At 55.9% G+C, this 44,541-nt stretch carries 51 protein-coding genes, 1 tRNA gene and 1 pseudogene; 18 read left to right on the top strand and 35 right to left on the bottom strand.

What is annotated here, in order from left to right:
* Positions 1-264: 264 nt before the first annotated feature.
* From ACODTO_RS24015 to ACODTO_RS23990, 6 genes are read right to left on the bottom strand one after another with little or no spacing between them, the layout of a single operon-like run.
* On the bottom strand, positions 265-2,007 hold the full coding sequence (locus ACODTO_RS24015) for an ABC transporter substrate-binding protein (protein ID WP_139644509.1): 1,743 nt from the start codon (positions 2,005-2,007) through the stop codon (positions 265-267).
* Positions 2,008-2,055: 48 nt separating this feature from the next.
* Positions 2,056-2,328 carry a DUF2160 domain-containing protein gene (locus tag ACODTO_RS24010; RefSeq protein ID WP_139644512.1) on the bottom strand — a complete coding sequence of 91 codons (273 nt, stop codon included), beginning with the start codon at positions 2,326-2,328 and terminating at the stop codon, positions 2,056-2,058.
* 10 nt (positions 2,329-2,338) lie between these two features.
* Positions 2,339-3,139 (bottom strand): carbohydrate ABC transporter permease, encoded by an 801-nt coding sequence (locus ACODTO_RS24005; protein WP_139644514.1) that lies wholly within the window; start codon positions 3,137-3,139, stop codon positions 2,339-2,341.
* A gap of 10 nt (positions 3,140-3,149) precedes the next feature.
* Complete coding sequence (locus ACODTO_RS24000) at positions 3,150-4,016, bottom strand: carbohydrate ABC transporter permease (protein ID WP_041023710.1); 867 nt, start codon at positions 4,014-4,016, stop codon at positions 3,150-3,152.
* The gene (locus ACODTO_RS23995; protein WP_139644516.1) at positions 4,013-5,122 is read right to left on the bottom strand and encodes an ABC transporter ATP-binding protein; all 1,110 of its coding nucleotides are present in this window, start codon (positions 5,120-5,122) and stop codon (positions 4,013-4,015) included. The genes ACODTO_RS24000 and ACODTO_RS23995 overlap by 4 nt, the downstream gene beginning before the upstream one ends.
* Entirely contained in the window at positions 5,122-6,216 is a 1,095-nt protein-coding gene (locus ACODTO_RS23990; RefSeq protein WP_041023712.1) for an ABC transporter ATP-binding protein, read from the bottom strand. The genes ACODTO_RS23995 and ACODTO_RS23990 overlap by 1 nt, the downstream gene beginning before the upstream one ends.
* 422 nt (positions 6,217-6,638) lie before the next feature.
* Between ACODTO_RS23990 and ACODTO_RS23985 the strand changes: the two genes are divergently transcribed.
* Entirely contained in the window at positions 6,639-8,489 is a 1,851-nt protein-coding gene (locus ACODTO_RS23985; RefSeq protein ID WP_175364090.1) for a sigma-54-dependent Fis family transcriptional regulator, read from the top strand.
* Between the two features lie 48 nt (positions 8,490-8,537).
* Here the strand turns inward: ACODTO_RS23985 and ACODTO_RS23980 are convergent, their stop codons facing one another.
* A complete protein-coding gene (locus ACODTO_RS23980; protein ID WP_175385639.1) occupies positions 8,538-9,032 on the bottom strand; it encodes an anti-virulence regulator CigR family protein in 495 nt (164 codons plus the stop codon).
* Positions 9,033-9,148: 116 nt separating this feature from the next.
* On the opposite strand from ACODTO_RS23980, the gene ACODTO_RS23975 reads away from it, so the two are divergent.
* Both ACODTO_RS23975 and ACODTO_RS23970 read left to right on the top strand, forming a co-directional pair.
* Complete coding sequence (locus ACODTO_RS23975) at positions 9,149-10,360, top strand: MFS transporter (RefSeq protein WP_489107160.1); 1,212 nt, start codon at positions 9,149-9,151, stop codon at positions 10,358-10,360.
* A 277-nt stretch (positions 10,361-10,637) separates the two neighbouring features.
* Entirely contained in the window at positions 10,638-10,844 is a 207-nt protein-coding gene (locus tag ACODTO_RS23970) for a hypothetical protein (protein ID WP_139644523.1), read from the top strand.
* Positions 10,845-10,893: 49 nt separating this feature from the next.
* Here ACODTO_RS23970 and ACODTO_RS23965 read toward each other — a convergent pair whose 3' ends face one another.
* Both ACODTO_RS23965 and ACODTO_RS23960 read right to left on the bottom strand, forming a co-directional pair.
* A complete protein-coding gene (locus ACODTO_RS23965; RefSeq protein ID WP_139644536.1) occupies positions 10,894-11,202 on the bottom strand; it encodes an AzlD family protein in 309 nt (102 codons plus the stop codon).
* A complete protein-coding gene (locus ACODTO_RS23960; RefSeq protein WP_489107159.1) occupies positions 11,199-11,909 on the bottom strand; it encodes an AzlC family ABC transporter permease in 711 nt (236 codons plus the stop codon). The genes ACODTO_RS23965 and ACODTO_RS23960 overlap by 4 nt, the downstream gene beginning before the upstream one ends.
* A 209-nt stretch (positions 11,910-12,118) precedes the next feature.
* Here ACODTO_RS23960 and ACODTO_RS23955 point away from each other — a divergent pair, with 209 nt between their 5' ends.
* Complete coding sequence (locus ACODTO_RS23955) at positions 12,119-12,559, top strand: HD domain-containing protein (protein WP_139644540.1); 441 nt, start codon at positions 12,119-12,121, stop codon at positions 12,557-12,559.
* Positions 12,560-12,619: 60 nt separating this feature from the next.
* Here the strand turns inward: ACODTO_RS23955 and ACODTO_RS23950 are convergent, their stop codons facing one another.
* The 5 genes from ACODTO_RS23950 to ACODTO_RS23930 all read right to left on the bottom strand — a co-directional run bounded on the left by ACODTO_RS23950 (position 12,620) and on the right by ACODTO_RS23930 (position 15,357).
* Positions 12,620-13,147: a hypothetical protein gene (locus tag ACODTO_RS23950; protein ID WP_139644543.1), complete on the bottom strand. Its 528-nt coding sequence runs from the start codon at positions 13,145-13,147 to the stop codon at positions 12,620-12,622.
* 152 nt (positions 13,148-13,299) lie between these two features.
* Positions 13,300-13,593 carry a hypothetical protein gene (locus ACODTO_RS23945; RefSeq protein ID WP_241801784.1) on the bottom strand — a complete coding sequence of 98 codons (294 nt, stop codon included), beginning with the start codon at positions 13,591-13,593 and terminating at the stop codon, positions 13,300-13,302.
* 178 nt (positions 13,594-13,771) lie between these two features.
* Positions 13,772-14,041: a YceK/YidQ family lipoprotein gene (locus ACODTO_RS23940; protein ID WP_139644547.1), complete on the bottom strand. Its 270-nt coding sequence runs from the start codon at positions 14,039-14,041 to the stop codon at positions 13,772-13,774.
* Positions 14,042-14,159: 118 nt separating this feature from the next.
* Entirely contained in the window at positions 14,160-14,681 is a 522-nt protein-coding gene (locus tag ACODTO_RS23935) for a cysteine hydrolase family protein (protein WP_175385642.1), read from the bottom strand.
* A gap of 220 nt (positions 14,682-14,901) precedes the next feature.
* Positions 14,902-15,357 (bottom strand): PACE efflux transporter, encoded by a 456-nt coding sequence (locus ACODTO_RS23930; protein WP_175364097.1) that lies wholly within the window; start codon positions 15,355-15,357, stop codon positions 14,902-14,904.
* 105 nt (positions 15,358-15,462) lie between these two features.
* Here ACODTO_RS23930 and ACODTO_RS23925 point away from each other — a divergent pair, with 105 nt between their 5' ends.
* Complete coding sequence (locus ACODTO_RS23925) at positions 15,463-16,347, top strand: LysR substrate-binding domain-containing protein (RefSeq protein WP_175385643.1); 885 nt, start codon at positions 15,463-15,465, stop codon at positions 16,345-16,347.
* Positions 16,348-16,404: 57 nt separating this feature from the next.
* On the opposite strand, the gene ACODTO_RS23920 is transcribed toward ACODTO_RS23925, so the two are convergent.
* The gene (locus ACODTO_RS23920) at positions 16,405-16,902 is read right to left on the bottom strand and encodes a hypothetical protein (protein WP_489107158.1); all 498 of its coding nucleotides are present in this window, start codon (positions 16,900-16,902) and stop codon (positions 16,405-16,407) included.
* A 302-nt stretch (positions 16,903-17,204) separates the two neighbouring features.
* Here ACODTO_RS23920 and ACODTO_RS23915 point away from each other — a divergent pair, with 302 nt between their 5' ends.
* Positions 17,205-17,849: a hypothetical protein gene (locus ACODTO_RS23915; protein WP_489107157.1), complete on the top strand. Its 645-nt coding sequence runs from the start codon at positions 17,205-17,207 to the stop codon at positions 17,847-17,849.
* Positions 17,850-18,181: 332 nt separating this feature from the next.
* On the opposite strand, the gene ACODTO_RS23910 is transcribed toward ACODTO_RS23915, so the two are convergent.
* The 3 genes from ACODTO_RS23910 to ACODTO_RS23900 form a co-directional block, all read right to left on the bottom strand.
* Positions 18,182-18,382, bottom strand: a complete 201-nt coding sequence (locus ACODTO_RS23910) for a hypothetical protein (protein ID WP_041023727.1) — start codon at positions 18,380-18,382, stop codon at positions 18,182-18,184.
* A gap of 113 nt (positions 18,383-18,495) precedes the next feature.
* A complete protein-coding gene (locus ACODTO_RS23905) occupies positions 18,496-19,041 on the bottom strand; it encodes a DUF4410 domain-containing protein (RefSeq protein ID WP_175385646.1) in 546 nt (181 codons plus the stop codon).
* A gap of 183 nt (positions 19,042-19,224) precedes the next feature.
* Complete coding sequence (locus ACODTO_RS23900) at positions 19,225-19,452, bottom strand: hypothetical protein (protein WP_175385647.1); 228 nt, start codon at positions 19,450-19,452, stop codon at positions 19,225-19,227.
* A gap of 238 nt (positions 19,453-19,690) precedes the next feature.
* Here ACODTO_RS23900 and ACODTO_RS23895 point away from each other — a divergent pair, with 238 nt between their 5' ends.
* A complete protein-coding gene (locus ACODTO_RS23895; protein ID WP_175385648.1) occupies positions 19,691-20,461 on the top strand; it encodes a hypothetical protein in 771 nt (256 codons plus the stop codon).
* A 309-nt stretch (positions 20,462-20,770) separates the two neighbouring features.
* On the opposite strand, the gene ACODTO_RS23890 is transcribed toward ACODTO_RS23895, so the two are convergent.
* The gene (locus ACODTO_RS23890) at positions 20,771-21,265 is read right to left on the bottom strand and encodes a TetR/AcrR family transcriptional regulator (RefSeq protein ID WP_489107156.1); all 495 of its coding nucleotides are present in this window, start codon (positions 21,263-21,265) and stop codon (positions 20,771-20,773) included.
* A gap of 161 nt (positions 21,266-21,426) precedes the next feature.
* On the opposite strand from ACODTO_RS23890, the gene ACODTO_RS23885 reads away from it, so the two are divergent.
* Entirely contained in the window at positions 21,427-22,047 is a 621-nt protein-coding gene (locus tag ACODTO_RS23885; protein ID WP_489107155.1) for a DJ-1/PfpI family protein, read from the top strand.
* Positions 22,048-22,076: 29 nt separating this feature from the next.
* A complete protein-coding gene (locus ACODTO_RS23880; protein ID WP_489107154.1) occupies positions 22,077-22,604 on the top strand; it encodes a DUF2867 domain-containing protein in 528 nt (175 codons plus the stop codon).
* 90 nt (positions 22,605-22,694) lie between these two features.
* Here ACODTO_RS23880 and ACODTO_RS23875 read toward each other — a convergent pair.
* Positions 22,695-22,889 (bottom strand): annotated as a pseudogene (locus ACODTO_RS23875) (hypothetical protein); the annotation flags it as partial.
* Positions 22,890-22,965: 76 nt separating this feature from the next.
* On the opposite strand from ACODTO_RS23875, the gene ACODTO_RS23870 reads away from it, so the two are divergent.
* On the top strand, positions 22,966-23,253 hold the full coding sequence (locus ACODTO_RS23870; protein WP_489107153.1) for a type II toxin-antitoxin system Phd/YefM family antitoxin: 288 nt from the start codon (positions 22,966-22,968) through the stop codon (positions 23,251-23,253).
* Positions 23,254-23,676: 423 nt separating this feature from the next.
* Here ACODTO_RS23870 and ACODTO_RS23865 read toward each other — a convergent pair whose 3' ends face one another.
* From ACODTO_RS23865 to ACODTO_RS23855, 3 genes are all read right to left on the bottom strand, one after another.
* Positions 23,677-24,249, bottom strand: coding sequence for a hypothetical protein (locus ACODTO_RS23865; protein WP_489107152.1), 573 nt, complete (start codon positions 24,247-24,249; stop codon positions 23,677-23,679).
* 237 nt (positions 24,250-24,486) lie between these two features.
* Entirely contained in the window at positions 24,487-25,608 is a 1,122-nt protein-coding gene (locus tag ACODTO_RS23860; protein ID WP_489107151.1) for a reverse transcriptase family protein, read from the bottom strand.
* Between the two features lie 75 nt (positions 25,609-25,683).
* A complete protein-coding gene (locus ACODTO_RS23855; RefSeq protein WP_175364108.1) occupies positions 25,684-25,938 on the bottom strand; it encodes a hypothetical protein in 255 nt (84 codons plus the stop codon).
* Positions 25,939-26,916: 978 nt separating this feature from the next.
* On the opposite strand from ACODTO_RS23855, the gene ACODTO_RS23850 reads away from it, so the two are divergent.
* From ACODTO_RS23850 to ACODTO_RS23835, 4 genes are all read left to right on the top strand, one after another.
* Positions 26,917-27,873, top strand: coding sequence for a tyrosine-type recombinase/integrase (locus ACODTO_RS23850; RefSeq protein WP_489107150.1), 957 nt, complete (start codon positions 26,917-26,919; stop codon positions 27,871-27,873).
* A gap of 645 nt (positions 27,874-28,518) precedes the next feature.
* Positions 28,519-28,842 (top strand): hypothetical protein, encoded by a 324-nt coding sequence (locus tag ACODTO_RS23845; RefSeq protein ID WP_489107149.1) that lies wholly within the window; start codon positions 28,519-28,521, stop codon positions 28,840-28,842.
* 198 nt (positions 28,843-29,040) lie between these two features.
* A complete protein-coding gene (locus ACODTO_RS23840; protein WP_489107148.1) occupies positions 29,041-29,274 on the top strand; it encodes a hypothetical protein in 234 nt (77 codons plus the stop codon).
* A gap of 207 nt (positions 29,275-29,481) precedes the next feature.
* Positions 29,482-30,123, top strand: coding sequence for a replication/maintenance protein RepL (locus ACODTO_RS23835; RefSeq protein WP_489107147.1), 642 nt, complete (start codon positions 29,482-29,484; stop codon positions 30,121-30,123).
* 700 nt (positions 30,124-30,823) lie between these two features.
* Here the strand turns inward: ACODTO_RS23835 and ACODTO_RS23830 are convergent.
* The 3 genes from ACODTO_RS23830 to ACODTO_RS23820 all read right to left on the bottom strand — a co-directional run bounded on the left by ACODTO_RS23830 (position 30,824) and on the right by ACODTO_RS23820 (position 32,056).
* On the bottom strand, positions 30,824-30,964 hold the full coding sequence (locus ACODTO_RS23830) for a hypothetical protein (RefSeq protein WP_489107146.1): 141 nt from the start codon (positions 30,962-30,964) through the stop codon (positions 30,824-30,826).
* Between the two features lie 289 nt (positions 30,965-31,253).
* Positions 31,254-31,460: an SHOCT domain-containing protein gene (locus ACODTO_RS23825; RefSeq protein WP_489107161.1), complete on the bottom strand. Its 207-nt coding sequence runs from the start codon at positions 31,458-31,460 to the stop codon at positions 31,254-31,256.
* A gap of 257 nt (positions 31,461-31,717) precedes the next feature.
* On the bottom strand, positions 31,718-32,056 hold the full coding sequence (locus tag ACODTO_RS23820) for a hypothetical protein (RefSeq protein WP_489107145.1): 339 nt from the start codon (positions 32,054-32,056) through the stop codon (positions 31,718-31,720).
* Between the two features lie 196 nt (positions 32,057-32,252).
* On the opposite strand from ACODTO_RS23820, the gene ACODTO_RS23815 reads away from it, so the two are divergent.
* A complete protein-coding gene (locus ACODTO_RS23815) occupies positions 32,253-32,879 on the top strand; it encodes a recombinase family protein (protein ID WP_489107144.1) in 627 nt (208 codons plus the stop codon).
* A 202-nt stretch (positions 32,880-33,081) separates the two neighbouring features.
* On the opposite strand, the gene ACODTO_RS23810 is transcribed toward ACODTO_RS23815, so the two are convergent.
* Both ACODTO_RS23810 and ACODTO_RS23805 read right to left on the bottom strand, forming a co-directional pair.
* Positions 33,082-33,822: a hypothetical protein gene (locus ACODTO_RS23810; RefSeq protein WP_489107143.1), complete on the bottom strand. Its 741-nt coding sequence runs from the start codon at positions 33,820-33,822 to the stop codon at positions 33,082-33,084.
* Positions 33,823-33,896: 74 nt separating this feature from the next.
* Positions 33,897-34,319 carry a hypothetical protein gene (locus ACODTO_RS23805; protein WP_489107142.1) on the bottom strand — a complete coding sequence of 141 codons (423 nt, stop codon included), beginning with the start codon at positions 34,317-34,319 and terminating at the stop codon, positions 33,897-33,899.
* A 396-nt stretch (positions 34,320-34,715) separates the two neighbouring features.
* Between ACODTO_RS23805 and ACODTO_RS23800 the strand changes: the two genes are divergently transcribed.
* Positions 34,716-35,414, top strand: a complete 699-nt coding sequence (locus ACODTO_RS23800) for a hypothetical protein (protein ID WP_489107141.1) — start codon at positions 34,716-34,718, stop codon at positions 35,412-35,414.
* A gap of 65 nt (positions 35,415-35,479) precedes the next feature.
* On the opposite strand, the gene ACODTO_RS23795 is transcribed toward ACODTO_RS23800, so the two are convergent.
* From ACODTO_RS23795 to ACODTO_RS23780, 4 genes are all read right to left on the bottom strand, one after another.
* A complete protein-coding gene (locus ACODTO_RS23795; protein ID WP_489107140.1) occupies positions 35,480-36,061 on the bottom strand; it encodes a DUF4326 domain-containing protein in 582 nt (193 codons plus the stop codon).
* Positions 36,058-36,501: a DUF488 domain-containing protein gene (locus ACODTO_RS23790; RefSeq protein ID WP_314694063.1), complete on the bottom strand. Its 444-nt coding sequence runs from the start codon at positions 36,499-36,501 to the stop codon at positions 36,058-36,060. Before ACODTO_RS23790 ends, ACODTO_RS23795 begins: the two co-directional genes overlap by 4 nt.
* 15 nt (positions 36,502-36,516) lie before the next feature.
* Positions 36,517-37,176: a dual OB domain-containing protein gene (locus ACODTO_RS23785; protein WP_489107139.1), complete on the bottom strand. Its 660-nt coding sequence runs from the start codon at positions 37,174-37,176 to the stop codon at positions 36,517-36,519.
* 327 nt (positions 37,177-37,503) lie between these two features.
* Positions 37,504-37,580 (bottom strand) — tRNA-Val (locus ACODTO_RS23780).
* A 184-nt stretch (positions 37,581-37,764) separates the two neighbouring features.
* On the opposite strand from ACODTO_RS23780, the gene ACODTO_RS23775 reads away from it, so the two are divergent.
* Positions 37,765-39,048, top strand: coding sequence for an NAD(P)/FAD-dependent oxidoreductase (locus ACODTO_RS23775; protein ID WP_489107138.1), 1,284 nt, complete (start codon positions 37,765-37,767; stop codon positions 39,046-39,048).
* Between the two features lie 39 nt (positions 39,049-39,087).
* On the opposite strand, the gene ACODTO_RS23770 is transcribed toward ACODTO_RS23775, so the two are convergent.
* Positions 39,088-39,951 (bottom strand): PhzF family phenazine biosynthesis protein, encoded by an 864-nt coding sequence (locus ACODTO_RS23770; RefSeq protein WP_489107137.1) that lies wholly within the window; start codon positions 39,949-39,951, stop codon positions 39,088-39,090.
* Between the two features lie 45 nt (positions 39,952-39,996).
* Positions 39,997-40,626: a LysE family translocator gene (locus ACODTO_RS23765; protein WP_175385655.1), complete on the bottom strand. Its 630-nt coding sequence runs from the start codon at positions 40,624-40,626 to the stop codon at positions 39,997-39,999.
* A gap of 149 nt (positions 40,627-40,775) precedes the next feature.
* On the opposite strand from ACODTO_RS23765, the gene ACODTO_RS23760 reads away from it, so the two are divergent.
* A complete protein-coding gene (locus ACODTO_RS23760; RefSeq protein ID WP_489107136.1) occupies positions 40,776-42,134 on the top strand; it encodes an aminotransferase-like domain-containing protein in 1,359 nt (452 codons plus the stop codon).
* Between the two features lie 24 nt (positions 42,135-42,158).
* On the opposite strand, the gene ACODTO_RS23755 is transcribed toward ACODTO_RS23760, so the two are convergent.
* A complete protein-coding gene (locus ACODTO_RS23755) occupies positions 42,159-44,207 on the bottom strand; it encodes a 2Fe-2S iron-sulfur cluster-binding protein (RefSeq protein ID WP_489107135.1) in 2,049 nt (682 codons plus the stop codon).
* Between the last annotated feature and the right edge of the window lie 334 nt (positions 44,208-44,541).

The following is a 44,541-nucleotide window of genomic DNA, read 5'->3' as shown; positions in this document are numbered from 1 at the left end:
GGATGGGCTGATGTCATCGCGGGCAAGCCAGGCTCCCACAGGGTTTGGTGGTGTGTCTGGGGTTGTGGGCCGCGCAATCCGGTGTGGGAGCGAGCCTGCTCGCGATGGCGGTGGGTCTGTTGGCCTTGGTGTCGGATGGGCTGATGTCATCGCGGGCAAGCCAGGCTCCCACAGGGTTCGGTGGTGTGTCTGGAGGTTGTGGGCTTCTTTTCATGGCTCAAAAAAAACGGCACCTTTCGGTGCCGTTCATTTATTGCAGGGCGCTTACTTGCGGGCTGCTTCCCACGATTTCAGCAGTTCGGCGTAGCTCACGGTTTCGCCTTTAGGCTTCTCGTTCGCCAGTTTCGGCTTCGGTGCGCCCGGTTGGTCGAACCAGTACTGCGCGTCGCGTTCCGGGTTCATTTTCGGCGCGCAGGTGGCCTGGGCCTTGGAGCGTTCCAGACGGGTCATGATCGCGTCCTGATCCTTCGCCAGGCCGTCGAGTGCCTGCTGCGGAGTCTTCTCGCCGCTGGCCGCTTCGGCGATGTGGCTCCACCACAGCTGCGCCAGACGCGGATAGTCCGGCACGTTGGTCCCGGTCGGGGTCCACTGCACGCGGGCCGGGCTGCGGTAGAACTCCACCAGGCCACCCAGTTTCGGCGCCAGGTCGGTCATCGCCTGCGAGTTGATGTCCGACTCACGAATCGGCGTCAGGCCGACGATGGTTTTCTTCAGCGACACGGTTTTCGACGTCACGAACTGCGCGTACAGCCAGGCCGCGAGTTTCTGCTTCTCAGGCGTGGACTTCATGAAGGTCCAGGAACCCACGTCCTGATACCCCAGCTTCATGCCCTGTTCCCAGTACGGACCGCGCGGCGACGGAGCCATGCGCCACTTCGGCGTGCCGTCCGCGTTGACCACGGGCAGGCCTGGCTTGGTCATGTCGGCGGTGAACGCGGTGTACCAGAAAATCTGCTGGGCGATGTTGCCTTGGGCCGGCACCGGGCCGGACTCGGAGAAGGTCATGCCCGCCGCTTCCGGTGGCGCGTACTTCTTCAGCCAATCCACGTATTTGGTGGTGGCGAACACGGCCGCAGGACCATTGGTATCACCGCCACGGGTCACGCTGGACCCGACCGGATGGCAGTCCTCGACGCGGATGCCCCACTCGTCCACCGGCAAGCCGTTGGGCAGGCCTTTGTCGCCGCCACCAGCCATGGAGAACCAGGCATCGGTGAAGCGCCAGCCCAGGGACGGGTCTTTCTTGCCGTAGTCCATGTGGCCATAGACGCGCTTGCCGTCGATCTCCTTGACGTCTTCGGAGAAGAACTTGGCGATGTCTTCATAGGCCGACCAGTTCACCGGTACGCCCAGCTCGTAGCCGTACTTCTCCTTGAACTTGGCCTTCAGGTCCGGACGTTCGAACCAGTCAGCGCGGAACCAGTAGAGGTTGGCGAATTGCTGGTCGGGCAGTTGATAGAGCTTGCCGTCCGGCGCGGTGGTGAACGACGTACCGATGAAGTCCTTGATGTCCAGGGTCGGCGAAGTGAAGTTCTTGCCCTCATTGGCCATCAGGTCAGTGATCGATTCGGTCTTGCCGTAGCGGAAGTGCGTACCGATGAGGTCCGAGTCGTTGACCCAGCCGTCATAGATATTCTTGTCCGACTGCATCACCGTCTGCATCTTTTCCACCACGTCGCCTTCTTGCAGCAGGTCGTGGGTCAACTGGATCCCGGTGATTTCGGTGAAGGCCTTGGCCAGTACCTTGGACTCGTATTCGTGGGTGGTGAGGGTTTCCGACACCACGTTGATCTTCATGCCACGAAACGGCTCGGCGGCCTTGATGAACCACTTGAGTTCTTCGAGCTGCTGCTCGGCTGTCAAGGTTGACGGCTTGAATTCACTGCCGATCCATTTTTTAGCGGCGTCTTCATAGGCGTCAGCCCAGGCCACAGCGCTCAACCCGCTGAGTGCCAGTGCGGCTGCCAATGAAACGCTATGTCGCAGCTTATTGTTTTTATTGAACATAGAGACCTCCTGTTTGGGTTTAAGAGCCTGATCGTCGAATATGCGCGACTAGCCCCACCGCATCACTGCCAACAGCCACACCCAAGACAACGCGAACGCTATCCAGATGCTCCAGTCGGTGGCGCCGATTACCAGCAGATGCAGGTAGGCGCTACCGAGAAGACCGATAAACAACCGATCGCCACGGGTCGTGGTAATCGGCAGGAAACCACGCCGAGGGATGCTCGGCGAACGCAACTCCCAAGTGGTCATGCCTACCAGGAACAAGGCGATAACCCCAAAAAATACCGCCGTGGGGACGGTCCAGTTCATCCATTCCATCATCGACTCCTCAGACCCGACCCAGGGCAAAGCCCTTGGCCACGTGGTTGCGAACGAACCAGATCACCAGCATGCCCGGCAGGATGGTCAACACCCCAGCCGCCGCCAGCACCCCCCAGTCGATACCCGAGGCCGACACCGTGCGGGTCATCACCGCCGCGATCGGCTTGGCATTGACCGAGGTGAGCGTGCGAGCCAGCAACAGTTCGACCCAGGAAAACATGAAGCAGAAGAACGCCGTCACGCCGATGCCGGAGCCGATCAACGGGATGAAGATCTTGACGAAGAACTTGGGGAAACTGTAGCCGTCAATGTAGGCGGTCTCGTCAATTTCTTTCGGCACCCCGGACATGAAGCCTTCGAGGATCCACACCGCCAACGGCACGTTGAACAGGCAGTGGGCCAGGGCCACGGCGATATGGGTGTCGAACAGCCCGATGGACGAATACAGCTGGAAGAACGGCAACAGAAACACCGCCGGCGGCGCCATGCGGTTGGTCAGCAGCCAGAAGAACAGGTGCTTGTCCCCCAGGAACCGATAACGCGAGAAGGCATAAGCAGCGGGCAACGCCACGCTCAGGGAAATCACCGTGTTCAGGCTCACGTAGTAGAGCGAGTTCAGGTAACCGGTGTACCAGCTCGGGTCGGTGAAGATCACCTTGTAGTTATGGAAGGTGAAATCCTGTGGCCACAAGGTCAGGCTGCCGAGGATTTCAGTGTTGCTCTTGAACGACATGTTCAGCAGCCAGTAGATGGGCACCAGCAGGAACAGGATGTAGAGCAGCAACGGGATCAGCTTCTTATTGCTCATCGTGCAGGCCTCAACGGTTGGCGTCGGAGTGAGTCATGGCGGTGTAGAACAGCCACGACACCAACAGAATGATCAGGAAGTACACCAGGGAAAACGCGGCCGCCGGCCCCAGGTCGAATTGACCGATGGCCATCTGCGTCAGGGTCTGGCTCAGGAACGTGGTGGCGTTACCCGGCCCGCCACCGGTGAGCACGAACGGTTCGGTGTAGATCATGAAACTGTCCATGAAGCGCAGCATCACCGCGATCAGCAGCACGCTCTTCATCTTCGGCAACTGAATGTGCCGGAACACCGCCCAGTTGGACGCCCGATCGATCCGTGCCGCCTGGTAGTACACATCCGGGATCGCCCGCAGCCCGGAGTAGCACAGCAGCGCCACCAGCGAGGTCCAGTGCCAGACGTCCATCACCAGCACCGTCACCCAGGCGTCCATGGTGTTGGCCGCATAGTTGTAATTGATGCCCAGGGCGTTGAGGGTCGATCCGAGCAGACCAATGTCGGCGCGGCCGAAAATCTGCCAGATGGTGCCGACCACGTTCCATGGGATCAGCAGCGGAATCGCCAGGATGATCAACACCAGGGACGACCATTTGCCCTTGGTCGGCATGGTCAGGGCGATGGCGATGCCCAGGGGGATTTCGATCAACAGCACGCAGGCCGAATAGATGAACTGGCGCAGCAGCGAGTCGTGCAACCGTGGGTCCATCAGCACTTGCTTGTACCAGTCGGCACCGACGAAGTAGCGGCTGGACTGGTCGAAGATGTCCTGCACCGAATAGTTGACCACGGTCATCATCGGGATCACCGCACTGAAGGCCACCAGCAGGAACACCGGCAACACCAGCCACCAGGCCTTGTTGTTCTGCACCTTGTTCATGGCTGCACCTCACTCGACGATTCCAGCAAATATTCATCGGCGTACACCATCAGCCATTGGGCCGGGAAGCTGATATACGCTGTACCTTCCGGCACCGGTTTGTCTTCGGCCAGGCGCACCTTGAGCGGCGCACCGTCGAGGTTGAGCGTCAAGATCTTGTAGGTGCCCAGGTCTTCGACGTGCGTCACCTCGGCCCGCATCGCGTCGTCGTAGGGACCTTCCCAGACGTGGACGAATTCGGGGCGAATGCCGACTTTCAGGGTTTTGCCTTCAGCCTCGGCCACACGCTTCTGCAAGGTTTCGGACAGCGGCAAATGGGTCGAGCCGAAACCGACACCGCCAGGTTGCGCGGTGACCTCGATCAGGTTCATCCCCGGGCTGCCGATGAAGTAGCCGACAAAGGTGTGGCTCGGGCGCTCGAACAAGTCCCGGGGCGTGCCGAACTGCACGATCTGGCCGCCGTACATCACCGCGATCTTGTCGGCGAAGGTGGAGGCTTCCAACTGGTCGTGGGTGACGTAGACCATGGTGATGTTGAACTGCTCGTGGATCTGCTTGAGCTTGCGCCGCAGCTTCCATTTCAGGTGCGGGTCGATCACCGTCAGCGGTTCGTCGAACAGGATCGCCGACACGTCATCGCGCACCAGCCCACGGCCCATGGAGACTTTCTGCTTTTCATCGGCGGTGAGGTTGCGGGCCTTCTTGTCCAGCAGGTTCTGCAGGTCGAGGACCTCGGCGATTTCCTGAACCTTGGTGTGGACTTTCGCTTCGGCCATGCCCTGGTTGCGCAGCGGGAACGCCAGGTTGTCGAACACCGTCATGGTGTCGTAGACCACCGGGAACTGGAACACCTGGGCGATGTTGCGCCGTTCCGGGCTCAGGTCGTTGACGACTTTGTTGTCGAACTTCACCTGCCCCTCGGAGGGGCTGAGCAGTCCGGAAATGATGTTGAGCAAGGTGGATTTACCGCATCCCGAAGGCCCGAGCAACGCATAGGCGCCGCCCTGCTCCCAGACGTGGTTCATCTCACGGATCGCGTAATCCTCGGGGCCCGCCGGAGTGCTGGTGTAGCTGTGGGCGAGGTTCTGCAAATGAATTTCAGCCATCAGGCAACCCTCGCAATACGCTGGCCCGGGGCCTGAACCAACTTGCCCTGGGCGTCGAAGACAAACAGTTTGTGGGTCGGGATGTAGATGCGGATCGGCGCATCCACGTCGTACTCATGCACACCGGGCAGGTGCAGCACCAACAGGAAGTGTTCGTTGCGCACGTGCAGGAAGGTCTCCGAGCCACTGATCTCGGCCACCTCGACGGTCACCGCCAGTTCCAGGTCGTCGTCGTTGCTCGGCACCAGCGAGATGTGGCTGGGGCGCACACCGAAACGGAATTCCCCCTCGCCCACCGGGCGCAGGTCGACGTTCAGCGGGAAGTGCACGAAATTGGCGAAGCTCACTTCATTACCGGCAATACGTCCCGGCATGAGGTTGATGGGGGGCTCGGAAAACAGCTCGGCGGCCAGCACGGTTTGCGGCTGGTGATAAACCGAGGCCGCCTTGCCGCTCTGGATCACCCGGCCTTCATGCAGAATCGTGGTCGTGCCACCCAGGGCCAACGCTTCGTTGGGCTCGGTGGTGGCATAGACAGCAATGGTGTGGCGGGCCTGGAACAGTTCGCGCATTTCCTGGCGAAGCTCTTCACGCAGCTTGTAGTCCAGGTTCACCAGCGGCTCGTCGAACAGGATCAGCTCGGCATCCTTGACCAGCGCGCGGGCCATGGCGGTCCGCTGCTGCTGACCGCCGGAGAGCTCCAATGGATGGCGCTTCAAGAACTTTTCGATCCGCAGCATCTTCGCGGTTTCCAGCACCTTGCTCTGGATCACCTCGTTGGAGACACCGGCCTGGCGCAAGGGCGAGGCGATGTTTTCGAAAACGGTCATGGTCGGGTAGTTGATGAACTGCTGATAGACCATCGACACGTTACGCAACCGCACCGGACGATTCGTCACGTCGACGCCGTTCATCAGGATGCGACCGCTGTCGGGCTTGTCCAGTCCGGCCATCAGGCGCATGAGGCTGGTCTTGCCGGACAATGTGCGGCCCAACAGAACGTTGAAGGATCCGGGTTCGAAATTCAGGTTGGCATCGTCGATCCAGGTCTGGCCCTCGACGGTGCGACAAATGTGCTCAAGCGTTAATGACATGGCTCGGCCTTTTTATTTTTGGGAGTCAAGCGACCGAAGGTTAAAAGCGAAAGCCGTGCCAGAAATCTCATCCCGCTGAATTTATTGGGTTTTACCGATTTCCGTCGGAAAAATACGTTCACGGATGAACACAAGTGAACAAGCAAAGCTGAACAACTGAACAATTCGCCGGTTGACAATGAACAATTCTGAACAACAATGAATGAACGTTTTCTTGGGTTGGACGGCCTCCTGTGTGGGAGCGAGCCTGCTCGCGATAGCGGTCTATCGGCAACATGGGTGCAGCTGATCCGACGCTATCGCGAGCGGGCTCGCTCCCACACAGGATTTGCGTTCTACCTGGCAATCGGGGCTTGCCCCAGCACAAGGAGTCTGTGCGAAACTCACCACAACAATAAAAACAGCTTCTGCGAGAGTGTCCCATGGCCGCACCAGCTCCTGCCTTGTCCCACGACGCCATCATCCAGGCCTCCTGGTCCCGCTGCCGTGCCTTCGGCCTGAATCACCAGAGCGCACCGACCTTCGACCCGTTGCCCGCCGAAGGCATCGCCCAGTTACTGGAAAGCCAGCATTCTCTGGTGCAGACCACCCACCAGGAAGTCCTGCCGTACTACGAGAACATCCTCAGCAACTCCAATTGCCTGATCATGCTGGCCGACAACCAGGGGCAGGTGCTGACCTCCTGGGGTACCCAGCGTTTCATCGAGCCGAAACTGGCCCACGGCTTCAGCGCCGGAGCGAGCTGGATGGAGCGGTGCACCGGCACCAACGCCATTGGCACCGCATTGGCCTGCGAGCAGGCGGTGCACATTGAACACGATGAACACTTCCTCAAGGCCAACCGCTTCATGACCGGCTCCGCCGCGCCGATCTTCGATGCCGAGCGCAAGGTCATCGCGGTGCTGGACGTGTCCAGCGACAGCTACTTGCCGCCCTCCCACACCCTGGGCATGGTCAAGATGATGAGCCAGACCGTGGAGAACCGGCTGATCCTCAACCTGTTCCGCGGTGAACACTTTCAGCTGACCTTCAACACCGGATTGAACAACCTCGACAGCCAATGGGCAGGCCTGCTGATTTTCGACGAGAGCGGCCAGGTACTGTCCGCCAACCGCCGGGCCGACAATCTGCTGGGCCTGAGCCTGTCACGGGTCAGTATCGAAAGCCTGTTCAAGGTCTCGCTGCTGGAACTGCTGAACCAACCCGACGGCCTGCCGTTCTCCCTGCAAGCAGCCGGGCGCAATCGTTTCCAGTGCATGCTCAAGCGCCCGAACCAAGTGTCGATCAAGCCACGCGTCTTCACCGAACCGGCGCCCTCGCCCGCCCCTGCTCCCGCCGCCCACGTCATCAGTCTCAATACACTGCACTTTGGTGACAGCCGCGTGGAAAAGGCCGTGCGCCAGGCCGAACGTTTGCTGGAAAAAGACATTCCGCTGCTGATCCACGGCGAGACAGGTGTCGGCAAGGAAGTGTTCGTCAAGGCCTTGCACCAAGCCAGCTCCCGCTGCAAGCAGCCGTTCATTGCGGTCAACTGCGCGGCCATTCCGGCCGAGCTGGTGGAATCGGAATTGTTCGGTTACGAAAAAGGCGCTTTCACCGGCGCCAACCAGAAGGGCAGCATCGGCCTGATCCGCAAGGCCGACCGCGGCACGCTGTTCCTTGACGAGATCGGCGACATGCCCCTGCCGACCCAGGCCCGCTTGCTGCGGGTATTGCAGGAGCGTTGCGTGCAACCGGTGGGCAGCGCCGAGCTGTTCCCGGTGGACATCCGCATCATCTCCGCCACCAACCGCTCGCTGCGCGAACAGGTGCAACTGGGCCGTTTCCGCGAAGACCTGTACTACCGCATCGGCGGCCTGACCCTGGAACTGCCACCCCTGCGCGAGCGCAGCGACAAACAGGCGCTGTTCAAACGCCTTTGGGAACATCATCGCGAGCCCACCCAATGGGCCGGCCTGAGCCGCGAGGTGCAGGAACTGTTCGAACGTCATCCGTGGCCGGGCAACCTGCGACAAGTCAGCAGCGTGCTGCAAGTGGCCTTGGCGATGGCCGAGGAACAGCCGATCCGCCCGGAACACCTGCCGGATGATTTCTTCGTGGACCTGGAGATGGACCCGGTGGACACACCGGAGCCGCTGTCGGTGGACTTGAACGATGCCGAAGACCTGAACCGCCAATTGCAGGCGGTGGGCGGCAACATCTCGCACCTGGCCCGTCGGCTCGGGGTCAGCCGCAATACCTTGTACAAACGTCTGCGGCAGCTTGAAAACTGAGGGCGTAGCAGCCTGCCAACAGGCTGCTACGCCGGATTCAACCGAGCCTCAATCGAACGCACCGTTCAGCACTTCGTAAATGATGCCACTGGCAATCGCCACCAGGATCAGGTCCGTGCCCACCTGCCGCCACTCGTAGCCATCGTAGTGCGGCAACCGTCCCAACAGGCGCCCGTCCAGCTTCTTGGCGATACCCGGCGGCATCGGTTTGCCCCGAGCGAGGTTTTTCTGGATGCCCGGTGGCAGCGCCGGGCCCGGGCTCCAATAATCGCGGTAACCGCCGATCACACCTATGACACCGCCCCGGTCGATGCTCGGGCCGTTGTGCCAGTCACCGCCATGAGCGTTGCCCTTGCCACCCTGGTTACCATAGTTGCCTTGACCGCCCTTGTTGCCTTGCCCTCCTTTGCCCTGTCCGTGACCCGGCCCCTGGTCGAACTGAGCATTTCCCTTGCCGTTACCCGGATCCGCAACGACCATTTCAGGCCCCGCCACCAAGGCGAAGCAAGTCACCACTGCAATCAACGAGCGCGATTTGAACATGATGGCTCTCACTAAAAAAGGGAAGATCCCTGCACATAGGGACGCATAGGATGATATTAGTTCCACATCGCGTCCCCCGCCGCTAACGGACCTGACAAACGCTATCAAGGAGTTCCATGCGCAAGGATTACCTGGCCTTCTTCAGCTCATTGTTCCTCTCCCGACTGGCCGACCAGATCCTGCTGTTCATCGTCCCGTTGATCGTGTTCCAGACCACCAACAGCGTCTCCTGGGCGGGCCTGGCCTTCTTCGTCGAATCCCTGCCGCGCTATTTGTCGTTCCCGATCTGCGGCGCGTTGTGCGACAAGTTCCCGCCCATCCGTATCCTGCACATCAGCCAGGTCTACCGCGCCGTGGCGTGCATCGCCGCCACGGCGCTCTACGGGATCTTTGGCGGCCTCTACTGGATCATCGCCCTCTCGGCCTTGTGCGGCGTGCTGACCACCCAAGGCATCATGGCCCGCGAAGTCGTGCTGCCTTACATCTTCAAGCACTACACCTATACCAAGACCCTGTCCTACTCGCAGATCGCCGACCAGAGCGGACTGGTGCTGGGTCCATTGATCGCTGCGCTGATGCTGGAAGTATGGGCGTGGCATTGGGTAGTACTGGCGATTGCCGCGCTGTTCCTGCTGGCGGACCTGGCCATGCGGTACTGGCAGCGCACCAGCTCGGTCACCCTGGAAACGTTCGAGCAACATCACGATCTCTGGCTGAACCCGCTACGCATCGCTTTCAGCCATATCCGCAACCTGACGGAACTGAAGAAGATCATCAGCCTGGCGATCGGCGTCAATCTGATCATAGGCGTCACCCTGGCCACTTCGGCGGCCATGGTCATCGGCCAGTACAGCGCCGGCAAGGACTATTACGCCGGGTTGCAGGCCGCTGGCGCCGTGACCACCATCGTCATCCTGTTCCTCCTGGCACGGGTCTCGCTGCCCTTGAAATGGCTGGGTGCCCTGTCGTACACGTTGATCGCCACAGGCGCTTTCATCACCGCCCTCAGTCCAAACGCCTGGGGTTACGTGGTGGGTTTCCTCCTGGTCGTCGGCTTCGACAAAATGTTCAACGTCTACATGCGCAGCATTCGCCAGCAAGTCATCCCGCCCCAGGACTTCGGCAAGACCGTCGGCGTTATCACGTTGCTCAACAACCTGTCACAACCGCTGGCGGGCCTATTGGTCGCGCTGCTGGCCGCGCCGATCGGATTGCAAAAGGTGATTCTGCTGCTGGCGTTGGCGACCGGTCTGGTCGGCCTCGGGGTGATGGTGGCCTATCGAAGCCCGAGACCTCGATCAACACGCTTCGGCGCGGATACCGACTGAGAAATGTCACGCAATAAGGGCGACGTTCACCTCGACTGGCACCGCCGGGGTATCAGCCCGTTGCGATGACGTGAAATGCATTATTAATGACTTATTGTTGAGGCATGGTTGGAACGTCACTGGCGTCCGACTCTCCATTCGTCGCCTGTAGGATGTGGCCGGCCTTGCCGGGCCACGTCTGGCTTAGGGTTTGCAGCAATTGCCGTAGCCGCCAGGAAGACGACATTCTGACGCTGCGGCAACTCAATCACGCTTGGTCAGCCACCGGAGATGTACCGTGTCAACTCTCAATGAAATCGCAGCGAACCACGCGAGAATGGCAAAGGCAAAGGAAGAGGAATTGATACGGCTGAGTGCACTTCACGTTCAGGTAGTCGGCAGTTTTGAAATTACGCCGATTGAGGCGAAGCAACAGATGCCGCTGCACTTCATGGCTGGCGTACAGGAACATTCATTCGGGGAGACCGCAGCCCTGAGCTTCTGACCTGAGTGAGATTAATTTATCGCCCGCCTGTAAGCGGGCGATTTGCATCTCAGAACTGCCTCACCAGCGCTGCCGCCAGTATGCCCGCCGCAATCGCCGGCAACGGTTTCTTCAGGACCAGCATGACAACTGCCGTGGTGAGCAAGGCCAGGCGTGCGCCGTCATCCCCCTTGACCGCCATCGGTGCCAGGACCGCCACCAATACCGAGCCCGACATGGCGGTGATGAACTGCTGCACCCGATAGTTGATCGGCACGAACGACATCACGAAAACCCCGCCCCAGCGAGTCGCCAATGTCACGAGTGCCATGATCAGAATGATCACCAGTGTGCCATACCCCGCCGTTGCGATATTCATTGTTTTTTCTCCATCCACAACGCGCCCAACAGCCCTCCCGCCAAAGCCCCCACGACGACATGACTGTTAGCCGGTAAGTACCAGTAAGCCATCAGCGAAGAGCAGGCCGCGACGGTCCAGATGATGAACATGCGCGGGTTCTTCTTCCCGCCCACCACCATCGCCAACAGGAAACACCCCATCACCATGTCGAGCCCGAAACTGACGGGATTCTGGATGGCGCTGCCAAAATGCAGGCCCAGCCAACTGCCCAGGATCCAGGCGGCCCACAGCGCAATACCGCCCCCGAACAGCAACCCGAACCCCGGCTTGCCAGCGTTGAACGCTTGCATCGCCATGGCCCAGTTGGCATCGGAGACCACCAGCATCACGCCGTAGCGCTTGGCCACCGGCAACTCCCGCAGCCATGGGTAGAGCGTCGCGCCCATCAACAGATGCCGGGCGTTGATGGCGAACACGGTGATGATCAGTGGCACCACGGGCACCTGTTCGCCCCACAGATCCAGCGCGGCAAATTGTGAAGCGCCGGCAAAAACCAGCGTGCTCATGAGAACGGCCGACGCATCACTCAAGCCCGTTTGCGCTGCAGCCAGGCCGAAAGCGACTCCGAATACGACGACGAACAGAGAGATCGGCATCAACTGCCTGAAGCCGTCGTAGATGTGCTCGCGCTTCAACTCATGCAGAGGGGGTTCAACGTTTGACAAGACAGCGCCTCGTTCAGGGATCGACTTAAAAGGAACCAGTATGCGAGCCGAAGACAACTTCCGAAAAGCACATAATTCGAAGAGGCCCTATTCGATAACCTCATACCTCAGTGAACGCGTTCATATCGAAGACGCTTGTCTGACGCTAAGATTGCCGCGCGGTCCATCAGTCCCCGCGTCGAGTATCCCTGGAGAACGAGTGAGGTGGCATGAGTACGCTTGAGAAAGCCATAGCGATTTCCGCACGGGCCCATGAAGGGCAAACCGATAAGGGTGGCGCGCCTTACATCCTGCACCCGCTGAAAGTCATGTTGCGCCTGTCGCATCACGACGAACGTATCGTGGCGGTGCTGCATGACGTGGTCGAAGACACCCGCGTGACGCTCGCAGACCTGCGCAACGAAGGTTTCAGCGAGGCGATTCTGGCCGCCATCGATTCCCTTACCAAGCGCGAAGGCGAGACCTATCAGGCCTTCATCGAACGGGCTGCCCGAGATCCACTGGCGCGTCGGGTGAAGCTGGCCGACCTTGCGGAAAACAGTGATTTGTCACGGATAGACAGCCCGAGCCAGAAGGATCTGGAGCGGGTTGAAAAATATCGGAAGGCCGCTGAGTACCTGACGGCTTTGGCCGAAGATACGCAGGGATAGCGAGAAACAGGTGCCAGGAAGGCCCTGGCTTATTTGCCAGGGCCTTGTGCCCGAGCTACATCACACCTGCGTAAACGTACCGACGCCGCTACCGGAGAACTCTCCGTCGAAATCAGGTGGAGACTGCTGGGGATTGACCAGCACGGCCTGCAAGCGGGTCCCATCGGAGATGAACACTTTGATCTTGCCAGCGCTTATCAACAGCTGCAGTGTCAATTGCACCCCGATGAGACTCACGGCATCAGGCGCTGTACCCAGCAGGTACAGATTGGAGGTATTCAAATGGGTGCCCGTGCCGGTCGCATGACCTGAAAATCGCACCCGGATGCCTTGTTGAGGAGCATCTGGGCCAATCATGGCGGACAAAGCCGTGATCTGAATCGTTTCGGTGTGGGACCCGTCAATGCTGTCGCCACTTTCGAAGCGGAAGTAGCCACAAATGCCCTGTTGGGATCCGACCCCAGCCAGGGAATGAGGATGAACGTTCTGTTCTTGCAGCCGTTTGACTTCCAGGTCATAAGCCGCTTGAGACTGTTTTTTAAGCGCGTCGACTTGGTCAGGTGCGATGTCCTGAAGAGACAGATTCATAGCTAAAATCCCTTTTGAGATACCTGGAGACAATCCGCCTCTCTCGGTCGGCGCCTTCCAGGCGCGGTTTCTATGATGCTACGCAATGCTCGACTTGAGCCGCTCCTTTAAATCATAAACAGGAAGCGCATACAACTTTTACGCGCCCCCCCTCACAACAACGGACAAGTACCAATGACGCCATAATCCGGGCTGGAAGAGATGATTTCTACAGCCCAGCCCTGGGCAAAGACCAACTCGTTCTGCTCGACGAGGGCGAGGATTTCCGGACAGAGTTTGTCGGCGTCTTCTGACGACCCGTCTATGACGATATTGACCGTACGATGCTCGGCCGAGAACTCGGAAGCCTGGGTCAAGGCATCCAGGCCGTCCAGCATCTTGCAGAGCAACGACGCGTTTTCTTCGGACTCGTCTCCCCCACTGCTGTAGGCAGATTGAGCAGTCATGGCCATCAGCAGAAAAAACGCACCCGCTATAAACCTGTTTCTCACAGCCATGCTTCCTGGATTTTGGTGAAGGAATGCTAATGCACGAACAGAACATCGATAAATTGCAAAGGATCAAGACACCGGGCTCATTATGCGAGAGAACTCGCTCCCGCTGAGCACCCCCAAGGCAATCTGGCTACTTATGGGCAGGTTCGGTATTGAACGCGGTATACGGTAGGAACAATGTGTCGGCAACCAAGCTGAACGGCAGGTCAATGAGCGCCACCGGCAACAACACACGGAGCACGCCAGCATTTTCCTCAGTGGCCCCCTTGATCACCTCGATATCCGTGGAAGATCCGCAATAGGGATGAGCACCACAACGCGGGTGATCATCAAAGGTTTCGGCAAGCGTCGAACATCCGGTCAGGAGCATGACGGTGATCGCGCCCAGAAAAAACTTCATATGGAGCACTCCAAAAATACGGCGGGTGTTGGGCAACAAGCCCAAGTGACCGGAGGAACCGGAAGAGGTACGGATTGAATTATGCGGCCCGTCCACCTCTCCGGTAATACCCGCCACGCTACTGGAAGTCCCACTCCTCTGCCGGAACCAGTTGGCAGAACGGTCCATCCAGCGTCGCATTGTGATGAGCCACAATGTCTTCAGCGCTCATGACAGGTGAGTCCAAGGTGGTATGACCGTCGGCCACGAGTACTGCATCAAAGCCAAGATCGCGAGCGGCTCGACAGGTGCTGTCCACGCAATATTGAGTCTTCATGCCCGTGACCACTACACCCGTCACGCCGCGAGATCGCAGCTCACCCATCAGGTCGGTCTTCTCGAAAGCATTAGGCCGCCGCTTCTCAAACACCACTTCTGTACCCTGCAGCTCCAGTTCTTGCGCAATGTTCGTCAGCGGGCTGCCTGCTTCGATGGGAGAACCCGCAGGCCCGATGTGCCGAGCCAGAAAAACAGGAGCGCCAGCGCGGCGTGCCTTCGTCATCAGGGCATTGATGGTTTTCAACAAAGCCTCACAGCGCCATGGCTTTTCCGGGCCATGGACAAGTCCAACCTGGACATCAAGTATCAGCAGTGCGTACATGGGTGCATCTCCTTGCGTTTGAGCCACCGACACAAGGCCATAAAAAAGGCCCTGTCCATCGCTGGCGGGCCTTTGAAGTTCGTCTACTGATCGTTCACGACACCTCGCACGCTCCGCTTTCAGAGGTCGTGGTGGTGGTCGTCGAGGTGAGGCGATTAGTCGTCATGCAGTGAAGCTAGCAGCATCACTAAGAGCGAGCAAGCCAGGCATCGCGTCAGGCTCAAGGAGCATTGGCGCTGGACGCCGCATCCTGATCGGGCTGGGCCGACAACGGTACATCGAACACTCGATCAAACCCCCATTGAAAAACCAGCGAATAGAAAAAGAAAAACACAAACAGCCCCAGGTTGGTGATCAATGCCAGCCAAAGGCTGATACTCAGCCACGCCCCAATCACGGGGGTCAGAATCAGCGTCAATCCGCCCTCGAATCCCAGGGAGTGCAGCAAGCGTCGTCGCCAACTGCGATGGCGATAGTACTGGCGGCGCTCCCACCATTCGAACAGGCCGTTGAACAGCATGTTCCAGGCCAGCGCCACGGCGGAAATCACCAATGACAGCTGGGTCGAATAGACCAAACCTTGACCGTAGGTGAGCGCCAGGGCCGGTGCCACGAACAGCACGCCGCCAGCCTCGTAGAGAATCGCCTGGAGAATCTTGCGGGGGGTGCCTTGCATCGTGGCTCTCTCGGATTGGTGGGAGAAGACCACAGCCTGGCGAGTTGAGCGCCCACGCACAATTGAGCTAAATTGAGCCACGCTCAACCTGAGTCATCCATCCCCATGTTCGCCAAACTGCCCCTCACCGCCTTGCGCGGCTTCGAGTCTGCCGCAAGGCTGGGGAGCTTCAAGGCAGCGGCCCAGGAACTGCACATCAGCCCGGCGGCGATCTCCCATCAGGTCAAAAGTCTTGAGGGCTTCCTTGGCGTGCAACTGTTCGAGCGCTCCAGCCAGAACGTGCGCCTGAGCGCCGACGGCGAGCGCCTTCACCCGCACATCCACCGGGCCCTGCTCGATATCCAACATGGCCTGCAAATGCTGTCGCCAACGTGTGCTGCACAGTCCCTGGTGGTGAGCACCACGCCGGCGTTCGCCAGCCTGTGGCTGATACCCCGGCTTGGGGATTTTCATCGGTTGCACCCGGATATCGACGTCGGCCTGCACAGCAGCAACGACGTAGTGGACCTCCAGCGTGACGCAAGCATCGACTTGGCGATCCGCGCCTTGTTCATGCCTGAGCCACAGCTGATCGAACAACCTTTGTTGGATGAGTACTTCGGCGTCTATTGCCGCCCCGGCTGGCAACCGCCCGAAGAGAACTCACCTGTCGAGCTGATCGACGTACCGTGGTTGAGCCACTCAAGCGTCGCAGTCGACTGGCCAACCTGGTGCGCCGCGGCAGGCACCCAGAGCTGGCTGGATAACGCGCGCTTGCGACGTTATGACGAGGAACAGCATGCGCTGCAGGCCGCCATCGCCGGGCATGGGCTGGTGCTCGCCAGTAACGTGTTGGTTGCTGAAGCGGTTGCGCGGGGGCAACTGGTTGGCTATCGCCCTGAGGTGAATCTGCCGGGGGCACGGTATAGCGTGGTGTGCGTGCCGGGGCGGGAGCGGCAGGCGGCGGTGCGGGTATTTAGGGAGTGGTTGGTGGAGCAGACTATGGGCTGAGCATTGGGTGCTCATGCTTGTTCATCTAAAACGACAGTGTTTTTTATCGAAGGAGCATCAATCAGCGTTAGGGAGTGCTTTTCCTCCTGGCGCAGAGGCAGCAGTGGGATGAGGGATATAAATCGCCGAAACCAGAGGTGCGTTCTTCAGGCATACCCAACCGCTTTCTCCAGCATCTCCAGCGATGAGATAACTCGTATTGATTTCCACCAGGAGCCACCCACCGCGCCGCGCCCATTTTGCGGAGTTAGCCGCAACAGAAGTGAACTCCGGCAATTTCGCCTGGGGTATCCCTGGCTGAGAGCCACCCACCTGACTGATCATTTGTTGCAGTGTCGGTGCTCCACATGCCGCATTGGCCGGCTCCCCTCCCGCGCTCTTGGTAGTGACCGCAGCCTCGCAACCTGTGGCGCTCCCTCCTCGGACCAGCTTCACATTGATGTGTTTGCCAGTCCTTATCGCACTCGCAATCACATCGGTCTTCGTGACGACGCCATTGAGAGCGCTGACAATTCCGCTTTCATCATTTGGAGCGAGTGTGCTGCTGGAAGCCATGTCTATTCTCCTCGTCCTTGAATGCGCCGGATGAATATCCGAGCAGAAACGCTGAGTATAGATAGATATGAAGTATTCCCAAGGTGAGCGACGACGGGGACGTGCTACAGCAAACGAGCCCCACCTGATCACGACCTGTGCACTGTTGGATGCGAAGGGATTGGTTGAGACAAAAGCTGCTTGTTCCCAGCGAGCCAATGAGCCACCATCCATCCCGCCACTCCTGCGCGTATAGGAGTGCACGAAAATCCCGGCCATCGTGTCGGTTTTTTTTTGGTTATCGAGCACATAAGGACATGGTCATGCGGGTCGTCACTTTCGTTATTTTTTTTGCTGCAGCACTTGCCGGTTGCTCTGGAATACCTTCAGTTCCCTACGAAGAGCCTGCTCAATCCGAGAGCTTGGCCCGTGTTCGGGTCATCACCAACTCCAGCGTGTATGGAGACAGCATCATTGGCAGTTGTGCCCCTGCTACCCGTCACAAAATGGCTGAAGCCGGACGTTTCGGGCGGGACGGGACGGCGAGCATCAACTATCCGCAGTACCCTCTGAAGACAGCGAGCATTGGCATGCCGCAACGGGTTATGCCCACTCTTATCGAGTACATCCCTGCCATTCGGATGGCCGAAGGGGCGTACAAAGAGGTCGTGACCGAGTATCGCGTCAGGGCTGATCTACCCTTCCAGGTTGCAACCCTGGGCGCGACCATTGGCGGCTATGGCAGCACTTACTCGTCCTGCGGTGGCCAGGCGCTGGTTTACAAGCTGGAACCAGGGAAAGACTATGAAGCTTTGGCAGGCGTGGCTAACAGCCCCAACAAAGATGGCGGGCAAACGCTTATGTGCATCCTCGGGGTTTTCGAACTCGCCTCTTTCCCTGGCACTTCAATTGTCATTCCCAAAAAGCTGACGCCTGCTGCGCCTCTGCAGGTAGCCTGCAAGAACTGACAGGCACAGCCCGCAATCCGGCGGGTTTTGTCTCTATCGGAAATGAGAAAGCCCCGATTTGGATCGGGGCTTTTGCGTTGCGGCGAAAGCGAAAAAGGGACAAATTCATTTCCCATAGGCAGGCAGTCCCACTCAAAACAAAGCGTTACGGCCTAATACCAGTCAGTTGAGGATCAAACGGCGCAAAACCTGTGGAAGCAAAGCTTGCTCGCGATTGCGCTAAGTCAGTCAGCAGCAATGTTGACTGGTCTGTCGTTATCGCGAGCAAGCTTTGCTCCCACAGATTTGTGGCTTAACTGACTGGCATTAAGTGTTACGGCCTGCTCTTCTCGTCAATGAAGCACCCTGCGGCTCTCTCCAATCCTGATCCGGTCGAGCGCTCTATTTAAAGCATCCAAGGCATCGAGCAGCGCTTTCGCCTCAGCTTCCCGACCATCGCCCCAGAGGCGCTCAGCCATTTTGTTCAGTGCCTGAATAGAGCGCTCGATGTCAGCAGCAGTCACTGCTTTGCTTTCCTGATGTTTCTTTGACATTGATCACCCCTTCCTCAGGGTGTGCTTTCTTTCCGTTTTTCCAAAAGCTTCACAGCAAAAGACATGAGATCAACGCCCCAATCCAAACGTCGATACATTAAGCAAGAATCGTCTTACTTGGCTTTCGCGCTCTTGATGTCACTGATGATTTGCTGAGAAATAGCCTGAACCTGCTTTTGGGTCATGGCCGACATGACGCCCTCCCAAGCAGACGATGTCGTGTCATAGGTCCGTGTGCCAATCAGGTGGCCTGATTTCAAGTCCGAGTAATCTGCGCTGGAGTTGACCCACGCATTGCCTACCATGACACCGGCTCCGTAGCGTGCCCCTGGGGTCAGGTAACGGAAATTGCTCACGTTGATTTTAATGCCCACACCGTCTTTGCCGTCGAGGCTTGTCGGCTGGGCTTCGGCAAGGTGGTAGCCCGCGCGAGTCGCTTCCGCTTGCAGGGCGTCACTCCATTCTTGCTTCAGGCGAGACCAGTCCTCGTTCTGTTCAACCTTGCTGTTTCCCTGGAAGTTGACGACCAGGTTCTGCTTGGCTGATTCCTGGATGACCAGTGTTTCAGTTCCGCCGCTTTTCACAGAAGCAGCGCATCCACTCAACATCACGATGGCAACAGCGCAGGACAGCGCAATCGAGAGCTTGGTTTTGTTCATTGACGTCCATATCCACAGAATTGGTTGAGAGAGGTTAGATATTCCCGTGGGGCAAATGAGCGCACACGTTGAACGCGCAGAATTTAGCATCATTACTTTGCCACTACGAGCCGGGGGCATTATGAAATAGGGACAGCACCACGATGCTCATCTCCCCGTGATTCACCGCTGTATTCCCCTGCTCTAATCCAATGATGAGGTTTCCGGCGGAACCCAATAAGCCTCTCTCACCTCATCCAACGCCTGCCAGGGTTGGGTGGCGAATCTCGCATTCAGACAGGTCGGCTCATGCATGAACGTCAGCTCTCTATCGCTCTCGGACTGCTCGGCGCCACAGCTCTTGCATTTCACGATCTGATTGCGCAGCGCCCAACTTTCATGCCATGAAATCAGCTTTTCGAGGGGGGTCACTTTTCCTACATCCCATTACAAAACCTGTACAAAAATATAAATCATGTACAGCTTATTGGCTAGCCAGTCGGGTCGACGCGACTGACCATCGGGCGCCTTATGGGATTTGCCAACAGACGCCAGAAGAAATTGGGCATGGCCAGTCTTGACCTGATAGCGTTGCGGGCAAGGGTCATGGATGGGTGCGGTGAGTGGACAAACCAGGGGTTCCAATGTCAGGGCGAAATAAGGAACGTTAATGCCGTACAACTACACGAACGGCCGCTACCTGGTCTTCAAAGGCAATGGCAGCGATGGCGCACCCCTGGGCCGGATTCACCAGGACGGAAAAGTTCGAAACCACTTGGGTGAGCTGCTGTACTACATAGACGTAGACGAACGTGCGTTCCTTTCGACCGACTTTATCTTTCACGGGAATATACAAAAATGTCGCGGCACATTTTATGTACTCAGCGACAAAGTTCTTTTCACATTCTCCGAGATGAAGGTTGCGCCACTGGGGAACGAGACCGAGGAGCAGGCCCTTCACAGGGAGTTCAAGAAAAGAGCGCTCAGTTTGGCAGGGCAGATCGTCCAGGCAAAAAATGAAATGGTGCAGGCACGCTTGGATATGGCCTGGTCAGACTTAAACCCTTTTCGCCGCCTCCGTGCCTTCTTCGCGGGCCGGGCCCACAGAGAACGAGCATCACCAGAGTGGCAGTGCGGTGGAGCCGAAAGAGATCATGAACTCAAATCGAGCGCTGCCCCTTTTTCAGTCGCGACAATGGTCTTGTGGGCTGCGGATGCAAGGAAAACGCGGGCAGATCACAATTATGAGACGGTCCGATTACACGTGAACTCAAGCGGTGCCCTGCCCCCAGCTGTCTGGTTTCCGCCGATTGAGGTGGGTCGTATAGCGTCATTTGCAGCAACGCCTCGCCGTAGCTCGCATTGGAAAAGGGCCCTGTCTATCTACACGCCCAGTTTCTGCCCGCACACTTATCGACCGCCTTCACGGACGAGGAAATAGACGGTGATCAGCCATGTTGCAGATTGATCAGGACTTTATGACAAAGCTGGTTTTGGCACTCTCTCTGCTCACATTGGCCGCCTGCACCCCTTACAGATCCCTGGCCTCGACAGATCCAAACTGGATGCGCCTGGGTGGTGATGAGCCTGAGGGTTATCCAAGGACATTTGTTGAGAACCTGAGCGGCCATTGCTCTCTGGTGACCGAGTCATGGTCTGAGGGAAGAATCAATGGTCGTCTCCTATGGACCAAGCACCAGTCTCGGCAGTCTATGGCCTGCCCATAGCGTCTATGCCGGGAGGTATCAGGTCACAACTTAGCCCGCCACGGTGCAAGAGCCCCTTCGAAAAGTGAAAAGGCTCGATGCATGAAACCATTGAAGCGAGCGGCATCACGCCGCAGCCCTGCCTGTTGGCCGCCGATCAGGCATAAATGGGCCATCTGCCCCATCACCTCTGCTTCGCCTGGCCTATGGACCAAGCGGCGGCAGGTCCGTATCGCGAAGTCCAGTCGTCTTGTGTCGACACGCTGCTGAAACTCGCCTACCAACGGATCGTGCAGCGACCAGGCTCGGATGGAAACTTCCCGCCCTGGTTGTTTCTCAGCGGCAATACTCAAGTAGCGTTTCAAGGTCTCGCCCGCGCTACGCCCCTGCGCCGCATAAGCGAGCATGCGCTCCGTGTAATCTTCTTCCCATGCGGCCAACAAAGTGCGGACAAAGTCTTCGCGATTGCGGAAATGGTGATAGAACGATCCACGGGTCACATTCAATCGGCGCGAAAGACTCTCGGCCGAAACGCCCATGTGCCCTATTTGGTCGAGGGCCTCAAAACCAGCGGCGATCCAATGGTACGCGTCAGTTTTTTCACCCGTTATTTCGCCCCCTGTTTAGCACCATACAGACTGTGTAGGGTGGGCAACCGATTGATACGTTGCGAGCACCAGCACTTGTCATGGAGCTCGCCTTGAAAAAAATCGTTCTGGTTGCTTTCGACCACTTCACGGATATCGACCTGTTCCTGATGTGGGACATCTTAGGCCGCAACACCGAGGATTGGCACGTCCGAATAGTGGGTTCCAACCCTGTTGTGCGATCGGCGCACGGCCTGCCTGTTTCGGTGCACGGTCCGCTTTCGGAGGCCAATAGTGCCGACGCGGTATTGTTTGTCAGCGGCAAGGAAGGTATCCCCGCCGCACTTGCCGCCCCAGACTTCCTACCGTCGTTTGAACTTGATGCCAGACGCCAGCGAATCGGCTCCATATGCGCCGGCGCTTTCATTCTCGAACGACTTGGGTTGCTTAACGGCCAAGCGACTACGCACCCGGATGCACGCTCGGACCTGCAAGCCCTGGGACTTGAGTGCGTGGACCAGCCTTTTGTATGCCGGGGGAACATTGCAACCGCTGGCGGATGCCTGTCGGCGCTCTATCTGGTGGGATGGTTGGTGGAGTCCTGGTTCGATGTCGACAAGCGCCGTGCGACGTTACTCCCTGTTCTGCCAGCTGGGCAGCAAGCGCTCTATGATGCCGTGATTGAGCTCAGTATTCGCCAAGGAGCAGTGGGCGCTTCAACAACATCCAATTAATCCGTGTCAGAACTCAGGAAGGATCCCCGATGCACCGAGAATTTGAGCTCATTACCTCCGTGCCAGTCCCCACCAGGTCCGGCATCGCCCACCTTTACAAGTCGATGAACCTGACGGACGCCTTCGCGATTCGGCTCCCTGCGGGTGCCTCTGGCAATCCGGATTCACTGGCTCGATTCATCCTTTCCCACCAGCCCTCCTGGATCGGCTGGCTCATGAAAATCCGAGACACTATCGTTGCCTGTTTTGGTCTCAAGACAGCCAAACAGTTGGCAACCCTTGCCAATCGGGTTGGAATCTTCAAGGTCTACAGCACGAACCAGACTGAAATCGTACTGGGAGAGGACGACAAGCACCTCGACTTCCGGATATCGATCCTATGTGTTGAAGAAGCAGAACTGGAAGGCAGTCGCCAGCTGGTTTTTTCAACCGTGGTGCACTGTCACAATCGTCTGGGCCGGGCGTACATCTTGGTGATTGCCCCGTTTCACCGATTGGTTGTAAAGGCCAGCCTTCTTCGTGCGGCGCGGGTCGGTTGGCCTCTGGCGGGCTGCTAAAAAACTCTACTGTAAAGACCGGTGGGCTACGACCGTTATTCAACCGACCCAAGCCTCATGAAATGGGCGACTCACAAGTCGCCCATTCTTCTAACCAGCCGCCTGCGCCCGCAACCACCTACCAATCACATCCATCACGTCACACCCATCGCGTAGCGACGTCGTCAGGAGCTTGCAAAAGTCGGCGAGCACTACGGTGTCCGAACTAATATCCGAGCGAAACGCAATATTTTCCAGAACCTGGGTAACGGTGCGAATGCGGTAATCGGCGGTTTCGAAGAGGAGCTGGGAATCGCTACCCAGGGCACTTGCCACCCACCACAGAATGACCAGAATAAAGACCTATATAGGAGTCTGATCTATGCAGAACATTCTGGCCGATGTGGCCGTCAGCGTATCCGAACTCAAGAAGAATCCCTCCTCCGTCTTAAACGGTGCCAACGGCTTGCCCGTGGCCGTACTGAACCAAAACCGAGTTATGGGTTACATGGTCCCGGCCGATGTCTACGAGGCGATGGTAGAGCGCCTGGAGGAATTGGAACTCGTCCACTTGGTCAAGGCACGGATCGATGCCAACGAAACACCTGTTCGCGTATCTCTTGACGATCTCATTGGCGAGGCCGAGGCAGATATCGCCAATGGCCGTTGAGTACGGAGTCGAGTGGGGTCCGAAAGCTCTGAAAGAACTGCGAAAACTCGACGACACCCTCCGCCTCCAGTTCTTGCGAAAGCTCTAGGAACGGCAGGCCGGGCCGCGAGTGTCAGGTGATGCACTTTACGGCATGAAGGATTGCTACAAGACCAAATCGCGCAGCGCTGGCTACCGACTTGGAACACCGGGACAGACCACCATTCTAGATACACCTGAAATCAGCTCGGATTAATTGTGGTCTTTCCCCCATTTCCCTCCCATTTTCCCAATGTGCACCGCGCGCCAGTGGTCTTCCGCCGCGACAACAACGAAATATGGGCCATGGCCGAAAGCTCGAAGCCATTGCCCTGCGCCTCAGCAAGAACTATCCATAGCCGCTTCCATCGCAGTCATCCGGTATAGGGTCAAGCAAGCGTGCCGTCAGGTTGCACCCGGTATCGATGTCGTGACGATGGGATATGATTGGGCTATGCGCTTCAGTCTATCGAAACTATTCTCAATCAACTGAATGACTGCAGGGAAGTTTTCCATCTCTGGAGCATTGAAATTGGCTTCCCAAGCCATTGCCTGAAAAGCCCATAACAATTCCAAGCACGCTTCAGCTCGAAGAAGATCGATATCAGTTTTCAAAAACTCTTGAATGTCTGCAGCCAACGAGACTGCGAGCTGTTTGCAAAGCTCATGCTTATCCTTGTTCTCTCTAAGCATCCCAAAATCAAAGTCCACTCGCTTGATGAAGACTCGAATATAAGCTCGACGCTTATCCTCTTCAGCCTTTTGCTGCTTATCGTGTTGATATGCTGGCACCCAAATAGCAATAAGTATGGCCATTATTGAGCCGATAGCCTGAACCCAAGCCGCCCCGTCTTTCAATACACCAAAGGCCTCCAGAAGAGTAAACAGGGCCCAGCCTACGGCACCTACAGCGAGAAAGGCCCAAATGGCCCACACACTCGCAAGCTTCACTCCCCCAAGAATTTGATTTTTTTTCAAAGAGATTTTTCCATGCAAAAAAAAGAAGTTTGACCAGTTTCGTTGGGCCAGTCTACGCCACCACTTACATCCCTCTAGGTCGCCGCTATAGGAATATCGGGGACAAGGGAATACCGGGACAGACCACGATTCTAGATACACCTGAAATCGGTTCGAATTAATTGTGGTCTGTACCCCATTTTCGGGAATGGTATGAAGTACCGATCCATAAGTTAACGAGTTGCAGTACCGGCCTCTTTACTGCCAAGGTAAAGGACCGTCTTGCTCCGATGAGTACTCAAGAATGGGGGGGGCAGCTAGCGAACTCGTCTCTGTGTTCGAGTTTGCTACTATTGCCTGCTGGTATCGTTCCAAAAGTGGCGCTTGGTAGGACCGCATAACCAAATTGAGGCGCTCCTTTAACATCGCACCGTCTGGATGACCGCACGCAAGTAGCCTCCCTACCCGCCCCATCGCACGATGATAGGTTGATTCAAGATCAGACCAATTATTGGTCGATTCACTCATGACCTCAAACTCCCTGACCGCTGAACGTATACGCCTACGCTCCAACTTGGTGAGCCCTGGGGAGCTATTAAAGACGCTCAACCCAGTCACCGTAACGGGCTGGAAAATCGCACCATCGGCTTTGATGCCCTGCCCACGGACGCGCATGTGAAGCTTTGTTCGCTTCTGATGACATCCTTTGGCAGCTAGCATTCCAGTGATAGTCGAAACAATATTGGTAAGCTCATCCGATGACGGCTTACGACCACATGAGATCGTGATGTCGTCGGCAAACCGAGTGTATTGGAAACCTCGACCCAGAAGACCTTTTACGATCTTCGGCTCCACATCCCAGAAAACCAAGTTGGCGATGTAGCCACTCGTACTAGCACCTTGGGGCGTGCTTCCCTCACGAGTGCATATTGATGATAGCAAAGCCGCTACACTCGCTCCGAATCCAAATAGTCCGCGAAACAACGCGTCTACATGTCGTTTCAATATGGACGGGTAAAAGTTTCGGATGTCTTGGAGGATGACGAATCTTGCCCCAGCGTGCACCGCCGCATTGCTGTGAATGCTTCTGGGGGACTTACGATCTTTGATGCCACCGTGCAGATACGGGGGAAAAGTCGCTTTGGACAATATCCTGTCGACGAGTTTTCGCTGAACCCGCTTGAGCGGTTCGTGAGCATCGTAAGTGTCTCGCATTTCGGGAGGTTTTCCCGGCTTGACCTTCTTCTCTTGGGGCACATGGCGATACATTTGGTCCGCACGGGTTGCAAGCCTTTCAAGCAACTGCTCACTTTCGCCAAGTGCCAGAGCCAAAGCCCGGATGCTGTGGATCGGCTTGAAGGGGTAAATTGGAGCATCCATATCCCAGTCCCTGAAACGAAGAAGGGCCGATATATAGATCGACCCTTCAGAATTCGAATGATGTGATTTGTTGCGTCATGAGCCTAATGCCTCAAGGATTTTGCTCGCGATCTCGCTAGCACTCTCCCAGTATTCCTGCCTATTCTTCCAAATCTCGATAAGCAATTGACGAATCAGGAAGCTCCGCAAATCTCTAAGCATCGCTGTCCATTTTTCGCCCTTACCCTTCTTGTCATGAGAGGACGGGCAATCAACTGTAACGCGGGTGTCTTGGTTATTGTGCTTTTGCAGCTTAGTCCGAGGACGAGCTGCTTTCTTTGAACGCAACATGGTTGTAGCTCCTGGCCGGCGAAATTGCCGCCGCCAAAGCATTCCGGGCCGAATGGAACTACCAAGACACCACTACAAACCACAGTTCTGCTTATCAATATTGATTTATCAATATCGATAAGCCGTCGCCGCCACATTTTGCATTCCGTCACCGAGGTAGCTTTCGCCAACGCATTAGATTTAGCGCTTTACATCTCGTTAGCGCTGATCAGGGATACCACCAAGGCGAACCTTAGGGTGCCCGAGGAGCACAACGTTCAGCGCTGACGCATATCTAGAACGTTCTAGGGACGGGTCGTGCGGAGAGGTAGCTTTGAGAACACAAAGCTGGTCGGTTACCCAACCACCAACTGCAAGCCCAGAGAATTTGACCATGTTTAAAGAGCACCTGGGCGGTACGCCCAGCAAGTCCTTTATACCTATAGGAAAAACACTTGGCAATGCCAATACGCCACTAAAAAGGGCAAAAAAGGGGACCGATTTATTTCCACCAGGAGAGGTTTGATGAAACCGAAGGGAAGACCGTGATTTGGCTCACCTTTTATCAGCTCGTCATAATCGTTGTCTGTCCTAGTTTCCCGATCCTCTTCCTTTTGCCAACACACCATTCACTCGTCTTCTTCATCGCTATCCGCGAGATACTCCCACTGCCACCGTCAATAAATGACTGACAACCCTCATCAAATGACGAGGATCCCGTGTCATAGGAGCCCTCACCATCGATTCCATTTTCTTCCGCCCACTCCTACCCCGCCTGATGTCCTGAGCAGTGGATCGTTTTGCAAATCGCAGACAACAAAAAAGGGCCCACCTTTCGGTGAGCCCTTCTAGACCGCCCAGCAGAGCGGATTTTGTTTGGTAGGCGCGATTGGACTCGAACCAACGACCCCCACCATGTCAATGTCTGCTTGAGCAAGCTGCAAGCCTTGGTGCTCAAGGGTTTCACAGAACGCCCATTCACATTATGAGGCGTTAAAAATGGCCAATTTCCGCTTACTTCCGTCCGGCAACTGGAATGCTCAGGTACGGATAAAGGGTAAATCTCCCCAGTCGAAAACCTTCAGCACCAAAGCTGAAGCAGAGTCATGGGCGAACCAGATCGAAGCAGTGACGATGGATCGCAAGCACCACACCATTTATACGTTGGGCATGACGTACTGCGAAACGATGCTCAAGGGCAAAGGCAGCTACGACCACGCACTGAAAGTCGTTGAGCATCTGGGCAGGCATTTCACGCAGCCCATTCACGAAATCACCCCGCAGATGATCAACGACTTCAAAATCATACGATTGAAGAAGGTCAAGCCGTCCACGTGCAGGACGCAACTCGCATTCATGTCGCGGTTCTACCGGTTCGCCAAACGTGGGTTATTGATCGACATTCATAACCCTGTGAGTGATATCGCACTACCAAAGCCAGACCGGTCTTCTGACAAAGTGATCCGTGCGAGTGAGCTTGAGCGGCTGCTGGAGAAACTCTCACCAACCATGAAGCTCATTGTTGAACTGGCATACGAGACTGCCATGCGGCGATCTGAAATTCTGAAACTGACGAGAGACTGCCTTCACCTCAAAGAACGCATTGCTGATGTAATCGATGGAAAGAACGGCACTCGGTCAGTTCCCCTCACCCACCGAGCCGTTGAGATTCTTGAACTCGCCCAACTGTGGGCCACCGTGGAACGCCACCCACTCGGCATGATCTTCACTGTCACTCCCCACGCCGTAACTCAGGCAGTGCGTCTGGCACGTGTTAAGGCAGGCTTGGACAGTAGCGTCAGACTGCACCAGCTCAGGCATACCAGAATCACAAACGTCGCCAAGAAGGGATTCAACAACGCACAGATCATGATCGTATCGGGCCACAGGGACACTCGATCTGTTGCACGGTATTCACACCTGAACGTCAAGGACGTTCTGCACCTTATTGATTGACCAACCGGATAGGCTGCCAGCCTCGATTAACTGAAGGGTTGGCGGCCTCGAAAACTCGTCAGAAACCAACGGTAAACCCGAGCATAACCTGCACTGGATTCGTCATGTTCTGAGGAACAACTGTCGTTCTGCCCAGTGTTTACGGGCTTACATGCCTGTCTTGGCTAAGCAGGAGGCGTTCCCCATCGATGGAAACCGGTTTTGTGCTTATTGAAGCTATTGGAGGTGTGTGGGGATGGGAGTGTTTAGATGCCAAAGTGCGTTTCAGAGTTATCACCCAGCGTCAACTAGTCCTTGACATAAAGTGTCAAGCTGCGTAGAATGACGACATCAGACAAACATGCCGACTACATCCCGCACCCATACAGTGTCAGATGATCGGTATTGTGCTGTCTATATATTGGCTAACCACCACTGACGGTTAAAGCAACACCGAGAGACTAATGATGAATCAGCCACAAATGATCCAACTCAAAAAAGAGGCCAAGCACCGACGCTAACAGAGTTCACTACTTCTTTGAAGATAGAACGATGACGACGATGCCGACCTTGAGTCGGTTTTTTTATGCCTCAGATTTACCAAACCAATCAGGCACACCCCGAGAGGACTACGCCTATTAATTGATCTAAATAAGGAGAAATAAAATGCAAGTATTTAATATCGCTACACCCGAAGTGAAAACCACCGCCGAGCTGATCGCCTATTTCCGCACCAATGGCTATCACGATATAGCCGACAACCATCTCATTGAAAGTGGCTCATTGGAGCTCCGCTCTGATCAAAATTATCACCACTCAGATGAGCCCCCTTCCGCCTCCGAAATGCAAAAAGAGTTTGCATTCATCCGCCGACATATGGTCGCCTTAAAGACTCATCCCGAGACGGTCACGCCAGAACGCTCAGATGCTGTTATTCGAGCTCTTTATGCTCTGGCATACGATGCCTTGGAACAACTGGCTGATCGCTAGAAATTCCCAGTGAAAGCCTATCGACTTTAGTTGTCGAGTCGTTCAGGCACGCTTGAAGTAATAAAACATTAGAACGCTGATCATCCTAGCGGAGTACTCCGCTGGGTGTGATTCGTCATACCCCGGCAATAACGCCAACGGCACAACCAATACTTAGAGGTGAACGCCAACCAAAAACAACACAAGGAGAAATATAGAATGTCGAACTACATCATAATAGATAAAGCATCAAACCTGATCGTTAAGGTGATTTGTTCAAGCATCAACCTAAGGATGATTGCAAAGTATCGAATGGTACGTGTGTCCGATGCCATTTTGGCAAAGTACTATAAGCGGGCCAGGTTGAAGTCCCGAAACGGCACACTGGTAGACGCCGGGGAGTTAGCGAGCATCAGCCCTGCGTTTTTTGAACTATTACAGCTTCGCAGCTAACGCCACTGTTTACTGACGCAAACCCATGTAAAAAAGCCTACCCCTACCTACCCTATGGGCTGGGTGTTTTTACATGGGTTTCAGCCAGTGGATACGGGGGGTGTAATGGCCAAAATCAGGCAAAGCACACCCTCAAAAATATTGAAATTAATGAATCGGCAATACCGAGGTAACGCCTATGAAATAAACTTGAACAGGAGAGCCATTATGAGCAACACGTCCCCAGCTATCACCTCGAAAAACCTGATCACCGTTGACGGCCTTGTAGTAGACAAGCTCACGGGAGAAATTCATGGTTACGATGATAAGTCATCGGTCTTTTCCACCCCTGCCGACTACCAGCCGAGTCTTCGCGACTGTCGAAGCGTGGACGACTTTGAACGCTACTTGAAGTTTGTTGATCGACGCAAACTACCTGCACATACCCTGCACCTACTGCATGATGAGGTGGACTATGCCCGTGGTGTGTGGTGTCGCACTGGGATCGATTGTCGTATCACGCTGCCCCGGCAAAGACTGCTGGAAAGACTGCATCAGCTTGTGATGTACCGCAATGTCATCTTCATGACGCAAGCCACTTTGGCAAAGGCGTTAGGCAGTGTCGAGTCAAACCTAATGAAGAAGCTGAAGGTATTGGAACAGGCGAACATGTTGCGTGTGACCACCTCGCGAAATGGCAACATTCGCACGGGTGAAATCAAGCTTGCCATCAACCCTCGACTCGTATTCAGGGGCTTTGACACTACGCGTGAAGCGTACCTTAATGACTGGTACTACCCTGTGGACGGGTTATCTTCAAGACTCGAAGACGCAAATGAGCTGGATCGATGCATCAATATGACTGCGTAGCGAATGCGTAGATTTTTTGAAAAACCTACGAACAAAATTGCCTGTGAGCCACGTAAACCAAGGGGTTTGAGAAAGTCCTATTATATAAAAGAAGTTTCTTCGGCGACTACCGTCGAAGGAACTCTGCGATAAGCGACAGCTTACAGCGTATTGAGCACGATCAAGCGGAGCTTGGAAGCTATAAACCATTAGGACGGAACGTCCACAGTACACACTATACATTCACACCTGCCTGCATCGTCACGATGCTGGATCAGCACACTAATCAATTAATGAAATCAACACACATCAAAGCTTGTAGCTTTTGATCTTGATGTACTGCTTATGCGGAGCATGATGGATGTTCAATGTAAGCCCCGCTTACAGGCTGACTCGACTGACATAGTTAGGGGATGAATGATATATAAATATCATCCCCTCACTTCCAAGACTTACCGCCTTGACATGCAACCAACCAAGCGAAGCTTGAACGGGATACCATTGTTAGCTGTCGCTAACCACTTTGCACTAAAAACAAACCAAGATCAAAGGCAAGAGTTGGATTGGTGTAGAAATGTTATTGGTGCTACTTTCGACCGACAGGTCAGTGGTGATCCACCATTACAGGGTGAACGATTGAAAGCTCATCGCTTTCGGTGCAAACACTCCAGCGGAGCTGGGAGAGTATCTCGCTCAAAGCTCCGCTATACGTGTGCAACAGCTACCGCAAGTAGAAGTAGAGGAACATCACAACCAGAACGACAAAAATCACTCGCCCTTGAAGTACGTCAGCGTTCGCCTTGTCCACCTTGATCTGTTTGTAGGTGTCGGCGTCGCTCAAGCCTTGAGACTTGTAGTGCATGATTTGATTGATCTGTCTGTGGAGCTTTTTTTGTGGGCGTCATTGCTTCGCATCGTGACGCCCCACACGATCAACCATAGACCTCCGGTCAGTACGGTCATAATCACGTGCAGGACATGGCTTGCGCTCGTCTACTGGTTGGTGAGTACAAATAGCTTTTCGTTCATGGTTCATCCTTGCGACATGGCTGGCGGTTTGGGTCGCGATTCTTGGGAAATGAATTTATCCCAAATTCAGATATCTGAAAACCAGATATAGGTTGGAAGGCTTCCCATCACATACCCTGCTTTCATACTTCGTTCAAAACCTGTTGCCGAAGCCTTGCGTGCTCTTCATCGCTAATCAGCCCCTTGTCACGAAGTGAAACGAGTTTAGCAAGCCTGTCCTCTACAGATAATGGGGAACTACTTACGGACACATGAGAAGCTCTGCTTGTAGTAGCACTCTTCCGCTTGATTACAGAGCCAATACCGCAGAGAACTAAACCCGGCAGCATAAATAACAGCACGTTAACCATCAGTCCAAAGACCAGATAACTAGGGGACTCACCTCTTCCCCAAGGCATCTGAATAAGATTGCCAACCCCGATTATCGCCCAGATTCCACCTATGACTTGCAATAATATACCCATCTCATCACCCCTCTAGCTTTTTACAAACAGCAGCCAATATATCGTAGCTACTACACACCGAAAGGAAATTGGTCATATACCCCTCCGCCACTAGTGACACAAACCGGCTACCAAGCAACTTTCTACGCACTAGCGCCAAGGCACATGTCATATACCGATGCTTTAAAAGTTACAATAGTTTTCTGCTGACTCTCTTCCGACTCAAACCTCGGATAGAGATAAGCCATTGTGATAAGTGCCTGGATGATTGACTGGACCTTTTTCACCTCAGCAGGAGCTGCCCCATCAAATTTCGCCGCCCCCGTCAATTCGGCCGTGGTCATTCCTTTTTGGCGTCCCAGCATAACTGCTCCCGCAAGGTTCCCGACTACTTCGCAGTCCGACACCGAACTAGCCTCAGCAGCACCACAAATCGCCAGCACCACAAACTGTAAAATTAAACACCTAGCAATCTTGGCCATAAATCCTCCCAACGAATCTTCAGCGTAGCACTGATAGCGAATAGCCTCATATCAGCCCGCAAAGAGCTATCAAAGGACTCTACTTGTCTGGTAGTGCGATAGCCGTCCGTCATCTTCTATCAGATAACTTTTCCAGATAGCTAACCGATCGAGTTATCATAGGTCTATCGAAAATTACTATAACGGATAGCCCGCCATGAATGCTCACCTGTATCTCCGTGCTTCCACCAAGGACCAAGACGCAAACCGTGCAAGGACTTCTTTGGAGAAGTTCGCCGTAGACAATGGTTTGACGATTGCTGGCACCTATAGCGAGAACATCAGTGGGACCAAGCTGGAACGTCCCGAGTTGCTACGCCTACTGGAGACTGCCAAGCCGGGGGAAATCCTTCTGTGCGAATCCGTAGACCGTTTGAGTCGCCTTTCTCTTGAGGACTGGGAAACCCTCAAGGCCACTATTAAGACCAAGGGTTTGAAGCTGGTGATTGCTGACCTTCCAACCAGTCACCAAATGTTTGATGCCAAGGGTATTACCGGCGAAGTGATGCGAGTCATCAACGATATGCTGATAGAACTCATGTCAACCATGGCTCGCCTAGACCAAGAGAAGCGTGTTGAACGTATCCGTCAGGGGTTGGAGAACAAACGCATTGCGGACCCGGATTGGAAGCCAGCAGGGAAAGGCAAGGACACCGCCAAGTGGGCCAAGGTGAAGGAAACTCTAGCCAAGCACCCAACCATGTCCGCTGATGATATCGCCAAGGTAGCAGGCTGTGGCGTTGCTACGGTGTACAGGATAAAGAAAGAATCGAAAGTGGCGTGACGCTGGTTGCTACACAGATACTCTGATCAAGTCGTCCGGGGCCACGTGCCCCGCCTTATTTTAGAAAAGCTGCGGTTTACAATCGGGCTCATCGCACTTGGTTAAGCACCTCGGGCAAAACCACCAGAATTATTTTCCAAGCTCGAAAGCCACACTCCTATCGAAGTGCACCGTAAATTTTGGCGGCGGGCCAGTTCTGCCGTCAGACTTGACCTTGGCTGCTGAGATATTGAGCTGCCCCGAAGTACGCCGGGCTAATGTCATCTGTATCGACATTGCCGACAATGGAATCAATCAAGTCAACTTCATCACGACCCCAGCTCGCAAATTTGTAAACGATGTACACGGAGTGCATCTCAAGTCGGTGAGATGATCGGTTGTTGACGTAGTTATCCCAATTCGGGCCGCTGAAATAGCTGGGTTGCTGTGTCTCTGGATTGGAAACTGGATCAAGCCTTGATTGAAACCTTGACCGGATTAGCTTCTCCGACGCGCTATAGGTCGTACACATGCTAACGCTGGTGATCTTGTTGGCCAACTCTTTGGCAGTAAGGATTAGTCTTGCTGATTGAAGCCATGCAACTCTATCTCTGTGGACTCGACCATCTTCAGGGTCATTAAGTATCGCAAGGGCTTCCTCAAGACACTGAAGGGCCTGTCTGTAATAGATTTCATCGTCTCTCGTCTCTTTATCCAGCTCAATGGCGGCAAGCTGAGCTTTGATGCCGTCACCCTGCTTTTTGATAGTGACAATCACTGCTACAAAGCCACAGATTGAAACAATCGTAGATAGCACTCCTCCAAAGTAATCTCCGAAGACTCCCCAAGAAGCAGGGTCTTTACTGAATGTGGGACTGTAGAAAGTGTAGGCCCACGGCATGATGACAATCGCCACACTTACAGCAATTGCTGAAAAAATCCCTATGATGAACTTCTTGTCCATTAGCTGTGTTCTCTACTTTGACTGACGCCTGATTTAGATACACTGTTGTATTGGATGTTGGCAGTGTAGCGTTGTCATAGTGATCCTGACATCAGCTTATGAGATTCAACCTTTCCCGAAAGCTCAATCCACCACTCCTCATCGAATTGCTTCAATGCCCCACCCACAAAGATTATGTCTGTGTTGAAAGACTTAATGTCACGCGGACTGGCTTCTGTGTCCTTAGCCAAACACATCACCAAATAGCAGGGAGCACCGCCACGAATCATTTCAACGTGGGTTTTTCGCTCGTTGTACCCGAAGTTGCTGCTGTCGCCGCCATACTTCTCTAGATGCGTTAACTGGACATACCGAACGCCATCTTGGGTCTGACACCGATCCTGCCACACTCGCAGGAACACAGCTCCGTCATCCCGCACAGCTCCCCAAGACTGCCTCATCATGCGCAGTGGAGCCTTCAGGGCAGAGAAGAACTGTGTGATAGACCTTTCGCTCATTCCCCATCTCCATCGCTAGCCGCTGTGCCGGTCATTTGTCGTGCTTGAAGCTCTGGCAGATCACGTCTAAGTCATCCCAAGGCGTGCAGTGCTGCCCGCCATGACCACAACCCGGAAGGTGGTCAAAAGCCTTTATCCGTTCAGCCTCAGGCTGCTGGGACTAGCATGACTTGCAGGACACGCCACCGCCCGCAGGTCGCCAGCGTGTATTCCAAGTAATCAAATCTTCGTTTGCAGTCATGACGTTATCCGGTTATCTGCCTCCATCATATCCGAGTAGATGCCACCGCAATATCTTCGTTCATTGCCGCTTTGGCGTGTGCGAGATGTGCCCCATCAACCGTGCCGACTCCCTTCAGGCTAAACTGGATCACTACCACGCAAAAGGAAGTGAACATGAGTGACGCATGGAACCTGGAGGCGCTGAGGGCACAGGTCAAGATTCGCCAGCCTGACACAAGCAAAAGGCTTGTTCAGATCATCAATTCGCTTGGTCGATCAAGGGATATCTTCGAGTACCACAAGTGCCTCGCCCGCGATGCCTTCACCGCATTCAACGCCGAAAACGATCCTCACGGAATAAAGTTTGCAGAGCGAATATTCGGGTGTGATGACGATGACGGAGTCGTTCGTGAAGCGGGCTTAGTCAGTGAAGCCAACCTAATTGCCTGCATCGCAATTACTCGCAACTCGTATGACAGCTTTGGGCAGTTGCTGAATGGCCTTGTGGTGCCAGTACCGTTCACAGGCGTTTTCTACATCCACAATGTCAAAGATACTCTCCCAGCTGGAGAGCTTAAAGATCGCCTGAATGACGCCCTCACGTCAAAGTGGTTTGGATACACACACGCCTTCATGAACATGGTCAAGCATCATCAGTTGATTGTTCATAATGCGTCGATTTCATTCATAGATGATAACAGGGGCGGCAAGGTCGAGGGCTTTAGGCACAAGAAGAAAGACTACCCGGCGTGCTGGGTTCGAGAGGCGCTTGAGGGAACCGTAGAGCTTCAGAATTCGTTAGGTAACTGCGGTGTAATGCTGAATCGCCTCTACCTCGGAGAAAACTCTAAAGAAACTGGGATTAGTATGTAGAACCGGCTTAACGATTGATGCAAATCACTACAGCGGGGCTAGACACTGAAAGTTAGCCGTCGGGACTACTTTCCGTCATCCCAAGAGTTGAGATATGCGGCAATGACATCGCCATGGCACGCTGCAGGTTTACAATGGCAGGCAATCACCTTGCCCCGAACGATATCAAGGTTTTTCTCAAAATCGGTGGATGCCTTAAGCATTCCGTTCTCAAAGTCATATTTGAACTTTCGGATGACTTCATCTCTGTCGCCGTCCACCCCCATCTGATATGGATTTCCCCAGATGGTTCCTCTGCCGATGTATACCTCGTATTTGTCGCCTCGGTCCTTGTTCACTACTACTGTCAAGTCCAAAACGATAGTACGGTATGGTATACCGAGATCAAAAACCTGTTGCTTCATCGTGAAATAGGAATCACGATCTTCGAAGAAGACTGCGTGTGTCGACTCACTTATCGCAAGTTCTGCCCTATCAAAAAACTGTGCGATGAATCCATGTGCCTCGCAGAACTTTGAAATATATCCATTCACATCTTCATTGTACGCAACGCGAAACTCCCGACTTTCAAGAATGCGACTAAGCTTTCTTTCGAACTTGGCGTAGCAGAGAAACTCTGCTGGATATACGACGAAGACCGTTTTCACGTTAGATGCTTCACTTCAAATTTCAGATTCGGCCACTGTGACTGCAAGTACTCAACTACCAATCTTCTGTGGCATTGATGAGGCAGATGCTCGCTGCACAACAAGCATGTCCCGTCCAATGATTCTGGTGTCAGAATTTTTTCGATTTTCCTTTTTGCCATAAGTTCCATAAATTGATCAGCATATTTGTCCCAAGTGATCTCTTTCTGCTGATATGGTTTCAACATTTGTTTGGTGGGTGCGAGATCAGGCTCGTGCCTGTAGTCGACATTGCAGATTTCCGAAAGAAAATATTTCAAATCTTCTTTCTTTGCAAACCCCGCCAACTGGGAAACGTTGTTGAGCCTAACATCAATCAGCTGCCTGCAATGCGAAAGCTGGATAAGAGAAAAAAAGGTTTCAGCCTTCTTTTCGGTAAATCCAATAGTGGATATTTTCATTTTGCCCTCGCCAACTCAAAATACTGCGGCAATAAGTTTGTACGCGTAGCCTTCAAAGGCTTCGCCTAAGCTTATTGTTAGGTAGTCGGTGCTAATATCATATGTGCCCGCCTTATCGAAATGCTGCTCAAACTTCGGATCAGTGATCTTCAGTTTATACTTCACGCCATTGTAGACGAATTCGCCCCGAACCTTGCGCTTTTCGTCAATGAACTCGACGTGCGTAATGAGTTTGGTAACGGGAATCAGGTAAAGTGAGTCATCTTGTTGGGGCAGTTTCGCTACAGACACTCGGTCATTCAGTCCTTTGGATGAGGCTAAGCATGTATTCGTCCAAAGACTGGCGGGCGTATCAACTAACTTAGCCAGAATCTCCTTGGGCTGCTTCTCTTTTCCCGCAAGCTTCCAGCGGCTGGGTTGCAAGATCAGATGATTTTCTGATTGGAATCCACCTGTTTCTTGCCCTGTGAACTCTGCCGTAACGTAGTCCAAAACCACAGCACTGTACCCGTCAGGGTATTTGCGTTGTTCATTGGTGATCGCCGAATGATCTCCCGGCGTAACCGGTCTGATCCAGCCTCCGAATGTGCCGTTGACCAGCTCCTTTCCGGCGACACAGCGACCATCTGGTTTGCGAGAACAAGCCAGACAGATGAACGTCTTCGAATATGACATGGGGGAACCCTCCTTGGAATGGTGGCAAATAGACTTCACTTGTACCCTCGAAAGGGTCACAACATCAAGCAGTCAATGAGTCAGAAATGCGAGAAATAGCCGCCATCACATCACAGGCCCACCAAGACCTCTCGACAACACAACGCCCCATTCCCCTCCTGCGACATATAGAAAAATCACAGCTCAGAACAGGTCTTGTAGGCGCTCACATTGCCCAGTGTGAACGAACCCTATAATTTGTGAACGTTCTGAAGAAATCCAAGACAACAAAAAAGGGCCCACCTTTCGGTGAGCCCTTCTAGACCGCCCAGCAGAGCGGATTTTGTTTGGTAGGCGCGATTGGACTCGAACCAACGACCCCCACCATGTCAAGGTGGTGCTCTAACCAACTGAGCTACGTGCCTGCTGTGAGGCGGCATTCTACGGAATTCCGAAGGGGTGTCAACACCTTTTTTTCACCTAACCCTATGAATATGCAAAATATTTAATTTCCCCCACGGGATGGAGATTTTGGGGGTGGCTGGCGGCCGATTTTTATCTCGGGTAGGATCTGTGCACTCGTAAAAAATATAAAACAGAGGTTGCAGAATGGCGAACACACCTTATCCAGCGTCCTATTACGCCGCGTCGGCCAATCCGGTGCCGCCCCGCCCGGCCCTGCAGGATGACATCGAGACTGATGTGTGCGTGATCGGTGCAGGCTATACCGGTCTGTCCTCTGCCCTGTTTTTGCTGGAGAACGGCTTCAAGGTCACGATTCTCGAGGCCGCCAAGGTGGGGTTTGGCGCTTCGGGGCGCAATGGCGGGCAGATCGTCAACAGCTATAGCCGCGACATCGATGTGATCGAGCGCAGTGTCGGCCCGCAGCAGGCGCAGTTGCTGGGCAAGATGGCGTTCGAGGGTGGGCGGATCATTCGGGAGCGGGTGGCGAAGTATCAGATTCAGTGCGACTTGAAGGACGGCGGTGTATTCGCCGCCCTCACCGCTAAGCAGATGGGCCATCTGGAGTCGCAGAAGCGTTTGTGGGAGCGCTTCGGCCATACCCAGCTGGAGCTGCTGGATCAGCGGCGTATCCGCGAGATAGTGGCGTGCGATCAATATGTCGGCGGCATGCTGGACATGAGCGGCGGACATATCCATCCGCTCAATCTGGCACTGGGTGAGGCGGCGGCTGTGGAATCCCTGGGTGGGGTGATTTATGAGCAGTCACCCGCGGTGCGCATCGAGCGCGGTGCCAGCCCGGTGGTGCACACGCCACAGGGCAAGGTCAGGGCCAAGTTCATTATCGTGGCCGGCAATGCCTACCTGGGCAATCTGGTGCCGGAGCTGGCGGCCAAGTCCATGCCTTGCGGCACGCAGGTGATCACGACCGCGCCGCTGGGTGACGAGTTGGCCCATAGTCTCTTGCCCCAGGATTATTGCGTCGAGGACTGCAACTACCTGCTCGACTACTACCGGTTGACGGGCGACAAGCGCCTGATCTTCGGCGGTGGTGTGGTGTATGGCGCGAGGGATCCGGCGAACATCGAAGCGATCATCCGGCCGAAGATGCTCAAGGCGTTCCCGCAGCTCAAGGATGTGAAGATCGATTACGCCTGGACCGGAAATTTCCTGCTGACATTGTCGCGTCTTCCGCAGGTCGGACGCCTGGGGGACAACATCTACTATTCCCAGGGCTGCAGCGGCCATGGCGTGACCTATACGCATCTGGCAGGCAAGGTATTGGCCGAAGCGCTGCGTGGCCAGGCCGAGCGTTTCGATGCGTTTGCCGACCTGCCCCACTACCCGTTCCCCGGCGGTCAGCTACTGCGCACGCCCTTCGCGGCGCTGGGCGCGTGGTATTACGGGTTGCGGGACAAGCTGGGTGTGTGAAATCCGCACTCGACGGCTCCATGTGATGGAGGGGGCCGCTCAATCAAGGGGCTGACGTTCAAAAAGCCCCTGTAACCGCCCCTCCACCTGAGTGCGCGTTTCGCCGCCAATCCAGACTTGGCCGGTGTCATCGCGCCGCACATGGATGCGCCCCTTGCGACCGAGACAGGTGCCTTGGGCTGCAACATAGGCCTGCTCAGCCAGGCCAGCCTCGAACAACCACTGCGCCAGCGAGGCATTCAGGCTGCCCGTGACCGGGTCTTCGACGGTGGCGCCCAAATGATTGCTGAAAAAGGCGCGCACTTCGAAAGCCGTGTCACCGCTGGCATGCGGCCCAATCACGCCGATGTCGACGTTACGCGGCCAGTTGGGTGCCGGTTGCAGGGCCAGGACTTGCTCGGCCGACGCCAATCGGATGCCCAGCCATCCAGGGCCATTGTCGACCCAGGCCGCCTCGACGACGTCGCACGGATCTATCCGCAGAAATTGCACCGCCTCGTTCAACTCCTCCCTGGATGGAGTGCCAGAGCGAATCAACGCAGGAGCGGCAAAGCAAAGCCGGCCTCGATCACGACGAATGGCCACGAGCCCCACGCCACACTCCTGGACTATGTGCGCCTCATTCATGGGTTTGTGGCCAGTCGAAAGCCAGGCATGGCAGCTTCCCAATGTCGGGTGCCCGGCGAACGGCAACTCCCGGTCCAGCGAAAAAATCCTGACCCGATAGTCGGCGTCCGGGTGCGTCGGCGATAGCACAAAGGTCGTTTCCGACAGGTTGAACCAGCGGGCCAGACGTTGCATCTCATCCGTTTCCAGCGCATCGGCGCCCATGATCACGGCCAGCGGGTTGCCGGAGAACGACTCGGCGCCGAACACGTCAACGATTTGAATCACAGGGTCCAAAACATTCTCCTTCGTTTTTCCTGGCGACTTCAAAACACCGGAACATCAGTGGGACGACACGAGAAGCTTCAATCCCGCGAGCGCAAACAGCGCAGAGAACAGCCCCTGAATCCAGCGCCGCAGCCGAGTGTAGCCGGCGATCATCCCAGCCGTCGAAAACGCGATGGCGTAGCCGCCGAAGATGATGACGCCGAGCAAGGCGCATCCGCCGATGATCGCGGGCAAGGTACCGACTGGCGCGTCTTCGCGGAGCCCGAGCGACATGATGGCCATCCAGGACATGATGGCCTTGGGATTGCCGATGTGCATGACCACACCCTGGCGGTACAGAGGCAGATAACGCCGAGCCTCCCGCCCGACAACCGCACCGGCGCTCTCGTGTGTCGATGCCATGGCCGCCTTGCCCGCGCGCATCGCCAGGTAGAGCAAATAGACCCCGCCCACCACCTTGATGACGAAAAGCGCCTGTGCACACGCCGCCAACAAGGCGGAGATCCCCGTCGCCGCCAGGAACGCCCAAAAGAGCGAGCCGGTCATGACGCCGGAGGCCAGGACCAAGGCGTGGGAGCGCCCGTCACGCATCGCCACGCCCATGATCGCCATATTGCTCGGGCCCGGGCTGGCGGCGGCAAGGATGTAGCTGCCAAAGGCAAGCATGATCGGATGATCGATCATCGGGATGTCCTCAAGAGGCGTCCGAGACGCGCGGCGTTTCCGTCGTTCCGAATAATTGAACCGTTGTCCGCAAGTACCATAATGCGCGTGACACTTCATGACTATTGAAATAGTGTCACGCGACACTATTCATTCACCGGTTACCCACAATGCGCCTTCAATCGCCCTGGACACCCCGCCTTGCGGACATCGAAGCGAACGCATCAGAACGCCTGGTGTGCGCCTTGGCCGACGACATCGTTGAAGGTCGATTGAAAAGTGGCGACCGCCTCCCCGCCCATCGGCAGCTCGCGTGGCAACTGGGGATCGGCCTGGGTACGGTGACGAAAGCCTATGCCGCCCTGGAACGACGGGGCCTGGTACGCAGCGTCAAGGGTCGGGCAACGTTCGTGGCCATCCTGCAGGCACACGGACAGCGACTGATCGATTTTTCGTCCAACGTGCCGCCCGCCATGTTGACGAGCCGCCTCCTGGCGCGGACCCTGACCGGCATCGCTCGCAAGATCGACGCCGACCATCTCAATCTCTATTCACCACCCGCCGGACACCTGGAACATCGTCGCCTGCTGGCCCGCTGGCTTGAAACCCTCGGCATCGTGGTCGAACCGTCCCACCTGGTACTGACAGGCAATGCCCGCCAGGCCATTTCCCTGGCTTTCGACCTCGCCTGCGGCCCCCACGGGGTGATCCTGACGGAGCGCCTCACGTATCCCGGCGCGATTGCCCTGGCCCGGCGCAAAGGCTATCGGATGCAAGGGGTCGAGATCGACGTACAAGGCATGTTGCCGGAGGCGCTCGCCCAGGCCCTCGGTCATCTCGCAGCAACCCGCAACAAAGTGGTCTATCTCACCCCCACGCTTCACAACCCCACCACGGCGACGATGGGTGCGGCGCGCCGGCAGGCGATCGTCGAGGTCTGTCGACAGGCGGGCGCCTGGATCATCGAGGATGGTGTCTATGCGCTGGGATCTGCGCCAGAGCCTGCCCTCGCGACACTGGCGCCCGAGAGGGTGTTGCACGTCAACGGCCTGTCCAAATCCCTCGGCCCCGGATTGAGGATCGGCATGCTCACGCTGCCCGCTGAGTTGCATGGCGCTGCGCAGGAACACCTGCAGGATATTCCCCTGGGCCCGTCGCCGTTGTCCTGCGCCGTGGTGGAAGACTGGTTGTCCAGCGGCGTGGTCGCCTCCATCCAGCAGGACTTGCGGCATGAAGCGCGGCGCAGGATCGGCCTCGCCGCCGAATTGCTCGGCGAGGCCGAATGCGTCTCGCACCCGGACGCTTATCACATCTGGCTGCCGATGCCCCGTGACGCCGCGGAACGCTTCACCAAGGCGGCAGCCCAGGCGGGCATCAGGGTGACGGCACCAGAATCGCTGATGGTGGATCGCGATGAACCGGTGACCGGCATTCGCCTGTGCCTTGGGGGCCCGTCCTTCGAGGAATTGACCCAGGGGCTGACCCGCCTGTCGAACCTGCTGAAGCACGGGCCGGACGCGCCCGCTTGAACCAGGGACAGCCTCCAAACGCCTTCAGACATCCAGCACCAACGTCTCACTCCCCTGCGCCGGCACAGCACAGCAGATCAGCACCTCATCCGCCTCCAATCGTTGCGCCGGCGTATTGAGGTAATGCACCTGGCCACTGCTCAGCCGGGTCTTGCAGGTACCGCACGAGCCTCCGCGGCAACTGAACTCCGGATTCAGGCCCCGCGCTTCCGCCAGTTCGAGCAACGTCCCGGTGCCAGGCTCCCAGCGCGCTTCCTTGCCCGAGGTGGCGAACAGGACTTTCACCGGTTCATCGGCCATGGGCACTTGTTCCGCCGCAGGCACGCTGACTTCAATGTCACGGACCAGCGTTGACGGGCCGAAGGTTTCGGCATGAATGCGATCATCGGGAATGCGCAATGTGCGCAGCCCATCGTACAGCGCCTGGGTAAAACTCCCCGGCCCGCAGAGGTAGTAGTCGTAGTCATTCAGCGGGAGCAAGGTCTTGAGCAGTTCGACATCGATGCGGCCGGCCATGTCGTAACTGTCGGCTGAACCGTCGACGGGCGGCTGACTGACCACACGCAGGACCTTGATCTTGTCCCCCGCACGGGCCACCAACTCGTCGACTTCATCACGAAAGGCCAGGTCGGCCACTGAACGGCTGCTTTGTATCAGCCATGTCGGCCGCATGCGATTGATGCGTTTCCCTTGATAGACCACTTCGCGCAACATCGACAGCAGCGGCGTAATACCAACGCCCGCGGCCAGCAGCACCAATGGACGCCGCTCGGAGGCCTGGACCGTGAAATCCCCTTGGGGCGCCCGGACGTCGATCTGGTCCCCGACTTGAACCCGATCATGCAAATGCGAAGACACCGAGCCGTCGCGTTTGACGCTGATGCGCAAGAATTCATCCGACGGAGAACTGGAAACACTGTAGGTGCGGATGGCCGGTGCCTGCTGCCCTTCCAAGCGAACCCGCACGGGCAGGTGCTGCCCCGGTTCAAATCCGGGCAAGCCAGCGCCATCACTGGCCTGTAGATAGAACGAGCGGATGCTGCGGCTCTCATCCACGATGCGAACAACCTGCATCGAACGCCAGTGACTGCGCAGTGCTTCGGCCTGCAAGCGCTCGGTCGCCTGCTCCCAACTGCCCGTCATCATCGAGTTGGGTGAGGCGCCCTCGGCCGTGTCCGTCCAACGCAACGAGATCGCGGCCTGACGGTAAACAATACGCTGCGGCTTGAAGCGCCACAGCCGCTCGGCGCCCTGGAACGCGGCAATTTCTGGGCTGTCCAGCAGTACCTCGGCTGAACCGCTCATTTGCAGCAGGTCACCGCTCTGGAAGTCGATGAACACCAGCCCCGCCCGGGGGTTCAGCAGGATGTTGCCCAGGGTGTTGAAGAACAGATTCCCGGAGAAATCCGGAATGGTCAGCGTCCCGTCTTCTTCCATTCGCACAAAACCGGGTTTGCCGCCGCGATGCGAGGCATCGACCTGGTTCTGGCCATCGCGCACGACGTAGGTCGCGACATAGAACGAGTCGGCCGCAGTGACCATGCGCCGTACCTGTGGGTCCGCGCTGGTCAACTCAAGCACGGAGCCCGCTGTCTCGTCGACGAAGGCGTACTGGCGCAGATTGATGTAGCGCGGGCAATTGCCGTAGGCCTGGGTCACGGCGATTTCAATACCCTCATCCGACTGATGCAGTACGTTGCCATTCATGCGGTTGCGTCGACGGGTATGCAACTCGATGCCGAGCATGCCGATGGCATCGCCCGGCTTCATGCCGTCCTGGGCAGGGTCATCGGGCTGCGGCGGGAGGCTGATGTGCAGGCGTTCCGGCGTGGGAGAATGCATGAAGCCAGGTTGGCCCGTGCGTATCGTGGCCCATACATCGCCTTGCCGATCCACAGCCCCCAGCACCACGAAGGGTAACTGGGCATAGAACTCGCGATGCTGGTCCGGCATCCACGACCGGGCCAATTGCCGCTGGCCGACACCCACCATCATGTCGACCGCACCGACGGCGCGCTGCAAGGTCAACTCGCCTTCATGCCAGGGCGATTGAGGTATTGATACTTTATCCATTCGGTGTCACCTCGCGCATGCAGCGTCAACTGGCGCCAGCGGCTACAGTCAGGGTTCTCTCACCCCTGCGGAGGTGAGCGTGAGCGCTCATATTCCCCCCGATGCACCTGTGATGGAATGCGCACAAACCACAATCCACTCTTTCAGAAACTGGAATGGTCAGGCTTAAATGGCAGAAACAAAAAACCCCGGTCTTTCGACCAGGGTCTTTGCTATCGATCAGAAGAGGCGTTTCGGCTTTCTTCCTGGCTTCAAGGCGTTCAGTGGGCCTCGAAGCAGATATGGCGCAGCGGACGGGACTCGAACCCGCGACCCCCGGCGTGACAGGCCGGTA

The organism is Pseudomonas sp. FG13 (assembly GCF_057809755.1).
This window is presented reverse-complemented; position numbering and strand designations above follow the sequence as displayed.

What these genes read in the sequence shown, in the direction of transcription:
- ACODTO_RS24015 (WP_139644509.1), bottom strand. Translation starts at nt 2,007, where the DNA reads ATGTTCAATAAAAACAATAAGCTGCGACATAGCGTTTCATTGGCAGCC.
- ACODTO_RS24010 (WP_139644512.1), bottom strand. Translation starts at nt 2,328, where the DNA reads ATGGAATGGATGAACTGGACCGTCCCCACGGCGGTATTTTTTGGGGTT.
- ACODTO_RS24005 (WP_139644514.1), bottom strand. Translation starts at nt 3,139, where the DNA reads ATGAGCAATAAGAAGCTGATCCCGTTGCTGCTCTACATCCTGTTCCTG.
- ACODTO_RS24000 (WP_041023710.1), bottom strand. Translation starts at nt 4,016, where the DNA reads ATGAACAAGGTGCAGAACAACAAGGCCTGGTGGCTGGTGTTGCCGGTG.
- ACODTO_RS23995 (WP_139644516.1), bottom strand. Translation starts at nt 5,122, where the DNA reads ATGGCTGAAATTCATTTGCAGAACCTCGCCCACAGCTACACCAGCACT.
- ACODTO_RS23990 (WP_041023712.1), bottom strand. Translation starts at nt 6,216, where the DNA reads ATGTCATTAACGCTTGAGCACATTTGTCGCACCGTCGAGGGCCAGACC.
- ACODTO_RS23985 (WP_175364090.1), top strand. Translation starts at nt 6,639, where the DNA reads ATGGCCGCACCAGCTCCTGCCTTGTCCCACGACGCCATCATCCAGGCC.
- ACODTO_RS23980 (WP_175385639.1), bottom strand. Translation starts at nt 9,032, where the DNA reads ATGTTCAAATCGCGCTCGTTGATTGCAGTGGTGACTTGCTTCGCCTTG.
- ACODTO_RS23975 (WP_489107160.1), top strand. Translation starts at nt 9,149, where the DNA reads ATGCGCAAGGATTACCTGGCCTTCTTCAGCTCATTGTTCCTCTCCCGA.
- ACODTO_RS23965 (WP_139644536.1), bottom strand. Translation starts at nt 11,202, where the DNA reads ATGAATATCGCAACGGCGGGGTATGGCACACTGGTGATCATTCTGATC.
- ACODTO_RS23955 (WP_139644540.1), top strand. Translation starts at nt 12,119, where the DNA reads ATGAGTACGCTTGAGAAAGCCATAGCGATTTCCGCACGGGCCCATGAA.
- ACODTO_RS23950 (WP_139644543.1), bottom strand. Translation starts at nt 13,147, where the DNA reads ATGAATCTGTCTCTTCAGGACATCGCACCTGACCAAGTCGACGCGCTT.
- ACODTO_RS23945 (WP_241801784.1), bottom strand. Translation starts at nt 13,593, where the DNA reads ATGACTGCTCAATCTGCCTACAGCAGTGGGGGAGACGAGTCCGAAGAA.
- ACODTO_RS23940 (WP_139644547.1), bottom strand. Translation starts at nt 14,041, where the DNA reads ATGAAGTTTTTTCTGGGCGCGATCACCGTCATGCTCCTGACCGGATGT.
- ACODTO_RS23935 (WP_175385642.1), bottom strand. Translation starts at nt 14,681, where the DNA reads ATGTACGCACTGCTGATACTTGATGTCCAGGTTGGACTTGTCCATGGC.
- ACODTO_RS23930 (WP_175364097.1), bottom strand. Translation starts at nt 15,357, where the DNA reads ATGCAAGGCACCCCCCGCAAGATTCTCCAGGCGATTCTCTACGAGGCT.
- ACODTO_RS23925 (WP_175385643.1), top strand. Translation starts at nt 15,463, where the DNA reads ATGTTCGCCAAACTGCCCCTCACCGCCTTGCGCGGCTTCGAGTCTGCC.
- ACODTO_RS23920 (WP_489107158.1), bottom strand. Translation starts at nt 16,902, where the DNA reads ATGGCTTCCAGCAGCACACTCGCTCCAAATGATGAAAGCGGAATTGTC.
- ACODTO_RS23915 (WP_489107157.1), top strand. Translation starts at nt 17,205, where the DNA reads ATGCGGGTCGTCACTTTCGTTATTTTTTTTGCTGCAGCACTTGCCGGT.
- ACODTO_RS23910 (WP_041023727.1), bottom strand. Translation starts at nt 18,382, where the DNA reads ATGTCAAAGAAACATCAGGAAAGCAAAGCAGTGACTGCTGCTGACATC.
- ACODTO_RS23905 (WP_175385646.1), bottom strand. Translation starts at nt 19,041, where the DNA reads ATGAACAAAACCAAGCTCTCGATTGCGCTGTCCTGCGCTGTTGCCATC.
- ACODTO_RS23895 (WP_175385648.1), top strand. Translation starts at nt 19,691, where the DNA reads ATGCCGTACAACTACACGAACGGCCGCTACCTGGTCTTCAAAGGCAAT.
- ACODTO_RS23890 (WP_489107156.1), bottom strand. Translation starts at nt 21,265, where the DNA reads ATGGGCGTTTCGGCCGAGAGTCTTTCGCGCCGATTGAATGTGACCCGT.
- ACODTO_RS23880 (WP_489107154.1), top strand. Translation starts at nt 22,077, where the DNA reads ATGCACCGAGAATTTGAGCTCATTACCTCCGTGCCAGTCCCCACCAGG.
- ACODTO_RS23870 (WP_489107153.1), top strand. Translation starts at nt 22,966, where the DNA reads ATGCAGAACATTCTGGCCGATGTGGCCGTCAGCGTATCCGAACTCAAG.
- ACODTO_RS23860 (WP_489107151.1), bottom strand. Translation starts at nt 25,608, where the DNA reads ATGGATGCTCCAATTTACCCCTTCAAGCCGATCCACAGCATCCGGGCT.
- ACODTO_RS23855 (WP_175364108.1), bottom strand. Translation starts at nt 25,938, where the DNA reads ATGTTGCGTTCAAAGAAAGCAGCTCGTCCTCGGACTAAGCTGCAAAAG.
- ACODTO_RS23850 (WP_489107150.1), top strand. Translation starts at nt 26,917, where the DNA reads ATGGCCAATTTCCGCTTACTTCCGTCCGGCAACTGGAATGCTCAGGTA.
- ACODTO_RS23845 (WP_489107149.1), top strand. Translation starts at nt 28,519, where the DNA reads ATGCAAGTATTTAATATCGCTACACCCGAAGTGAAAACCACCGCCGAG.
- ACODTO_RS23840 (WP_489107148.1), top strand. Translation starts at nt 29,041, where the DNA reads ATGTCGAACTACATCATAATAGATAAAGCATCAAACCTGATCGTTAAG.
- ACODTO_RS23835 (WP_489107147.1), top strand. Translation starts at nt 29,482, where the DNA reads ATGAGCAACACGTCCCCAGCTATCACCTCGAAAAACCTGATCACCGTT.
- ACODTO_RS23830 (WP_489107146.1), bottom strand. Translation starts at nt 30,964, where the DNA reads ATGCACTACAAGTCTCAAGGCTTGAGCGACGCCGACACCTACAAACAG.
- ACODTO_RS23825 (WP_489107161.1), bottom strand. Translation starts at nt 31,460, where the DNA reads ATGCTGCCGGGTTTAGTTCTCTGCGGTATTGGCTCTGTAATCAAGCGG.
- ACODTO_RS23820 (WP_489107145.1), bottom strand. Translation starts at nt 32,056, where the DNA reads ATGGCCAAGATTGCTAGGTGTTTAATTTTACAGTTTGTGGTGCTGGCG.
- ACODTO_RS23815 (WP_489107144.1), top strand. Translation starts at nt 32,253, where the DNA reads ATGAATGCTCACCTGTATCTCCGTGCTTCCACCAAGGACCAAGACGCA.
- ACODTO_RS23810 (WP_489107143.1), bottom strand. Translation starts at nt 33,822, where the DNA reads ATGGACAAGAAGTTCATCATAGGGATTTTTTCAGCAATTGCTGTAAGT.
- ACODTO_RS23805 (WP_489107142.1), bottom strand. Translation starts at nt 34,319, where the DNA reads ATGAGCGAAAGGTCTATCACACAGTTCTTCTCTGCCCTGAAGGCTCCA.
- ACODTO_RS23800 (WP_489107141.1), top strand. Translation starts at nt 34,716, where the DNA reads ATGAGTGACGCATGGAACCTGGAGGCGCTGAGGGCACAGGTCAAGATT.
- ACODTO_RS23790 (WP_314694063.1), bottom strand. Translation starts at nt 36,501, where the DNA reads ATGAAAATATCCACTATTGGATTTACCGAAAAGAAGGCTGAAACCTTT.
- ACODTO_RS23785 (WP_489107139.1), bottom strand. Translation starts at nt 37,176, where the DNA reads ATGTCATATTCGAAGACGTTCATCTGTCTGGCTTGTTCTCGCAAACCA.
- ACODTO_RS23775 (WP_489107138.1), top strand. Translation starts at nt 37,765, where the DNA reads ATGGCGAACACACCTTATCCAGCGTCCTATTACGCCGCGTCGGCCAAT.
- ACODTO_RS23765 (WP_175385655.1), bottom strand. Translation starts at nt 40,626, where the DNA reads ATGATCGATCATCCGATCATGCTTGCCTTTGGCAGCTACATCCTTGCC.
- ACODTO_RS23760 (WP_489107136.1), top strand. Translation starts at nt 40,776, where the DNA reads ATGCGCCTTCAATCGCCCTGGACACCCCGCCTTGCGGACATCGAAGCG.
- ACODTO_RS23755 (WP_489107135.1), bottom strand. Translation starts at nt 44,207, where the DNA reads ATGGATAAAGTATCAATACCTCAATCGCCCTGGCATGAAGGCGAGTTG.